The 57,671-nt window shown below is 53.9% G+C and carries 50 protein-coding genes (1 of these 50 running past the window's edge); 18 read left to right on the top strand and 32 right to left on the bottom strand.

Annotated features, from left to right (window positions below):
• On the top strand, nt 1–528 hold a 528-nt coding region (locus tag ACMHXI_RS18055), incomplete at its 5' end, for a transposase (RefSeq protein WP_413735671.1).
• A gap of 43 nt (nt 529–571) precedes the next feature.
• On the opposite strand, the gene rnd is transcribed toward ACMHXI_RS18055, so the two are convergent.
• The 7 genes from rnd to tsaB all read right to left on the bottom strand — a co-directional run bounded on the left by rnd (nt 572) and on the right by tsaB (nt 7,290).
• A complete protein-coding gene (rnd, locus tag ACMHXI_RS18060) occupies nt 572–1,681 on the bottom strand; it encodes a ribonuclease D (RefSeq protein WP_208184823.1) in 1,110 nt (369 codons plus the stop codon).
• A gap of 71 nt (nt 1,682–1,752) precedes the next feature.
• Nucleotides 1,753–3,426, bottom strand: a complete 1,674-nt coding sequence (gene fadD, locus ACMHXI_RS18065) for a long-chain-fatty-acid--CoA ligase FadD (RefSeq protein ID WP_208184803.1) — start codon at nt 3,424–3,426, stop codon at nt 1,753–1,755.
• A 204-nt stretch (nt 3,427–3,630) separates the two neighbouring features.
• Nucleotides 3,631–4,524, bottom strand: a complete 894-nt coding sequence (locus tag ACMHXI_RS18070; protein ID WP_413735692.1) for an alpha/beta fold hydrolase — start codon at nt 4,522–4,524, stop codon at nt 3,631–3,633.
• 21 nt (nt 4,525–4,545) lie between these two features.
• Nucleotides 4,546–5,391 carry a class I SAM-dependent methyltransferase gene (locus ACMHXI_RS18075; protein WP_413735694.1) on the bottom strand — a complete coding sequence of 282 codons (846 nt, stop codon included), beginning with the start codon at nt 5,389–5,391 and terminating at the stop codon, nt 4,546–4,548.
• A gap of 126 nt (nt 5,392–5,517) precedes the next feature.
• Nucleotides 5,518–6,225 (bottom strand): M50 family metallopeptidase, encoded by a 708-nt coding sequence (locus ACMHXI_RS18080; RefSeq protein ID WP_144134980.1) that lies wholly within the window; start codon nt 6,223–6,225, stop codon nt 5,518–5,520.
• A complete protein-coding gene (locus tag ACMHXI_RS18085; RefSeq protein ID WP_025887740.1) occupies nt 6,212–6,514 on the bottom strand; it encodes a hypothetical protein in 303 nt (100 codons plus the stop codon). The genes ACMHXI_RS18080 and ACMHXI_RS18085 overlap by 14 nt, the downstream gene beginning before the upstream one ends.
• A 59-nt stretch (nt 6,515–6,573) precedes the next feature.
• Nucleotides 6,574–7,290 (bottom strand): tRNA (adenosine(37)-N6)-threonylcarbamoyltransferase complex dimerization subunit type 1 TsaB, encoded by a 717-nt coding sequence (tsaB, locus tag ACMHXI_RS18090; RefSeq protein WP_101060147.1) that lies wholly within the window; start codon nt 7,288–7,290, stop codon nt 6,574–6,576.
• A 169-nt stretch (nt 7,291–7,459) separates the two neighbouring features.
• Between tsaB and ACMHXI_RS18095 the strand changes: the two genes are divergently transcribed.
• The 4 genes from ACMHXI_RS18095 (at nt 7,460) to hemB (ending at nt 11,483) form a co-directional block, all read left to right on the top strand.
• Nucleotides 7,460–8,755 carry a hypothetical protein gene (locus tag ACMHXI_RS18095; RefSeq protein WP_413735697.1) on the top strand — a complete coding sequence of 432 codons (1,296 nt, stop codon included), beginning with the start codon at nt 7,460–7,462 and terminating at the stop codon, nt 8,753–8,755.
• Nucleotides 8,756–8,918: 163 nt separating this feature from the next.
• Entirely contained in the window at nt 8,919–9,860 is a 942-nt protein-coding gene (locus ACMHXI_RS18100) for a zinc dependent phospholipase C family protein (RefSeq protein ID WP_413735699.1), read from the top strand.
• 26 nt (nt 9,861–9,886) lie between these two features.
• Nucleotides 9,887–10,321 (top strand): hypothetical protein, encoded by a 435-nt coding sequence (locus ACMHXI_RS18105; RefSeq protein WP_025011634.1) that lies wholly within the window; start codon nt 9,887–9,889, stop codon nt 10,319–10,321.
• A gap of 151 nt (nt 10,322–10,472) precedes the next feature.
• Nucleotides 10,473–11,483 (top strand): porphobilinogen synthase, encoded by a 1,011-nt coding sequence (gene hemB / locus ACMHXI_RS18110; RefSeq protein WP_144437691.1) that lies wholly within the window; start codon nt 10,473–10,475, stop codon nt 11,481–11,483.
• Between the two features lie 120 nt (nt 11,484–11,603).
• Here the strand turns inward: hemB and ACMHXI_RS18115 are convergent, their stop codons facing one another.
• On the bottom strand, nt 11,604–13,544 hold the full coding sequence (locus ACMHXI_RS18115) for an ATP-dependent DNA helicase (protein WP_413735701.1): 1,941 nt from the start codon (nt 13,542–13,544) through the stop codon (nt 11,604–11,606).
• A 553-nt stretch (nt 13,545–14,097) separates the two neighbouring features.
• Here ACMHXI_RS18115 and hisG point away from each other — a divergent pair.
• Genes hisG through hisIE form a run of 8 tightly spaced genes read left to right on the top strand, consistent with a single transcriptional unit; the run spans nt 14,098 to nt 21,439 of the window.
• Nucleotides 14,098–14,994: an ATP phosphoribosyltransferase gene (hisG, locus tag ACMHXI_RS18120; protein WP_025011635.1), complete on the top strand. Its 897-nt coding sequence runs from the start codon at nt 14,098–14,100 to the stop codon at nt 14,992–14,994.
• Nucleotides 14,995–14,997: 3 nt separating this feature from the next.
• Complete coding sequence (gene hisD / locus ACMHXI_RS18125; RefSeq protein WP_413735703.1) at nt 14,998–16,386, top strand: histidinol dehydrogenase; 1,389 nt, start codon at nt 14,998–15,000, stop codon at nt 16,384–16,386.
• 5 nt (nt 16,387–16,391) lie between these two features.
• A complete protein-coding gene (gene hisC / locus ACMHXI_RS18130; protein ID WP_413735705.1) occupies nt 16,392–17,495 on the top strand; it encodes a histidinol-phosphate transaminase in 1,104 nt (367 codons plus the stop codon).
• Between the two features lie 43 nt (nt 17,496–17,538).
• Nucleotides 17,539–18,606, top strand: coding sequence for a bifunctional histidinol-phosphatase/imidazoleglycerol-phosphate dehydratase HisB (hisB, locus tag ACMHXI_RS18135; RefSeq protein WP_413735707.1), 1,068 nt, complete (start codon nt 17,539–17,541; stop codon nt 18,604–18,606).
• Nucleotides 18,606–19,268 (top strand): imidazole glycerol phosphate synthase subunit HisH, encoded by a 663-nt coding sequence (hisH, locus tag ACMHXI_RS18140; protein WP_413735709.1) that lies wholly within the window; start codon nt 18,606–18,608, stop codon nt 19,266–19,268. Before hisB ends, hisH begins: the two co-directional genes overlap by 1 nt.
• Nucleotides 19,265–20,002, top strand: a complete 738-nt coding sequence (gene hisA / locus ACMHXI_RS18145; protein WP_413735711.1) for a 1-(5-phosphoribosyl)-5-[(5-phosphoribosylamino)methylideneamino]imidazole-4-carboxamide isomerase — start codon at nt 19,265–19,267, stop codon at nt 20,000–20,002. Before hisH ends, hisA begins: the two co-directional genes overlap by 4 nt.
• On the top strand, nt 19,984–20,757 hold the full coding sequence (gene hisF / locus ACMHXI_RS18150; protein WP_101056909.1) for an imidazole glycerol phosphate synthase subunit HisF: 774 nt from the start codon (nt 19,984–19,986) through the stop codon (nt 20,755–20,757). The genes hisA and hisF overlap by 19 nt, the downstream gene beginning before the upstream one ends.
• Before the next feature lie 37 nt (nt 20,758–20,794).
• On the top strand, nt 20,795–21,439 hold the full coding sequence (gene hisIE, locus ACMHXI_RS18155; protein WP_413735713.1) for a bifunctional phosphoribosyl-AMP cyclohydrolase/phosphoribosyl-ATP diphosphatase HisIE: 645 nt from the start codon (nt 20,795–20,797) through the stop codon (nt 21,437–21,439).
• Between the two features lie 197 nt (nt 21,440–21,636).
• Here hisIE and ACMHXI_RS18160 read toward each other — a convergent pair whose 3' ends face one another.
• Both ACMHXI_RS18160 and ACMHXI_RS18165 read right to left on the bottom strand, forming a co-directional pair.
• The gene (locus ACMHXI_RS18160; RefSeq protein ID WP_413735715.1) at nt 21,637–22,383 is read right to left on the bottom strand and encodes a DsbA family protein; all 747 of its coding nucleotides are present in this window, start codon (nt 22,381–22,383) and stop codon (nt 21,637–21,639) included.
• Nucleotides 22,377–23,240, bottom strand: coding sequence for an MBL fold metallo-hydrolase (locus ACMHXI_RS18165; protein ID WP_123116412.1), 864 nt, complete (start codon nt 23,238–23,240; stop codon nt 22,377–22,379). The genes ACMHXI_RS18160 and ACMHXI_RS18165 overlap by 7 nt, the downstream gene beginning before the upstream one ends.
• A gap of 109 nt (nt 23,241–23,349) precedes the next feature.
• Between ACMHXI_RS18165 and ACMHXI_RS18170 the strand changes: the two genes are divergently transcribed.
• Nucleotides 23,350–24,231, top strand: a complete 882-nt coding sequence (locus ACMHXI_RS18170) for a LysR family transcriptional regulator (RefSeq protein ID WP_062794020.1) — start codon at nt 23,350–23,352, stop codon at nt 24,229–24,231.
• A 54-nt stretch (nt 24,232–24,285) separates the two neighbouring features.
• On the opposite strand, the gene ACMHXI_RS18175 is transcribed toward ACMHXI_RS18170, so the two are convergent.
• The 13 genes from ACMHXI_RS18175 to ACMHXI_RS18235 form a co-directional block, all read right to left on the bottom strand.
• The gene (locus ACMHXI_RS18175; RefSeq protein ID WP_025011151.1) at nt 24,286–24,819 is read right to left on the bottom strand and encodes a cell division protein ZapC; all 534 of its coding nucleotides are present in this window, start codon (nt 24,817–24,819) and stop codon (nt 24,286–24,288) included.
• Between the two features lie 185 nt (nt 24,820–25,004).
• Nucleotides 25,005–26,024: a quinone-dependent dihydroorotate dehydrogenase gene (gene pyrD, locus ACMHXI_RS18180; protein WP_342207004.1), complete on the bottom strand. Its 1,020-nt coding sequence runs from the start codon at nt 26,022–26,024 to the stop codon at nt 25,005–25,007.
• Nucleotides 26,025–26,085: 61 nt separating this feature from the next.
• The gene (locus ACMHXI_RS18185) at nt 26,086–30,933 is read right to left on the bottom strand and encodes an NAD-glutamate dehydrogenase (protein WP_044734602.1); all 4,848 of its coding nucleotides are present in this window, start codon (nt 30,931–30,933) and stop codon (nt 26,086–26,088) included.
• A gap of 265 nt (nt 30,934–31,198) precedes the next feature.
• The gene (locus ACMHXI_RS18190) at nt 31,199–33,508 is read right to left on the bottom strand and encodes an efflux RND transporter permease subunit (RefSeq protein WP_413735719.1); all 2,310 of its coding nucleotides are present in this window, start codon (nt 33,506–33,508) and stop codon (nt 31,199–31,201) included.
• A 12-nt stretch (nt 33,509–33,520) separates the two neighbouring features.
• Nucleotides 33,521–34,561 (bottom strand): WD40/YVTN/BNR-like repeat-containing protein, encoded by a 1,041-nt coding sequence (locus ACMHXI_RS18195; RefSeq protein WP_208172404.1) that lies wholly within the window; start codon nt 34,559–34,561, stop codon nt 33,521–33,523.
• Nucleotides 34,562–34,650: 89 nt separating this feature from the next.
• Entirely contained in the window at nt 34,651–36,018 is a 1,368-nt protein-coding gene (locus tag ACMHXI_RS18200) for a DUF1329 domain-containing protein (RefSeq protein WP_025887720.1), read from the bottom strand.
• 13 nt (nt 36,019–36,031) lie between these two features.
• Nucleotides 36,032–38,086, bottom strand: coding sequence for a DUF1302 domain-containing protein (locus ACMHXI_RS18205; protein WP_028781454.1), 2,055 nt, complete (start codon nt 38,084–38,086; stop codon nt 36,032–36,034).
• A 315-nt stretch (nt 38,087–38,401) separates the two neighbouring features.
• Complete coding sequence (locus tag ACMHXI_RS18210) at nt 38,402–38,617, bottom strand: DUF2835 domain-containing protein (RefSeq protein WP_025011156.1); 216 nt, start codon at nt 38,615–38,617, stop codon at nt 38,402–38,404.
• Between the two features lie 8 nt (nt 38,618–38,625).
• On the bottom strand, nt 38,626–41,211 hold the full coding sequence (pepN, locus tag ACMHXI_RS18215) for an aminopeptidase N (RefSeq protein WP_345844307.1): 2,586 nt from the start codon (nt 41,209–41,211) through the stop codon (nt 38,626–38,628).
• Nucleotides 41,212–41,336: 125 nt separating this feature from the next.
• Nucleotides 41,337–43,400: a carboxy terminal-processing peptidase gene (prc, locus tag ACMHXI_RS18220; protein WP_044734607.1), complete on the bottom strand. Its 2,064-nt coding sequence runs from the start codon at nt 43,398–43,400 to the stop codon at nt 41,337–41,339.
• A gap of 30 nt (nt 43,401–43,430) precedes the next feature.
• Complete coding sequence (gene proQ, locus ACMHXI_RS18225; RefSeq protein ID WP_071237465.1) at nt 43,431–44,090, bottom strand: RNA chaperone ProQ; 660 nt, start codon at nt 44,088–44,090, stop codon at nt 43,431–43,433.
• Between the two features lie 263 nt (nt 44,091–44,353).
• Complete coding sequence (locus tag ACMHXI_RS18230) at nt 44,354–44,812, bottom strand: GAF domain-containing protein (RefSeq protein WP_044734609.1); 459 nt, start codon at nt 44,810–44,812, stop codon at nt 44,354–44,356.
• A 13-nt stretch (nt 44,813–44,825) separates the two neighbouring features.
• Complete coding sequence (locus tag ACMHXI_RS18235; protein ID WP_025011161.1) at nt 44,826–45,113, bottom strand: YebG family protein; 288 nt, start codon at nt 45,111–45,113, stop codon at nt 44,826–44,828.
• Between the two features lie 196 nt (nt 45,114–45,309).
• Between ACMHXI_RS18235 and ACMHXI_RS18240 the strand changes: the two genes are divergently transcribed.
• From ACMHXI_RS18240 to ACMHXI_RS18250, 3 genes are read left to right on the top strand one after another with little or no spacing between them, the layout of a single operon-like run.
• Complete coding sequence (locus ACMHXI_RS18240; protein ID WP_037475773.1) at nt 45,310–45,957, top strand: paraquat-inducible protein A; 648 nt, start codon at nt 45,310–45,312, stop codon at nt 45,955–45,957.
• Complete coding sequence (locus ACMHXI_RS18245; RefSeq protein ID WP_025887715.1) at nt 45,947–46,585, top strand: paraquat-inducible protein A; 639 nt, start codon at nt 45,947–45,949, stop codon at nt 46,583–46,585. The genes ACMHXI_RS18240 and ACMHXI_RS18245 overlap by 11 nt, the downstream gene beginning before the upstream one ends.
• Nucleotides 46,563–49,184: an MlaD family protein gene (locus tag ACMHXI_RS18250; protein ID WP_413735724.1), complete on the top strand. Its 2,622-nt coding sequence runs from the start codon at nt 46,563–46,565 to the stop codon at nt 49,182–49,184. Before ACMHXI_RS18245 ends, ACMHXI_RS18250 begins: the two co-directional genes overlap by 23 nt.
• Before the next feature lie 62 nt (nt 49,185–49,246).
• Here the strand turns inward: ACMHXI_RS18250 and ACMHXI_RS18255 are convergent, their stop codons facing one another.
• Nucleotides 49,247–50,473, bottom strand: a complete 1,227-nt coding sequence (locus ACMHXI_RS18255; RefSeq protein WP_107352031.1) for a nucleoside recognition domain-containing protein — start codon at nt 50,471–50,473, stop codon at nt 49,247–49,249.
• A gap of 71 nt (nt 50,474–50,544) precedes the next feature.
• Here ACMHXI_RS18255 and rsmF point away from each other — a divergent pair, with 71 nt between their 5' ends.
• Complete coding sequence (rsmF, locus tag ACMHXI_RS18260; RefSeq protein WP_071237485.1) at nt 50,545–51,948, top strand: 16S rRNA (cytosine(1407)-C(5))-methyltransferase RsmF; 1,404 nt, start codon at nt 50,545–50,547, stop codon at nt 51,946–51,948.
• A 369-nt stretch (nt 51,949–52,317) separates the two neighbouring features.
• On the opposite strand, the gene ACMHXI_RS18265 is transcribed toward rsmF, so the two are convergent.
• The 8 genes in view from ACMHXI_RS18265 to udk are tightly spaced (at most 44 nt apart) and all read right to left on the bottom strand, a layout consistent with a single transcriptional unit that may run on beyond the window.
• Entirely contained in the window at nt 52,318–53,106 is a 789-nt protein-coding gene (locus ACMHXI_RS18265) for a TatD family hydrolase (RefSeq protein WP_025011163.1), read from the bottom strand.
• A gap of 44 nt (nt 53,107–53,150) precedes the next feature.
• Nucleotides 53,151–53,477, bottom strand: a complete 327-nt coding sequence (locus tag ACMHXI_RS18270; protein ID WP_413735727.1) for a PilZ domain-containing protein — start codon at nt 53,475–53,477, stop codon at nt 53,151–53,153.
• A gap of 10 nt (nt 53,478–53,487) precedes the next feature.
• Nucleotides 53,488–54,399, bottom strand: a complete 912-nt coding sequence (holB, locus tag ACMHXI_RS18275; protein ID WP_044734614.1) for a DNA polymerase III subunit delta' — start codon at nt 54,397–54,399, stop codon at nt 53,488–53,490.
• A 25-nt stretch (nt 54,400–54,424) separates the two neighbouring features.
• Nucleotides 54,425–55,057, bottom strand: a complete 633-nt coding sequence (gene tmk, locus ACMHXI_RS18280; protein WP_025011166.1) for a dTMP kinase — start codon at nt 55,055–55,057, stop codon at nt 54,425–54,427.
• Complete coding sequence (mltG, locus tag ACMHXI_RS18285; protein WP_054745560.1) at nt 55,057–56,064, bottom strand: endolytic transglycosylase MltG; 1,008 nt, start codon at nt 56,062–56,064, stop codon at nt 55,057–55,059. Before mltG ends, tmk begins: the two co-directional genes overlap by 1 nt.
• Nucleotides 56,061–56,894 (bottom strand): aminodeoxychorismate lyase, encoded by an 834-nt coding sequence (gene pabC, locus ACMHXI_RS18290; RefSeq protein WP_413735730.1) that lies wholly within the window; start codon nt 56,892–56,894, stop codon nt 56,061–56,063. The genes mltG and pabC overlap by 4 nt, the downstream gene beginning before the upstream one ends.
• 14 nt (nt 56,895–56,908) lie before the next feature.
• Nucleotides 56,909–57,490 (bottom strand): dCTP deaminase, encoded by a 582-nt coding sequence (dcd, locus tag ACMHXI_RS18295; protein ID WP_028781440.1) that lies wholly within the window; start codon nt 57,488–57,490, stop codon nt 56,909–56,911.
• A 30-nt stretch (nt 57,491–57,520) separates the two neighbouring features.
• On the bottom strand, nt 57,521–57,671 hold the 3' portion of the coding sequence (gene udk, locus ACMHXI_RS18300) for a uridine kinase (protein ID WP_025887708.1). Its footprint extends 488 nt past the window's final position; the window shows 151 of its 639 coding nt (coding positions 489–639); the start codon falls outside the window, past its right edge; its stop codon occupies nt 57,521–57,523.

Below are 57,671 nucleotides of genomic sequence, written 5' to 3' on the forward strand. Positions count from 1 at the left end.
CCTGACAATATTGAAGCTCGCTTACTGACAAAGACGATAAAAGGTAAGTCGGTTTCCATTTTGACCTCATTAACGGACCCCTTGCGTTATCCGGGGGCAGATATAGCGGATTTATATGCCCATCGATGGGAGATAGAAGTGGGCTATCGGGAGATGAAGCAGCATCTTCTGGAGAGTCGCTTTACGTTGCGTAGTCAATTGCCAGAGTTGGTTATCCAAGAATTGTGGGGAGTACTGTTGGCCTATAACCTCATCAGATACAAGATGGTGTTGATGGCTAAGAGCTTACCGTCGTTACATCCGAACCAATTAAGCTTTAGAGATGCATCGAGTTATATCATTTTTAAACTGACTCAGCTGTCATCTCAAATGCCTGGGAATGTTCCGAGAGAGGTCTTGGACATAGTGCGTAATGCGAGGCAGTTCAAGCTTGATGGGAAACGGGATAGAGCCTATCCACGTGCGTTAAAAATGAGTAAAAACAAGTATCCCATTAAGCCTAAGAAAAATGCCGTTCACACTAAGTGAACGGCATTACCCAAGGGCGCCTTTTTACTTTTATCAACCAGGTTCAGAGTGCCAGCTTGGCCAATTTGTCAGCCACTAGTTGGCCACGCCAGCCCAGCAACACCAAGGGCGTAGGCCCCTGTTTGCCGTCCCATACCCACTCAAGATATTCGTGAATATGACGCTTGGATCCAAGCAGCTCCATAGGCACACTTTCGGATTCAGCAATCTCGGTCAAGCACTGCTTAATACTCTTGAAGGCGCTCTTATATCCCGGCTTGAGAGCCAACACATCCAAGGGCTCCGGCAGATTGCTCATATCCGCCTTGGCCATGACCTTGAGCACATCTTTGGCGTAGAGACGCTTTTCATGATCCGTCAGCTCTTTCATGGAAAGCACATCATTGATCCCTCTTGGCTGACGCTTAGCCAAGCCGATAAGGGCATGATCTTTCATGACAAAACCCAGCGCCATGTCCTTTGCCAACGCTTTACGCAAACGCCAGGCCGCCAGCACCTTGAGCACAGCCAATTGTGGTGTACTCAACTGAAAGGCGTTCTTGACCCTAAGATAGGCTGTGTCTTCATCCGGCGCGTCCAGACGCCCTTCTGTCATGCGCTGGCTTTCTTCCAATGCCCACTCAATCCTGCCTTGCTGCCCCAGTTTCTGCTGCAGCTGAGGATAGAGTTGGTAGAGATAATAGACATCATTGGCGGCATAGCTGAGCTGCGCCTCTGATAACGGCCTTTTCAGCCAGTCGGTACGGGACTCGCCCTTGTCGAGCTCCACTCCCAGGCACTCATGCACCAGCTTGGCATAACCCAAGCCATGGCCCATGCCGGCAATGGCCGCCGCCAGTTGGCTGTCAAACAAAGGCTTGGGCTGACACAGGCCTTGGCGAGCAAACACTTCCAAGTCTTCACTGCAGGAATGCAACAACTTGGTGATCTTCTCATCGGTCAGCAAGGCCCAAAAGCCCGACAGATCCGAGATGGCCAAGGGATCTATCAGAGCCAGGGTCTTGCCGTCATAGGCCTGAATGAGCCCTAAACAAGCATAGTAAGTGCGGGTGCGTACAAATTCGGTATCCAGTACCAGCAATTTAGCCTCGCGATACTGCTCCACCAGCTGCGCCAGAGTGGCGTCATCTTTTACATACAGGTAATCTTGCAAATTCAACTCCCATCCTGCGCGAGTTTCCAGGTCCCGGAAACACAAGAGCCGGCTGGCGCCGGCTCTCTATATTATGCAGATTTGGCCTCATCTCTGAGTTCTCTGCGCAGGATCTTTCCTACGTTGGTTTTCGGCAATTCGTCCCTGAATTCTACCAGCTTCGGCACCTTATATCCTGTTAAATGATGGCGACAGTGCTTGATAAGCTCCTTCTCGGTCAAAGATTTGTCTTTTGCCACCACAAAAATCTTCACCAGTTCACCACTGACCTCATGCGGCACGCCCACGGCGGCCACTTCAACCACCTTGGGATGCAAGGCCACCACCTCTTCCACTTCATTGGGGAAGACGTTGAAGCCGGAAACCAGGATCATATCCTTCTTGCGATCGACAATATAGAAAAAGCCTTTTTCATCCATATAGCCGATATCGCCTGTGGCCAGCCAACTGTCTTTGTCGATCACTTTGGCGGTTTCTTCCGGACGTTGCCAGTAGCCCAACATCACCTGAGGCCCCTTGGCAAAAAGTTCGCCCGTCTCACCCTGAGGCAATACCTGACCGTCATCACCCCGCACTTGAATTTGCGTCGAAGGTGCAGGTAAACCGATAGAACCGTTGTAACCGGCCAGATCGTAAGGGCAGCAAGCTACCAGAGGTGAAGCTTCGGTCAGGCCATAGCCTTCGAGCAAGCGAGTCTTGGTGATGTTCTGCCATTTGTCAGCCACGGCGCGCTGCACCGCCATACCGCCACCAATAGAGAGTTTGAGGCGGGAGAAGTCCAGAGCGGCAAACTCTTCGCTGTTGACCAGGGCGTTAAACAGGGTGTTCACCCCAGTGAGAGCAGTGAAAGGTGTCTTCCTGAGTTCGGCCACAAATCCCGGGATATCCCTTGGATTGGTGATCAGTAAGTTGTTGGCGCCTTTATGCAGGAACAACAAACAGTTCACCGTTAAGGCGAAAATATGGTAAAGCGGCAAGGCGGTTACCACAAACTCCTTGCCGTCGTTGAGCAAAGGGGCATAAGCACCGTTGGCCTGCAATACGTTGGCAACTATGTTGCCATGACTGAGCATGGCACCCTTGGAAACGCCTGTCGTACCGCCGGTATACTGTAAAAAGGCGATATCGTCACTCTTGACCACAGGCTTAACATACTGTGCCTTTTTACCGGCCCGAAGCGCCCGGCGCATAGAGATGGCGTGTGGCAGAGAGTATTTGGGCACCAGGCGCTTGATATACTTCACCACAAAATTAACCAGGGTACGCTTAGGCGCACTCAAGAGATCGCCAAGCCCTGTGATAATCACGTTTTTGACCGGAGTTTGATCGACCACCTGCTCCAGCGTGCTGGCAAAGTTGGACACCACCACTATCGCCTTGGCGCCGGAGTCGACCAACTGATGTTTGAGCTCTCTTGGGGTATAAAGCGGATTGACATTGACCACTACCATGCCGGCCCGCAACACACCAAACAGGGCGATGGGGTATTGCAGCAGGTTCGGCATCATGATCGCCACCCGATCGCCCTTTTGCAATTTGAGATCATTTTGCAAATAAGCGGCGAAGGCACGGCTGCGCTCTTCCAGTTTTCGGTACGTCAGGGTTGCGCCCATATTGACGAATGCGGGTTGGTCGGCATAGGTATTGACCGCTGATTCCAACATCTCCAGCAAGGAAGCATAGCGGCTGGCATCAATTTCGGCAGGCACGTCGGCAGGCAAACTGTTAATCCAGGGCTGGTCCACAAATCTCTCCTAAAATTCCGTCTTCAGCGGAAACGACTCTCTCTGTCGTTAAAGCCCGCAGCGTCTGCGGGCAAAGCACTGAGTATTTTTATAAAGTTCTTATTAAGGCCTTTGGCCTCGACTCTTGGTAGTTAACTTTCGCGCCGCAAAAATCATACGGGCGTTTAAAATTTTGATCATCATCACATAAAAGCTTTTATTTGCCTAGTCCCCCGGATTGGATTTTCTACCTTGGAGAAATCCGGCCAGAGTTTGCGCTACCTCATCGGCGTTCCCCATATGTAGATGGTGATCCCCTGATAGTTGTACTATTTGCAACTCGCTGTACCAGGCGCGGGCCTGGGATAAACTCTGCACCAGTCCGGGAAATCCCTGCTCACCCGTGATAAGCAAACTGGGGATGGCGATCCCCTGCATCAGGGAAGCTACCTGCTCAAAACAAAGTCGCATCGGCGAGTCGAGCCGCAGCCTTGGGTCGCTGCGCCAACTGGCACCCTGCGCATCAATTTGCATATTGCGCGTCACCAATAATCTGGACCAGGGCTCAGCCAATCCGGTCAACTGCACTCTGGCTTTGATGGCCGGCTCAATACTGTCATAAACCACTTGGCTACGTTTGCTGCCGAGCATACGCTTGTGGGCAGCAAAGCTTTTTCTCAGCCTGGGTTTAGCCTGCTCCACCGCCTCATAGAGAGGAGCGAAGGCTTCAATCAACAGCAACTTATCGACTCGTTCAGGAAACGCTGCAGCATAAGCACTGGCGACGATCCCCCCAAGCGAGTGCCCCAACAGAGTGACTGGCGCATCACCGGCCAAGCTGTCCAGCAGCAGCTCAAGATCGTACAGATAATCAATCCAGTGCAGCGGATAACGCCCTGGCCTGTGTTCCGATAAACCATGTCCCGGCCAATCAATGGCAAGAATACGATAATCATTCATCAGCTTCTCGGCCAAAGGGGCAAAGCTGTTGCTGTTATCCAGCCATCCATGCAATGCCAGTAACAGCGGCTTATCTTCCGCTCCCCAGCATTGGGCCGCCAGCGTGAGGTGCGGCAGCGGGATCTTCAGTGCTTTTACGGGGGCGGAAGGTTGCCACATAATGCCTCTGTTGTCAGTGTATCAGTTCGCTTTTTTGATAAATTTGAGTGTCATACGGTCACTTTCTCCTATCTTGAGATAAGTGTCCCTGTCCTGCTCACCCAGCCGCAATGTCGGCGGCAAGGTCCAGACGCCTTTGGGGTAATCCTTACTGTCCTTGGCATTGGCGTTGATCTCACTGCTGGCTTCCAAGGTGAAGCCGACCTTTTCTGCCAGTGCTATCATCTCATCCTGCATCATGTAGCCGCTGTCAGGACCGTTACCGGCTTTGCCCCTGTGCTCAACCACACCAAAGACGCCGCCATCTTTAAGCACATTAAAGGCAGCCTGAAACACGGTTTGCAGTTGCCCCTGACTGGCCCAGTTATGCAGGTTTCTGAAAGTGAGTACAGCATCGGCGCTGGCATCTTCTCCCAGTTTTACCTGTGCGGGAGGATCCAAAACCACCAGTTCGATTTTGCCAAGCTCTTTGGGGTGGGCTTGCAGCCATTCTAGATAACGCTTGCCCGCTTTGGCCCGATAACGGCTGCCCGGGGTGTCTTCTTGCGGCGCTGTGTTGAAACCGGCGGCAATATACTGCCCCTTGTCCGCCAACATAGGCGCCAGGATTTCTGTGTACCAGCCGCCGCCGGGCCAGAGCTCAATCACGGTTTGCTCCGCAGTGATCCCGAAAAAAGCCAGTGTCTGCTCTGGATGACGATATTGGTCGCGCTCGACATTGGCTTCCCGGCGAAAGTCACTGTTAACAGCCTCCAGCAAAGCCGGTTCGCCGGCCTGCACCGCACCGCCGCCAAGCAGCATGCCAGCCACCAACAAAGCCTTGCCAAGCGGCGTTGCCAGCTTGCGATTGAATTGCTTGTATTCCATTTCCCTTCTCCTTTGAATGTGGATTTATGCTGCGGCAACAGACCCGCCGAAACGACTTTTTGGCACGCACTGGTGCCAAATAAGATTGCAGTTCAAGCTAACAGTGAGCGGCAGACTTGCCAAGGATCAGTTTGATTTTCCATCTATGCGGCGCCAGCAAAGCAGTAGCGCCAATAAGCCGGAAGCGAACCACAGCAATACCCAGACGAACGCAGGCACCCAGCTGTACTCAGCCAGCAATACCGCATCCCCCCTGTCGTCCAGCCCCAGCAACACAGCAGGACTGGCAAGCGCATTGAGCATCACCATCAAGGCCACCAGGCGCAGGCTGCCGCTGAGCAATCGATTGCCGCCAAATTTCAGCGGCAGCAGAAACAGAACGCTCAGGCTAATGAGGATACTCAGGGTCAGTACGTCCCGCCCCCACAGCAGTATGGTGAACAGCACCAAGGCGCCGATAAAGGCAAAACTTATACGGATCCCCCGCGGCCAAGTGGCCAGGTGGTAAAGCAGGCAGCCCCAAAAAGCCGCCCCCAAATAACCGCTGAATCCGATAAGGAGCGGCCAGCCGCCCTGACTGAAGCAGAAACCGGCGCCATTGGGAAAGAGTTGGATATGGCTGACAATCCCGCCGCTTAACAGCGTTGCCAGCGCATGGGACAATTCATGGAAATAGCTTTCCAACCATTTGAAGGGTACAGAGACATAGGGCAGATGAGTCAACATCAAGGCCAGCAAAAGTTCCAGCAGAAACTGGCCTCTTCCCGGTAACGGCAGAGAATGGGAAGGTTTTACAAAAGCGTTATCGGCTGCGGGACTGTCAGGCGTAGACATCTATGCCCACCATGGCTGAGATAGCATCCCGCTGCGCGGCGTGTTGGGTATTCAGATAGAGGGCAATAGCATCAGAATGACCTGCGGTTTCCCGCTTCAGCTGCTCTCTTTGTTGGTATTTGTCGTTAAGGGCTTGGCTGTCAAACTCGACCAACTGCCTGGATGGGCTGACAAGGATTTCATCCTGAGTCTCAACGGTTTGCTGGGCACGCTCAGGAGGCCTGTTGCCGGCTACCGCCTGCGACAGACTTTGAACTGCACCCGGATGTCCCGTCTGCTTGATCATCATGATACTGGTTTGATCCCCGTTTGCCCCAAGCCCTTGAGGCAGTTAACCCACCTGAAGCTCTATTCCCTTCCCGGCAGTTTCTTCCAGGCAACTGTATCTCGCAAATACACAGGCGCCAGCTCATCGACCGAGGTGGCCTGCCCTTGTTGCCAACCAAGGCTTGCCAAAGCAAGCATAGCACTGGCTTGAGGATATTTCACCGCATCCAGCAAGGTCAAGTTTTCGGCATGTTGTAAAAGTGCCGGATAGGCATCAAACCCGGTGCCGCAGCAATACACCTTGTCCGTATTGGCAAAGGGCGAGGTCATTGTCTCAGGGGCGCTCACTTGCTCTATGCCAACCAGTTTGGCCATACCGGATTCCTGTTCAAACGCCGCCCAATAGATTTCGCCCATGCGGGCATCTATGGCACAAATCACCTGCTGCGCACCATGTTCAGTTATCGCTTGCTGCGCCATGGCGGCCAAGGTAGAGATGCCGATTACAGGGACATCCAGCCCCAGCGCCAACCCTTGAGTCATAGAGGTGCAGATACGGATACCGGTGAAACTCCCCGGCCCACGGCCATAGGCGATAAGGCCGATATCCTGCATCTTGCGTCCGGATTGGCTCAGCAAGTTCTCTATCATGGGCAGCAATCTTTGGCTGTGTTCACGGGGCGCATCGACAGATTCCGCAATACTGCCACCTTGCCATGCCAGCGCCGCTGAGCAGAGTTCGGTACAGGTATCCAGGGCCAGAATAACAGGAGAATTGGCAAGTGTAGTCGATGTCATGGGTTCAACCTTGATGGGCGAAGGTATGGCCTTCGGCGAGTTAATAGCGGCGGGATCATACCATCAAATACGCCGAAACCAAGCCCGGATCTGCCCTTGTGATCCTTATCATGGACAATGAGAACAGTTCTCAACTAATATGGAGTCCCCTTTTCGGTTAGCGTCTGTTATGTCCAGCCTCTCTCAGTCTTCCAATGAAACCGCAGTTTCGCGGTTGAAACGTGCCTTTGTCGCCGGTATTTGGGCCACTCTCATCAGCATAGCAATCGGGTTTTCCTTTAAAGTCTGGCTCGCAAGCTGGGTTCCCAAGGCGGATCTGGCTATCTACCACACGGTTATCGATATCATCTCGCTGTCACTGATCCTGATGACAGGCTTTCGCTCGTCTATGGTGGTGTCCTACAGCCAGACCCGCAACGACAGGGATATCATCAATATTTTCCGCTATGTGCTGATCCTTGTAGTGCTGCTGACCTGGGGCATCATACTGCCCTATATCAAGCACAAACTCGCCATCAATGTGGAGTACCTGCAACTGGTGGGCATCATAGTCAGCATGGGGCTCAAGGTGTACTTTACCAACCTGGTTGCCATGTATCGCCTCTATGAAATCAGCAACAAGGTAACCTGGATGGAGCCGCTGTCTTTGGTGCTGGCCTTTGCCCTGTGTTACTACGGGCTGAGTATGGCGCCGCTGGGGGCACTCTTTTACGCCACGACGCTGTCGTCTCTGATTATCGCGGCCTTTATGTATCTGAGAAGGCGGCGTCAAATCGCCACCGCGCCGCTCGCCAAGGTCAATCTGGAGCCGGCGTTGAAAAGCTTCATGAAGCGCAGTGTCACCGCCTCGCTCGAGGCAGGCTCCAGCATTCTGATGATCTATATTACCGTACTGCTGACCATACGTTATTTCAGTGTCGAAGAGCTGGGAGATTTTCAGGTGGTAGTCAGGCCGGTATTTACCTACATGACCTTGCTGTTTGTATTCCCTATCTACCGCTTCGTATTGCCGGAATTGGCGGTCTGTGTTCGCTCCCGGGACAATGAACAGATCCGCGCCATCAAACACTGGCTCTACAAGCTGGCGCTGATTGTCAGCATCAGTTTCTTTGTTGTCATGCTGCTGGGCGGCGAGAGTCTGTTCAGAATGCTGTTTCCGCCCCTGTATCACGGCGCCGTCCCGGTACTGCTGCATTATGCCATTTTCTTCATTTTTCTGATGCTCAACGGTTATCAACTGGCCTATATCAAGGCCGAAGGCTACTTCAATGCCAGTTTGCTGATCCGCCTGGCCGGCATCATTACTCTGGTAGGCGCCTTCTTCCTGCTCAGGCAACTGACGGCCAATGTGGTGGCGGTGATCCTCGCCCTCGGCTGCGGTTACTTGATGATGTACCTGATAGGCGCTCTGGTGGAGCGCCATATCCGCCACAGTAAAGCCCAGGCTTCACCGGCCGTTTCCTAAGGAAGAGGGTTTCCGGGTATCAACCAAGGAAAGCGGCCAGTCTGATTTACTCTTGAGTGAATTGCGCTTGATAGTAGCTTCGGGCTATGGCTGTTTTCACCTTCAGCGGCTAAGGTTAACCTCAAGGAACAGCACGCAACAGCAAAGGATTGGAGGCCAGGGAATGCCAGGCGCCTATGCACACCTCACACTGGTCAATAGCCTCAGACAGCCACTTGAGCTGGAGGCGGTTACCCATATGCCCAAGGACGCTATTCGCGCCTTACTGAAACACTTCAAGTACTGCGAGCTCGGGGCGGTCAGCCCGGATTATCCCTATCTTGCTCTCAATGACCGCCAACAGGCCAAAAGTTGGGCCGACAAGATGCATTACCAGCATAGCGGCGAAATGCTCAAAGCCGGCGTTCGTCACCTGGCCTGCAGTGAAGGGGAAGAACGCGACAAGGGCCTGGCTTGGTTGCTGGGCTATTGTGCCCATGTGATCACAGATGTCACTGTCCATCCGGTTATTGAGATGAAAGTAGGCCCCTACAAAGAAAACGCCGATGCCCACAGGTATTGTGAAATGCATCAGGATGCCTACATCTATCCCAAGCTCAATCTCGGGGCAATCGGTCTGTCAGAACACCTGGATTCCGGTATTGCCGCCTGCTGCGATGCCACAGGTCAGAAACTGGATCCTGTCATAGAGAGATTGTGGGACAACTGCTTCAAAGATGTATATATAGAGGAATGGGCCAGTAACCCGCCGGCCATCAATGACTGGCATAAAGGCTTTATCACTGTGGTGGACAAGATTGCCGAGGAAGGCAACAGACTGCTGCCGTTTGCCCGCCACCTGGGCGTCAAGTTCGCCGTCCTATATCCGGAGCAGGAGCAGATTGAAAAAACGTATTTAACCCTGACCACCCCTGAGGGCGATATGCATTATGACGCAATTTTTCTGCGCGCCAGAGAAAACGTCAAACACTTTTGGCAACTTATCGCCAGCGGTGTGCTGGAGCAAGACAGCGCTTATCTGGAAAGTATCAAAGATTGGAATTTGGACACGGGCCGGGATGCCGCAGGTAAACTGGCCTTTTGGCAAGAACTAACGCCGACCTAGCACTATTTGTAGATAAGGATTCAAGGATGAAATCAATTTTCCATCAAGGCCCAATCGTCTGCCTGCTGCTGGTGCTGCTACCGACACTTGGTGGCTGCGGACTCGGTGACAGGCATGATCAGGAATACCAACAACTGGCACCGGCACTGACCAAGGTGACCAGCGCGGCCGAAGCCACCATACGTTATGAAAATCATCCGGCCAACCTCGACGGCCAAACTTTATTGGCGTTGGCCACAGCCCATGACGCCTCCCTGCTCGAGCCATTCAGTCAATACCAACTGCACCTGTTTCGTATCGAGGATCATGCCCTCTTGTTGCTTTGCAGCGCAGACGGTGAGCGGGCCCTGATGGAAGACAGTGGCTGCACCGCAAAGCTCGACAAACAGCATTGGCAACAGGGAACACATCCCTGTGAGACTAGTATTGCACCTGCCAACATCTGCCTGGATGAACTGTGATCCCTGTCATAGTATCGCGTTTCCTGCAAAGGGTATCCTAGGCGCACTTGGGCGCTCGCGCCCCTTTAACCTCAATAGCTTAGTGCTGGTTTCCGGGTCTTGAGACAATATTCGGCAAACAGGCACCCGCCATAGCAGTAAAGGAAATCTCATGTCAGACAGTCATTGCCGTCACGGCAGCTTCACCAAACCTCTTCGTCGCCTTCGCCGTCTTCGCAGCTCAGAAGCCATGCGGGCTCTGGTTCGCGAGCAGCAAGTTTCCCTGACAGATCTGGTACACCCACTGTTCATCGAAGAAGGCATTACTGAGCCTGTGGCCATCAGCACCCTTCCCGGGATCAGCCGATTGCCCGAGAGCATGCTGGCAGCTGAGATCCGTGAGCTTAAAGCCCTCGGAGTCCGCTATGTAATGCCCTTTGGTATTTCACACCATAAAGATGCCATCGGCAGCGATACCTGGAACGATGACGGCCTGTTGGCACGGATGATCCGCACCATCAAGCAGGAAGCGCCCGAGATGCTGGTGATCCCGGATATCTGTTTCTGCGAGTACACAGATCACGGCCACTGCGGTGTGGTTGAGCACAATGAAGTTTGTAATGACGCGACTGTGGAAAACCTGGTCAAGCAGTCTGTCTGCGCTGCCCGCGCCGGTGCCGACATGCTGGCCCCTTCGGCCATGATGGACGGCCAGATCCGGGCCATACGCGAGGGCCTGGATGCGGCCGGTTTTGAAAATGTCGCCATTTTGGCCCACTCGGCCAAGTTTGCCTCCTCTTTCTACGGCCCATTCCGGGCGGCGGTAGATTGTGAACTCAGCGGCAATCGTAAAGGTTATCAACTGGATAGCGCCAATGGCCGGCAAGCGCTGTTGGAAGCTCTGCTCGATGAAGAGGAAGGCGCCGATATTCTGATGGTTAAACCAGGTACGCCTTATCTGGATGTGTTGTCACAATTGAGAGAGCGTACCGAGTTGCCTTTGGCAGCTTATCATGTGGGCGGTGAATATGCCGGGATCAAGTTTGCGGCTCTGGCCGGTGCTCTGGACGAAAGAGCTGTGGTTACCGAAAGCTTTGTCGGCTTCAAACGCGCCGGTGCCAGCTTGATTGTCAGTTACTACACCAAGCAATTTGCTTCCTGGCTGGCCGCAGATCGCGGCTAATAGCTAGTACAGAGAGACAGAGAGCAAAAGGCGCCTAGTTTTAGGCGCCTTTTTACTATCAATTTATTTGTTCCAAAAATTGAATTAATACTATCAAATACAGTATCTAACTGTTTTTAATCAATCTATCCCTTCAAGAAAAGACAAGGCAGACTGCAAGTTGCGGGTTCGGTACATGGGCGGCAAGGAGTTGAGAAATGCCTGACCATAACTGCGATTGACGATGCGATTATCACAGAGAATTAGCACACCGCGGTCGCTCTCGTCACGAATGAGCCGCCCAACACCCTGCTTGAGTGCTATCACAGCCTGGGGCAAGGCCAACTCCATAAAGGGGTCACCCTGTCGCTTACTGATCTCTGCGGCTCTGGCGCGATAGAGATTATCGTCCGGAGACACAAAGGGCAGTTTGTCGATTATCACGCAAGAGAGTAACTTGCCGCGCACATCCACGCCTTCCCAAAAACTGCCGGTGCCCAGCAGCACGGCATTACCCAGCTGGCGAAACTTTTTCAGCAGAGTCTGCTTGCCGGCGCTGCCTTGCACCAGGAGTGGATAGCGGCTGCGACCATGAAGCGCCTGCGCCACCCGTTGGAGCATCCTGTGACTGGTAAACAAAATAAAGGTTCGGCCCTTGGCCGCATTAATCGCCTGCTCGCACACCTCAAGCAGGCGCCGAAACTGATAATCCCCTTCAGAGCGCACATCCCCAAGCTCCCTGGGGACACACAAAATCGCCTGGCGCCGATAGTCAAAGGGGCTGTCCAGAATAAGCTCCCTGGCCTCCTTAAGCCCTAATGTCCGGCAAAAATGGTTCAGGCTGAGATTCACCTGTAGCGTTGCCGAGGTAAATAGCCATCGGGTTTGCACCTCAAACAGCGCCTGACACGCCTTGGCAACATCAATAGGCGCCATTCTCAGCGTCGGCAGGCGACTGCCCTGCTCTATGCTGTAAGCCGCACTTTGGTCTTCACAGTTGAAAAACTGCTCCAGCTGCCCACAGTAGTCGAGCCATTTTTCCAGGCAATCATCCAGTTCATCACTGCGACCGATATTGGCCAGCATCACTCGCTCCAGCGCCCGAAACTCTTCGAGCAGCTGCCAGCATTGCCTCGCAAGTTCTTTATCGGCCAACAAGGGGCGCCAGTCGCTTTGCCCGGAAGCCTGGGTCATCTGCGCCCAATCCGCCAGGCGGGAGCCGCAGCGTCTGGCGAGATCGCTCAGTTGTGAAGTATCCCTGAGTTCCTGTTGATATACCGCCTCCACCCGTTCCAGCACTCGCTGCATAGCCGCGAGCGACAGTTGGCGACCAAAGTAGGTTACGGCGATATCGGCAAGCAGGTGAGCCTCATCGAAAATCACCGCATCGGCATCAGGCAACAACTCGGCAAAGCCGGTATCCTTGAGGATCCTGTCGGCAAAAAACAGATGATGGTTAACCACGATAATCCTGGCTTCCAGGCTCTTCTGTCTGGCCTTGCGGGTAAAGCAGCTGTCATAGAAGGCGCAGCGCTTGCCGCTGCAGCGCTCTTTCGAAGAAGCCACCAGCGCCAGTGCCGGCGACTGTTCGGAAACCGTAGCCAGAGTACCGAGATCGCCATCTGTGCTGGCCGCGGCCCATTGATTTATCCTGAGCAGATCATCGAGCACTTCCGGGCTGCGGCTCTGGGCGCCATTCAACTGCTGCTCCAGCAACAACTGACACAGATAATTGTTGCGCCCTTTGAGCAGCGCCACCCTAACTTGCAGATCCAGCATCTGCAGCAAGGCCGGCAGATCTTTATAAAACAGCTGTTCTTGCAGGTTCTTTGAGCCGGTGGAGACAATCACTTGCTTGCCGGAGAGCAGCGCCGGGATCAGATAACCGAAGGTCTTGCCAACCCCTGTGCCGGCTTCGAGCACCAAAGGCACTGCAGCGCCGCTTGAGCCATGGAGTAACTGGGCCACTTCGCGGGCCATCTCCAGTTGTTGCTCCCTAGGCTTGAAGCCCCTGATATTGGTGGCCAAAGGGCCGCCCGGGGCAAAGGCCAGTGCCGTTTCGCTGACGAGTCGATTACGCATTGTGCTCCATTTTGCCCTGGGGTATGGCGTGCATTATCGCTATTTGAGTGACGGATACAAGGGACAAACCTTATCGCCAAGCCGCTCTACCCGACAGAGTTGGCATAGTTGACAGAGTTGGCATTGACATAGCTGACATAGTTAACATAGCCACTTACACCAACTCTTTAGCTAACGATTCGCAAACTTATGCCCAAGCGGGCCGCTTGATGAATCCTTTTCAAGCAGCAGACATTTTTTGATTTTGGGTGTTGCAAATTCCAGCCAAAGGGATTAGCTTAAAACACACCAGCCGAATTGGCTCAGAATTGAATGTTTATGCGCTGCAAAATTACAGCGTGAAATCACAGGATTTATTACATGACACAGCTTCGCAACGCTATCCATCATCACCACCACGAGCGGTAGCCTTCGGAGCTGACTGCCGAAGGTTCATTCCTTCTGGCGGTTGATTCATAAGATCTGAAAACCCCTGGAAGGAATTCCGGGGGTTTTTCGTTTCCGGATTTGAGTTTTTTAACCAAGATTGAATTGACCAACAGGAATGACCACTATGACTTCAAATCGACTGCGCATCGCCATCCAGAAATCGGGCCGGCTTTCGAAAGAATCACAACAACTGCTGAAAAACTGCGGCGTAAAATTCACCGTTAACGAACAGCGTCTGATAGCCCACGCCGACAATATGCCACTGGATCTGCTGCGGGTGCGTGATGACGACATTCCCGGCCTGGTCATGGATGGCGTGGTCGATTTGGGGATCATTGGCGAGAATGTGCTGGAAGAGGAGCAGATAGAACGGCAGACACTGGGCAAACCTTCGGCCTGCAACAAACTCAGACAACTGGACTTCGGCGCCTGCCGTTTATCGCTGGCGGTACCCAGTGAGTTCCCTTATCAGGACGCCGCCTCACTGGAAGGCTTGCGAATTGCCACCTCCTACCCCAACCTGTTGCGCCGTTTTATGCAAAATAAGGGCATAAGTTATCGCGATTGTATGCTCAAGGGCTCGGTAGAAGTGGCCCCCCGTGCCGGACTCGCCGACGGGATCTGCGATCTGGTTTCCACCGGCGCCACTTTGGAAGCCAATGGCTTGTACGAGACCGAAGTTATCTTCCGCTCTATGGCCTGTGTCATCCAATCACAGCAAACCCAAACCCCGGCCAAACAGGCCTTGATCGACAAGCTGATGAGCCGGGTCAACGGCGTCATCCGTGCCCGGGAAAGCAAATATATCCTGCTGCACGCTCCCACTGAAACCCTGGAGCAGATTGTTGCCCTGCTGCCCGGCGCCGAGAACCCCACAGTGTTGCCGCTCAACGATGACAGCAACCGGGTCGCCATCCACGCGGTCAGCACAGAAGATCTGTTTTGGGACACAATGGAAGAGCTGACCAAGCTCGGTGCCAGCTCGATTCTGGTAATGCCAATTGAAAAGATGATGGGGTGAAGCATGCAGTATCTGGTATGGGACAAACTGAGCGAAAGCGAGCAGGTCGCTGCACTCCAGCGCTCCTCCCTGGTAAGCAGCAAAGCGCTCGAGCAGAGCGTCGGCGAGATCATCGAGGCCGTCGCCGCCAAGGGAGACCAAGCCCTCAGGGAGTACAGTGAGCACTTTGATAATATCCCCCTTGAGAGTATCGCCCTCAGTCAGGCGCAGATAAAGGCCGCTGCCCAGGACGTTAGCCCTGAGCTCAAAGACGCCATCAAGACCGCCATGGCCAACATAGATGTGTTCCACAGCGCGCAGCAGCCTCAGGCTTTGGATATCAATACCCAGGCCGGAGTGCGCTGTGAGCTCCGAAGTGAGCCCATAGACAGCGTCGGCCTCTACATACCGGGCGGCAGCGCGCCGCTGATCTCCACTGTGTTGATGCTGGCGCTGCCGGCCCGAATTGCCGGTTGTCGCCGCCGGGTCTTGATAAGCCCGGCTCCGATAGACAGCGCCATCGTCTACGCCGCCAGCGAATGCGGCATCGAAGAGATTTACCAATCCGGTGGCGCCCAGGCCATTGCCGCGCTGGCATTGGGCACGGAAACCATAGTGCCGGTGGACAAGATATTTGGCCCCGGCAACCGTTACGTCACCGAAGCCAAGCGCCAGTTGTCCCAGGATCCCAGGGCGCGAGTCAGTATCGACATGCCCGCGGGGCCATCCGAAGTGCTGGTCATCGCCGATGAGACTGCGAGTCCAGCCTTTGTGGCGGCCGATCTCCTGTCACAGGCCGAGCACGGTCCCGACTCTCAGGTGATATTGCTCTCTAGCTGTGAATCGCTGGCAAAAGCCGTCATCCAAGAGCTGGACAAGCAGCTTGCGTCCCTGCCCCGCGCCGATATTGCCCGCCAGGCATTGGCCGAAAGCCGTATTTTACTGCTCGATTCACTGGATAAAGCCGCAGCCGTTTCCAACCGCTATGGCCCCGAGCACCTGATCATCCAGACCCGCAGCCCAAGAGCGCTGCTGGCGCAAATTCGCGCTGCCGGCTCTGTGTTTCTCGGCCCTTATACCCCGGAATCTATGGGTGATTACGCCAGCGGCACCAACCATGTGCTGCCCACTTACGGCTACAGCCGCTCGGTATCCAGCCTGTCACTGGCAGATTTCTGCCGCCGCTTTACCGTGCAGGAGCTGAGCGCCGAAGGTCTGTGCGCCTTGGGGCCCTCGGTAATGACCCTGGCCCAGGCAGAGCAGCTTGACGCTCACAGCAATGCCGTTGCCCTGCGTCTGGCCTCTCTTGGGGTATCCGGAGCAGAAGCTTCAACCGAGAGTGTTTCATCCCCAAGTGCTTTATCCGAGAGTGTTTCATCATCGCGCGCGCCGTCCGCGAGTATGGAGGAATAAAAGCCATGCCTGCAGCCATCAATACCCCCACAGAGGATCCAAAGAACAGCACTGCAGCCGTTACCCGCCAAAGCCGCGAGCTGGCCGCCGCTCTGGCCCGCCCCGAGCTTTTGACACTCGAGCCCTATCAAAGCGCCAGGCGCCTTGGCGGCCAGGGGGAAGTCTGGATCAATGCCAACGAATCCCCCTTCAACCACACGGATATCGACCGGGTCAATCGCTACCCCGAGTGCCAGCCGCCAGAGGTGATAGCCGCCTATGCCGCCTATGCCGGAGTCTCAGATTTGCAGCTCATCTGTAGCCGCGGCGCCGATGAAGCAATAGAGTTGCTGATCCGCACCTTTTGCACCCCGGGGGCAGACAGCATCGCCCTCTTTGGCCCCACCTACGGCATGTACGCCATCAGCGCCGCGACCTTCAATGTCGAGGTCAAGGCACTGTCGTTGGATGACAACTTTCAGTTGCCCAAAGCGTTAACCCTGGCCCAAGGCGCCAAACTGCTGTTTATCTGCAACCCCAACAACCCCACAGGCACCTGGGTAAGCCAGGGTGAAATTCTGCGGGTGCTCGAGGCCATGCCAAACACGCTGGTGGTAGTGGATGAAGCCTACATTGAATTCAGTCCCGAGCTGAGCGCCGCCTCTTTGCTCGAGCGTTATCCCAACCTGGTTGTGCTGCGCACCCTCTCCAAGGCGTTTGCCCTGGCCGGAGCCCGCTGCGGCTTTATGCTGGCCAATGAAGGCATTATCGAGATGGTAAAACAGGTGCTGGCCCCCTACCCGGTACCTGTCCCTGTGGCACGCTTGGCGGCTTTGGCGTTAAGCCCTGAGGGCATAGCCAGAATGCAGGCCGATGTGGCGCTGCTCAAGACCCAGGGGCAAAGAGTGGCTGCGGCGCTGGAAAGACTCGGTGCCCGGGTACTGCCAAGTGGCGGCAACTATCTGCTGGCGTATTTCGCCGATGTCCCCAAGGTGCGTGAGCAGTTGCAGCGCTTTGGCATAGTCGCCCGCAGCTACCGGGATCCGCGTCTTGTCGACGCCATACGTTTCAGTTTCAGCGATGACTCAGATACCGAGCGGCTGCTCGCCGCCCTGAGCCAGATGCAATAACGATAATAATCAGCCCGGCAGCGGCCGGCACAAGGAAACATCAATGAGCCAGAAAATACTCTTTATCGACCGCGACGGCACCCTTATTGAAGAGCCGCAAACCGACAAACAGGTGGACAGACTGGATAAGCTGGTGTTTGAACCCGGCGTTATTCCGGCGCTGCTCAAACTGCAAAGCGCCGGTTACCGCTTGGTGATGGTCTCCAATCAGGATGGCCTGGGCACCCCCTCCTTCCCGAAAGAAGACTTCGATGCGCCCCACAATCTGATGATGCAGATTTTTTCAAGCCAGGGGGTCAACTTCAGCGAGGTGTTGATTTGCCCTCACTTCAACGATGAAAACTGCAGTTGCCGCAAACCCAAACTCGGGTTGGTAAAAGAGTTTCTGACCCAGGGCCTGGTGGATTTCACCCGCTCGGCGGTTATTGGTGATCGGGAAACCGATATTGCCCTGGCCGAGGCCATGGGCTTGACCGGCTATCGCTATGACAGGGAAAAGCTCAACTGGGACGATATCTGTGATGCCCTCTTGAGCCGGGGTCGCCAAGCAACTGTGGTGCGCACCACCAAAGAGACCGACATTCGGGTCGAGGTGGATCTCGACCGCGCCGGCAACAGCGACATCAATACCAGCATAGGCTTTTTCGATCACATGCTGGATCAGATTGCCACTCACGGCAATTTCAAACTGGCAGTCAAGGTTGACGGCGATCTAGAGATAGACGATCACCACAGTGTGGAAGATACCGCGCTGGCGCTGGGCGATGCTTTGCGTCAGGCGCTGGGTGATAAACGCGGTATTGCCCGTTTCGGCTTTTCCCTGCCCATGGATGAAGCCCGTGGCGACTGCCTGCTGGATCTTTCCGGCCGTCCCTTCCTCAAGTTCAACGCCGAATTTGAGCGGGAAAAGGTCGGGGAGCTGGCCACAGAGATGGTACCGCACTTCTTTCGCTCCTTTGCCGACGGCCTGCGCTGCACCCTGCACCTTGGCTGCGAGGGCGATAACGACCACCACAAGGTAGAGGCGCTGTTCAAGGTGCTGGGGCGCACTCTGCGCCAGGCCATCAAGGTTGAAGGCGATGCCTTGCCTTCCAGTAAGGGAGTGTTGTAATGACCCAAGCCGTTGCCAAGACAGTGATAATTGATACCGGCTGCGCCAACTTGAGCTCGGTGAAATACGCCTTTGAGCGCCTCGGCGCCGACGTCTGTATCAGTGATGATGCCGAGGTTATCCGCAGCGCCGAAAGAGTGGTGCTTCCCGGCGTGGGCACAGCCAGAGCCGCCATGGCGGCGCTCACTGAAAAACAGTTAATTCCTGTTATCAAGGCGCTGAAACAGCCGGTACTGGGAGTGTGTCTCGGTATGCAGCTCATGTGTGACAGCTCGCAGGAAAGTGGCGAGGATGCCGATGAATGCCAGTGTCTTGGGCTGATCCCGGGCACTATACGCCGTCTCGACTGCAAGGGGTTGCCCAGTCCACATATGGGCTGGGATCAACTGAGCCCCGTACTTGATGCCAACGGCCAAGCGCACCCGCTTTTTGCCGGTATCGATGAAGGCAGCTACTGCTATTTTGTCCATTCCTTTTGCGCCGCGCCTTCCGCGGCCACCATAGCCGAATGCTGTTACGGCGAGCGTTTCAGCGCCGCCATTGCCAAAGACAACTTTATGGGAGTGCAGTTTCACCCGGAAAAGAGCGCCGCTATCGGCAGCCTTATCCTGGCTAACTTTCTCACTCTGACCCAGGATGATTTTAACGGAGCTGCAGCATGATTATACCGGCAATCGATCTTATAGAAGGTCAGGTAGTGCGCCTGTTTCAGGGCGATTACCAACAGGAGACCCGCTTCAATCTGCAACCTGAAGCCCAACTGCTCGCTTATCAGGCCGAGGGCGCTTCACTCTTGCATCTGGTGGACTTGACCGGCGCCAAGAACCCTGACCGCTGCCAAAGCAGCCTGATAGCGTCACTCGCGGCCGCCCTGGATACACCACTTCAAGTGGGCGGCGGCGTGCGCAGTCAGCGTCAGCTTGATGAACTATTCAAGGCCGGGGTTTCCCGGGTAGTGATAGGTTCATTGGCGGTGCGTGAGCCCAAACTGGTTGGCGCCTGGCTCGAGCAATACGGCCCTGATGCCATCTGTCTGGCGCTGGATGTCAATATCAATGCCGCGGGCGAGAAAATAGTGGCGGTTCACGGCTGGCAGAGTGGCGGTGGCAAAACCCTGGAATCTCTGGTGGCCCAGTTTGCCCCTTTGGGCCTTAAACATGCCTTGGTCACCGACATCAGTCGTGATGGCACCATGAAGGGGGCCAACACGGCCCTGTACCGCGAATTGGCGCAGACCTTTCCCGATATCGCCTGGCAGGCCTCCGGCGGTATCGCCAGTCTGGATGATGTGGCCGCAGTCAGGGATTCCGGCGCCAGCGGCCTGATTATCGGCAAGGCCTTGCTAACCGGCGAATTCAGCGTAGAGGAGGCGATCGCATGCTGGCAAAACGTATAGTCCCTTGTCTCGATGTACGGGACGGTAAGGTGGTCAAAGGCGTGCAGTTTCGTAACCACGAAACCATAGGCGATATCGTGCCGCTGGCGGCCAGATATGCCGCCGAAGGCGCCGATGAGCTGGTGTTCTATGATATCACCGCCAGCGCCCACTCGCGGGTGGTGGATAAGTCCTGGGTCAGCCGGGTGGCGCAGCAGATAGACATACCCTTCTGCGTGGCCGGTGGCATCAAGACCCTGGCCCAGGCACGCGAGCTGCTGGCATTCGGTGCCGACAAGATCTCCATCAATTCACCGGCACTGTCGGATCCCAGCCTTATTCGCAGGCTGCAGGATGAATTCGGCCGCCAGTGCATAGTGGTGGGTATAGACTCTTTCTTCGATGCCAATGATAACAGCTATAAGGTGAAACAGTTTACCGGCGATGAAGCGGCGACCCGCGACACCCAATGGCACACCTTGGATTGGGTCGAAGAGGTGCAACGTCAGGGCTGCGGCGAAATCGTCCTCAATGTGATGAACCAGGATGGGGTGCGCCAGGGTTATGATATCGAGCAGCTTGCCAAAGTGAGAGCCGTCTGCGATGTGCCGCTTATCGCCTCCGGCGGCGCCGGCACCATGGCGCACTTTCTCGAGGTCTTCGCCAAGGCCAAGGTCGATGCCGCCCTGGCCGCCAGCGTATTTCACAAGGGGATCATAGAGATCCAGGCGCTGAAAGCCTTTCTCAAGCAAAGCGGCGTCGCCATTCGCAGCTAATGTGGCATTACCCCACAACCTAATACAGGTATTTGATATGACAACCGAGACAAACAATACCGACTGGCTCAAACAGTTGGACTGGGACAAACAACAGGGATTACTGCCGGCCGTAGTACAGGACTTTCACAGCGGCAAGGTGTTGATGCTGGGTTATATGAACCGCGAAGCCCTGGATATCACCCTGAGCAAAGGCCTGGTGACCTTTTACAGCCGCAGCAAACAACGGCTGTGGACCAAGGGCGAAAGCTCAGGCAATCTGCTGCAATTGGTCAGCATAGGAGTGGACTGTGACAACGACAGCCTGCTGCTGCAGGCCAACCCCATAGGCCCCACCTGCCACAAGGGGACTGACAGCTGCTGGGATAATCCGGCCTGCGGCGAAGTGCACCCCTTTATCAATCGCCTGCAAAGCCTTATAGCCTCCCGAAAGGAGGAAGACCCCAACGAGAGCTACACCGCTTCGCTGTTTCAGCGCGGTACCAAGCGCATTGCCCAGAAGGTGGGCGAAGAGGGATTGGAAACCGCGCTGGCGGCGGCCACTCATGATCGCGAAGAGTTGGTGAATGAAGCCTCGGATCTCCTCTACCACCTCTTGGTACTGCTGGAAGATCAGCAACTGTCCCTCGATGATATCCATGCCAACCTGGCCAAACGCCACACCCAGGCCAAAGCGGCATAGGGTTAAAGCAAAGCCAACATAAGGCAGTGGCACAGTACCAACGAACAAAGCAAAAGAGAAAGGGATGAATGCAACCAATAGGTATTCATCCCCTTCTGCTGTCAGCGCAAGCTTAGGATGCTCATTTTACTCAAGCCAAGAGTAAGATTGCAGCCCCATTGACCGCCTTTAAGCCCTCTCTAATCCTTGCGGAAAGCTTAATCGCAGCCGCCTCCCAGGATACAAGCCGCCGGAGCGCTTGGCGCGGCTTTCGGATTATCTCTCTTGGCATCAATCCCAGAGAGCTGTCTGGCAAAACTTGAGTCAAACCAACCCAGCATTGCCTCTGTCTGGCCGTAGAAGCGGTTCAAAGGCACAGGGTGCCACTCACCGATTTCGCTTTCCAGAACCAGCGACGGAAAGCCTGCCAATCCGAGCTTTGCCATCATGGCCCGGCTCTGGGCGATATGGCTCGCCAGCGGCGAAATCTGCCCGGCTGAGTTTGCGTCCATAACCGCCGTCAGATCACTAGCCAATTTCTCGCGCCCCAGCGCCTGGAGACTCGGCAGCTCCATCAGCAGTTGCAGTAACACTTCAGGCTCGGCAAGCCTTAAACCCTGAACATAATGACCACGCTGCAATATCTCCAGCAGCGGCAATCCCTGCCCCACCGCCTTTTCGGCAAGCAGGATGGCGGCAATGGCCGGTCCCGAGTCCAACACGGCGTCAGGACATTGAAGCAAACCCTGAGTGTAATCGTCGCCAAAGGGCTGCCCGGTCAGCTTGGCAATTTTGCTGTCGTGGCTGAGGATATGTTGCCTGAGACCGGGCGTTATTCTTGTTGCCTCCATCAGGCCGCCAGCGTGCAATACTATCGGGAGTCTGGCACTCAGGGCATGAATGAGGGGCGCCGCACCATGGCACCAGCCGCACAAGGGGTCAAAAAAGTAGTGCAGCCTCACCATTTCATCTCGCCCTTGCTGACCTTGGCACCTATCTCCAATGCCATAGCAAGCCCGGCATTCGGGTACAGACGCTGCATGGTGTCAATAAGCTCAGCGCTGGTTTGCGTGTCGGCTTCGGCTTGTTCGAAATCCTGCAGGTACTTGAGTGTCGCGGCAATATTGTCCTGCTCGAGAAAAGATTCAGACAACATGTGCCCGGGGATCACCTTGGCAGGTTTAAGCGCCGCCATTTCCGCAAGCTGCGCCTTCCAGGCCGCTCGCTCACTCTGGCTCTGACTATCAGCCATCCACAGGTGCAAGCCCCCGGAGACGGCCACATTGCCGAGAATGGTTTTGCTGGAAGGTACCCAGAGGTATGGCCTGTCAGCCAGCATTCCCTGGTCACCTTTTATCTCAATCGCCTTGCCTTCAAGCATTAATTGACGGCCTTTAAATATCTCTGGCAGCTGCGCCTTGAGGGGGGCATTGCTACCCATTCTGGGGATCCAAAAGCTCAACTTGTCTTCCAGCTTGGCCGAAATTTGTGCATGCACTGCCGGGGTCGTCAGGTATTTTGCTTTAGGGAAAAACTGCTTGAGTGTGGCAACCCCGAAGTAATAGTCAGGATCCGCCTGGCTGACGAATACAGTGGTCAACTGTTTGCCACTGTCCAGAACCTCGGCGGCCAGTCGCAAGGCATCGGCGCGGGTGAAGCCTGTGTCGACCAAAATGGCTTCCTTGTCACCGCTTATCAGGGTGGCGTTGACATGAAAGCTGTTACCGTCGGCGTTATAGACTTTGAAGTCGAGGGCGTCCGATTCGGCGTGTAAAGAAAATGGCAACACTAAACTGGCAGCCAATACGAGTGATTTAAGCATGGTTTTACTCCGGTGAATTTCAACGTTGGCCAGTTTATGATTTCAATTAATGCAGATATACGGCTAAAATTGCGCAATATTGTTGCATAATCCGGACAAGTAATCGCAGATGGACAGATTAACCGCCGCCGAAGTTTTTGTGGATCTGGCCGCCAGTGGCAGTTTTACCGCTACCGCCGAGAGGCTTGAGATGTCGCGCGCCATGGTAACCCGCCATATCAAGACGCTTGAGGATTGGTTGGGCGCCAGATTACTCAATCGCACCACTCGCAGTGTAACCCTTACAGATGCCGGGAATCAGTGCCTGACATATTGTCGCCAGTTACTCTCGACCCGTGAGGCATTGGAAATCAGCCTAAGCGAGAGACGCAGACAATTGACCGGCAAACTGAGAATAAGCAGTAGCATGTCATTCGCACACGCACGACTGGCAGCGAGCCTCGCGCAATTTATCAGGCTTAATCCCGGGGTGGAAATCGAGTTGGATGTGAGCGATCGCGCTGTGGATCTGGTGGCGGAAAGGGTCGATCTGGTGATCCGTATTGCTTCAAGCCCAGATCCCTTGTTGATTGGCAAGCCGCTTATCAAGGTGAATTCGCAGCTGGTGGCTTCTCCTGAATACCTCAAACAGTATTCGGCGCCGCAGCACCCCAGGGATCTTCGCCAACACCTGTGCCTTGGCTACCGCCATTTCAATCGCAATCTTTGGCATCTTTCCAAGGGAGAGCAGAACGAATCTGTAGCGGTCAACTGCCAACTGGTGGCCAATGAAGCGACAGTGCTACTCAGGGCGGCTCAGGCCGGCAGCGGTATCGCCCAACTGCCCGATTATCTGTTGGCTGAGGCACTCAAAGATGGCAGCTTGCAATGCTTGCTGCCGGATTGGACACCGAGAGTCATGACGGCCTACGCTCTCTATAGCTCAAGAGAGCATATGCCGGTGGCACTCAGGGCCTTGATTGACCACTTGAGCCAGACATTCTCAGGCTGAAGACAAACCAAAAACGGGGCCATAGGCCCCGTTGATACTCGCTGACAACCTTTGTCAGGCAGCAACTATCTGCTGCTGTGCCCTGAGCGGATGCAGACGATCGTGCATCACCTTGATGGTTTCAAAGCGGGTCAGGGTTTTGACATCGCTGAGTCGACATTCGTTGGCCAACATCATTACCAAAGAAGCCTGCAGCCCGGTCTCAACCACCATCACCAGCACACGCTCTCCACGACATTTGAGATCAAACATCTTTCCCGGCTCACTGTAAACACAGACAGCACTGGTGTCGAAGAACCATGACTTAGGCATCTGCGGTTTTTGCATAAAGTGAGCAGCGGTAGCATTCAATGCCAGTTGAACCACTTGTGCATCCGTCAATGACAGTGATTTGGTTAGACGATCAAGCAGGTCAATATAGAACTTGGCGTGCTCGACGCTAAATTCTGCTTCTTTCATTGCATCCGGTATCAAAGTCTTGGCTTTATAAGGAGTCAGAAATTCCATTTCCGAACCTAACGATACGCTAAGGACACCATACGAATCGTTATATCTCCATTGCCAATCTCTGTTTGGCATTAATAACATAACGCAATCCAATAAGACCTGTGATTTATTACAAACGGAATAATAGATGATATTTTACCCAATATCAAAAAAAGTTTTAGATATTAGATTGAGATAACAATATCTTAGACAGATCCTTTAGATCAAAAAACGATCGATTCAAATAAAAAGGATCGCAATTGCGATCCCTTTGAGTGTTTTTTAACTTATTTGGATCTATAAGCGTCAACAATATCTTTAATTAATTTTGGCCCTTGATAGATAAAGCCGGAATAGATCTGCACCATGCTTGCTCCTGCATCCAATTTATCCAGAGCATCCTCGGCAGTATTAATACCGCCTACCCCCAGGATCGGGATCTCACCTTTCAAACACTGCGCCAGATATTTGATCACCTTGGTCGACAACTTGTTCAGCGGCTTACCGCTGAGGCCACCTGTCTCGTTGGAGTTGGCCAGGCCACTGACCCCATCACGGGTCAAAGTGGTATTGGTCGCTATGGCACCATCAAACTTATGTTTCAATAATGACTCGGCGATCTTTTCGATCTCTTCTTCGGTTAGATCCGGCGCTATTTTTAATGCTATGGGTACATACTTGCCATGCTTTTCTGCCAGTTCTGTTTGTTTGATTTTTAAGCTCGCCAGCAAGTCGTCCAATAATTCGCCATATTGCATGGTACGCAGGCCGGGTGTATTGGGAGAAGAAATATTAACCGCGATGTAATCGGCATAGGCATAAACCTTGTCCATACAGATCAGATAATCATCTTTCCCCTGCTCTACCGGTGTATCTTTATTTTTACCTATATTGACACCGACCATGGCATTGGATTTTTTAGCCTTGAGATTAGCCACCAGATTATCCACGCCGAGATTATTAAAGCCCATGCGATTGATAATAGCCTTGGCCGGCTTAATCCGGAAAAGCCGAGGTTTATCGTTACCGGGTTGCGGTCTTGGGGTCACAGTTCCCACTTCAATATGACCAAATCCCATGGCATGAAAGGCATCGATACATTCACCGTCTTTATCCATACCGGCGGCCAAACCGACGGGATTAGGGAATGTCAGCCCCATGAATTCGACCGGGGCCGGGGCAAGATGCTGCGCATAAAAGCAGTTCAGCGGTGAGTTACCTGTGGTTCTGAGACTACTGATGGCAAAGTTGTGGGCGCGCTCAGGATCCATCTGAAACATGACTTTTTGTGCGAGTTTGTAAAACATGGTTTCTCCTAGACCTAAAAAAAGCCCCGGCGTTTGCCAGGGCTCTTATTGTTATAATAGCTTACTTCTGCCCTTCGCAGTGCAGGATCAGCAGATTCAGTTCACGTAGTGCTACTGAGAACTTCGCAAATTCATGGGTTTGCGATGTCTTGAAGTCAGCCAGCATGTGGAACCAGCGCTCCAGCAAGCCCTGATTGAGTTCGACCCATTGTTCGATAATGGCATCGGACTCACAGCTGTCGGTACAGCTGCGCAGTACCGCCGATGTCAGTGCTCTTTGCTGCCAATCCAGCTCCTCACGGAAGGCTGCTCTGGCCAGTGCCTGCCAGTGGTTAGCCACCGGCTGACCACCGATCTGCTCCAGGAACCAGTGCAGATCGATTCTGGCGCCCAACTTGAAGTAAGTTTCTGCCACCAGTGAAACCGGCTTGGACTCCAGCTGAGCTATCTGAGCGATATCCAGTGCCGAGAACAGCGTACTCATGTTGGCAACGAGACTGGCCACCTCATGAGGCACGGCTTCTTTTTCCAGTGCGGCGATATCCTCTTCAATACCCGCCAGCTCATCGGCTACCAGATAAGAGCGGATATTGGCTTTCAGCTCGTCGAACACCGGCTTATAGAAGGCAACAACCTGCTCTATGCTCATGGCGCGGCTACGGTTACGCAGGAACCAGCGACAGGCACGGCGCATGTTACGGCGCAGCTGGTGCAGCATCTCGCCCTGAACAACCGCGGGTACTATGCCGTTCAAGTCAGTAATGGCTTTGGTTAAATCTGCCAAACCAAACACTTCGCGAGCCATAGTGTAACAAATGGCGGCATCGGCAACTGAGGCGCCTGTCTCATCCTGCATACGCTGGACGAAATTGAGCCCCATATCGTTAACCAGTTCATTGGCCAGCGAGGTAGCAATGATCTCACCGCGCAGCGGATGCTGAGTCATCTTGTCGGCATACTTCTGCTGCAGCTTGCCAGGGAAGTAATCCACCAGCAGTTGGCTCAACCAGGCGTCATCTGTGATCACAGGTGTCAGCAGTTGCTCCTTGAGCACCATCTTGGCGTAAGCCACTAATACCGACAACTCAGGACGGGTCAAACCACGACCGCTGGCCAGACGCTCGGACAGCTCCTCTTCTGTAGGCAGGAATTCCAGTGCCCGGTCCAACTTACCTTCTTTTTCCAGGTAGTTGATAAAGCGGATCTGCTCTTTGAGCTGCTCGGCGCCGCGCACCTGAGTCACAGAGATGGTGCGAGTCTGATCTTTACAGTCCTGCAGTACTATCTGAGCGACTTCATCTGTCATCTCTTCCAGCAAGCGGTTACGCTGCTTGAGGGTCATCTCGCCTTCGGCCACCAGGGCGTTGAGCAGAATCTTGATGTTAACTTCGTTGTCCGAACAGTCCACACCACCCACGTTATCGACAAAGTCGGTGTTGATACGGCCACCATTGGCAGCGTATTCGATACGGCCGAGCTGAGTACAACCCAGGTTACCGCCTTCACCTATGATCTTGGCCTTAAGCTCGCCACCGTTGACTCTCAAACCGTCGTTGGCGCGGTCACCGACTTCGGCATGGGTTTCACTGGCCGCTTTGACATAAGTACCGATACCGCCGTTCCAGATCAGGTCTACCGGCATTTTCAGCAGGCACTTGATCAGCTCAGTCGGCGTCATCGCATCCTTGTCGGTCGCCAGCATCTTCTTGATTTCCGGCGTCAAACTGATGGATTTTGCGCTACGGGCAAAGATACCACCGCCTTTGGAGATCAGCTCCTTGTTATAGTCTTCCCAGCTGGAGCGAGGCAGATTAAACAGACGCTGACGCTCGACAAAGCTGGTCGCTGAGTCCGGCGTTGGGTCGATGAAGATATGCATGTGGTTGAAAGCCGCCACCAGTTGGGTGTGCTCAGACAAGAGCATGCCGTTACCGAATACGTCACCGGCCATGTCACCTATACCCACACAGGTGAAATCTGTGGTCTGGCAATCGATACCTACTTCGCGGAAGTGACGTTTCACCGACTCCCAGGCGCCGCGGGCGGTGATGCCCATCTTCTTGTGGTCATAACCGTTGGAACCACCGGACGCGAAGGCATCACCCAGCCAGAAGCCATATTCGATGGCAATGGCGTTGGCGGTGTCAGAGAAGGTCGCCGTACCCTTATCGGCGGCTACCACCAGGTAAGGGTCGTCTTCATCGTGACGCACCACATCCACAGGAGGAACCAGGTCACCGTTGACGATATTGTCTGTGATATCCAGCAGACCACGGATAAAGATCCGGTAGCATTCCTGACCTTCGGTGAAGAAAGCTTCACGGCCGCCTTCGGTCGGCAGTTGTTTACAAACAAAGCCACCCTTGGCACCTACGGGCACAATCACAGTGTTCTTAACCTGCTGTGCCTTCACCAGACCCAGCACTTCGGTACGGAAGTCCTCGCGGCGATCAGACCAGCGCAGACCACCACGGGCCACTTTACCACCACGCAGATGCACACCTTCAACCCTTGGGCTGTAGACGAAGATTTCAAACTTCGGCAGCGGCTTGGGCATTTCAGGGATCTGGTTGGGGGCAAACTTGAAGGAGATATAATCCTTCGGCTGGCCGGCGGCATCTTGCTGATAGAAGTTGGTTCTCAACGTGGCGTTGATAAGATCCAGATAGCGGCGAATGATACGGTCATCATCCAGGCTGGATACGTCATCGAGACGTAGATTGATCTGCTCAATAAACTTATCCAGCGTGCGGGTCTTCAGCTTGGGATTGAACTTACGAATAAACATCTTCACCAGCGAATCGGCAATCTGCGGATAACGGCTGAAGGTTTCTTCGATGTAAGCCTGACTGAAGGTCGCATCTATTTGGCGCATATACTTGGCATAAGCGCGCAGCACTGACACTTCGCGGCCGGAAAGCCCGGTAGCCAGCACCATACGGTTGAAGCCGTCGTCTTCCAGTTTTTTCTGCCAAACCTGAGCCAGCGCAGTCTGGAATCTGTCTTGGCTGTCTGCCAGGTTTTCAGTGGCGCCACCCTGTACTGTCATCAGGAAGTCGAGGATCCAGAAGGTTGCACCATCTGTGCTCTTCACTTCATAGGGACGCTCATTGATCACCCTGAGACCGAAGTTTTCCAGCATAGGCAGCACATCCGACAGATGGATAGGCTCATCCTTGTGGAACAGCTTCAAACGTACCTTGTTGCTGCCGGGCGCCGCTTCCTGTGGCTGATAGAACAACATGCCCAGCTTATGGTCATCGTCCAGCGCTTCCAGTTGCTGCAGATCCACCACTGCCGAAGTCGGCAGCACATCGTCTTTGTAACTCTGCGGGAATGCGGTCAGATAACGCTTAAACAGGCGAGTACCCTGCTCTTCACCCAGTGAATTGTTGAGCGCGCTCTGAAGTTTATCTTCCCATGAGCGAGCGGCTTCAATCAGATTGTTTTCTATGGCAGCCACATCGAGTTCCAAATTATTGTTGTTGTCGACTTTAACTATGTAGTGGGTACGGGCCAAGCTCGACTCGGAGAAGTAAGTGGTAAACTCCACCTCTTCATTACTGTTAAAGGTTTGGGCGAAGATCCTTTGAGTATCTTCACGCAGACGGGTGTTGTATCTGTCTTTGGAGACATACACCAAACAGGACAGGAAGCGGCCGAAACCGTCTTTACGGACAAACAGCTTGAGTTTATCTCTATCCTGCATCTCCAACACGCCATGCGCCATGTGCGACAACTCTTCGACGCTTGCCTGAATAATCTCGTCCCTTGGCAGGTTTTCCAGAATATTCATCAACGCTTTATAGTCGTGGGAGCGCGGTGCCAGTCCTGACTTGTCCATCACCCGCTGGACTTTCTCGGCCAGCAGGGGGATCTCTTTCGGGCTGCGGTTGTACAGATTGGAGGCATACAGGCCGATGAATCTGTCTTCACCGACGACATTACCGGCCTCATCGAAACGTTTGACGCCGATATAGTCGACATAGGCGGGTCTGTGAACCCGGCTCTTGGCACTGCTCTTGGTCAGGATCAGCAAACTGTTGTCCAGCGCTTCGCGGCGAGCCGATTCAGAGAAAGAAGACAGCATCAAACCGTGCTCTGGCTGCGCCTTGCCGGGTTTGTTCATCAAGCCCAGGCTGCTTGCCATATCCGGCACCAGCTCAACGTCACCCTCGACTTTTCGCAGGTCGTAGCGACGATAACCCATCAGAGTAAAATGGTGGTTGTTCAAATAGTTAAGGAAGCGAGTCGCTTCTTCAAGTTCGGCTTTCTCACCGGGGAATGGGCGCTTTGGCAGCTCTTCAGCCACTTCTGCCAGCTTGTCGGACATGGCGCGCCAGTCATTGACGGCGGCGGCGACATCACCGAGCACGGACTCTATCTCTTTTTCGAGTTGTTTTATGTCCTTGTCGCTGCTTTGGCGGTCGATTTCGATCAGGAATACCGCCACCTTGTCGCTGTCTTCCTTGCTGTCGTTAACAAAGCTGACTCGCTTGATGTCTGTGCCCTGGCGCTCAATGGCCAGTGGCGTATGCAACATCATATGAGCCGTGATCCCCAAACGGTTGAGGGCCATACCCACAGAATCCACCAGGAAGGGCATATCGGGCTGCACAACTTCTATGATGGAGTGGGTTGATTGCCAGCCGTGCTTGGCCTGGCTTGGGTTAAATACCCTTAAGTGAGTTTCCCCACAAGGCGTGCTGTTCAGGGCATTCCAAAGACTCAGGACGGCACCGTAGAGATCGCTGTCGTTACGGGCCAGGAGATCGTCCTTGGACATGTGAGCGTAGAGGCAGGTGGCGAACTGTTCCACCTGATTTGCTTGTGCTTTAGGGACTTTGGAGTGGATTAAACTGACTACCTTTTCAAGCAGTACTGAAGGCATTGCATCTTTCAAGGCCATTTTGCTGTTTCCTTAAGCGTCTATGGCAGCGCTTTTTTCATTATATGGATGCTTCGACGAATGACCCGGGCCTGAATTTTTTGTGACCGAGGTCATGCCGCGCAGTGTATTACTAAACACACCATAATTCGAGCAAAATTTTAGTGGTACATCCTGTACAAATCCAGCAATGACGGGATATTGAAGGGAGTGGTGAAGAAGTAATCGGAATAACAGACTAACTATGCAGCAAGGGCAGGAGAAACTTCTTCCCCTGCCCCCATCACTAACTGTGTTTGCGCCAGAAAAGTGCCGCCAGCGCAGGCAGGATAATTATGGCCCCGAGCATGTTGACCACAAACATGAAGGTAAGCAAAATTCCCATATCCATCTGGAACTTAAGTGCAGAGAAGAACCAGGTGCTCACCCCAATGGCCAAGGTCAGGCCGGTGAAGATGACCGCACTGCCCCGCTCCATCAAGGCTTCGAAATAGGCCTGCTGCACCGCCATACCATCACGCAGTTTCACGGCCATGGTCGACAGGATATAGATGCCATAGTCCACCCCGATACCCACCCCGAGGGCAATAACCGGCAAGGTGCTCACCGTCAGGCCTATATCCAGCCAAGTCATCAGTGCCTGCGCCAGTGTCGATACCACATACAGAGGCAGAATCACTGCAACCGTGGCTTTCAGTGAGCGGAAACTTATCAGGCAGAGGATAAACACCGCGCCATAGACATACAGCATCATAGGCAGCTGCGCCTCGGCCACGGCCTCGTTGGTTGCCGCCATCACCCCGACCGGGCCGGAAGCGAGTTTAAAGCTCAGCTTGTCGTCATCCATTTCGGCGGCCAGCAGCTTCACCTTGTTCACCACCTGCTCTATGGTTTCCGCCTTATGATCCTTAAGAAACAGATAAACAGGCATCACAGAGCAATCGCCGTTCAGCAGGCCTGTGCTGGTAGGAATTTGTGACACCAACTGTGCCAGGCTCGCCGGGCTCCTGGGCAATACCTGCCACTTGGGGCTCCCCTCGTTGAAACCGGCATTCACCTGGCGTGCCACCGAGGCGATACTGGCGGTAAACTCAACCCCTGGGGTGTTGCGCGCCAGCCATTCGAACCTGTCAATCTTCTCCAGCGCCGAGTGATAGGTACATGCCTCGGGATAGGCTTCCACTATCACACTCATCACGTCTGTGGTGATAGAGAAATGATCGGTAATAAAGAAGGTGTCCTGGTTATAGCGGGAGTCCTGATGCAGCGCCGGTGCTCCGCCCTGAAGATCGCCGATTTGCATCTTGCCGGCTTGCTGCAACCCGCCCAGATAAAGCAGCGCAGTGGCAGCCACCACCACCACAGCATATTTTGGGGTGGCAAAACAGGTGAGCTTTTGCCAAAAGGCCGCTGTCTTGGCCTCGATGCCAGCATCCGCTTTAACCGCCTTTATCTGGAAGAAGGAGATCACCAGAGGCAAGAGCACCAGGTTGGTCAGGATGATCACCGCCACCCCAAGCGATGCGGAAATAGCCAGCTCGCGAATAATGCCGATATCGATTGCCAGCAAGGTCATAAACCCTATGGTATCCGACAGCAAGGCGACCCCGCCCGGTACCAAGAGGCTACGAAACGCCGAAGCCGCCGCCACCTTGGTACTCTGACCATCGGCGACCCGCTTGCGGATGGCGTTGATCATCTGTACCCCGTGGCTGACACCTATGGCAAATACCAAAAACGGCACCAGAATCGACATGGGATCCAAGCCAAAGCCCACCACGGTCAAGAGACCAAGCTGCCAGACCACGGCTATCAAGCTGCACACCAAAGGCAGCAGGGTCAACACCATAGAGCGGGAGAAGAGATACACCATCAGGGCCGTGACCAAAATGGCTATCAGGAAAAACAGCAGTACCCCTTTGGCCCCGTCTGCCACATCACCGGCCATCTTGGCAAAGCCTATGATGTGAATCTTGATGCCGTCTTTTTCAAACTGGCCTCTGAGCTGCTCTTCCAGTTGGGCAGCAAACGCCAAAGTGTCCAATGGCTCGCCGGTTTGCGGATCAAAGTCCATCAGCTGCGCCGTCACCATGGCAGCGCTGTAGTCCTCTGCCACCAGACGGCCGACTATGCCGGCCTTTTCGATATTGCCTCTGACCCGCTCAAGCCCGGCTTCTGTCGTGCTGAAATCCGCCGGGATCACCGGCCCTCCGGCAAACCCGTCTTCCACCACTTCGGTAAAACGTGTCGACGGCGAAAACAGGGATTTCACCTGAGAGCGCTCTACCCCGGGAATAAAGAACAGTTGATCATGCACATTCTTCAGGGTGTCGAAAAACGCCGGATTGAAAATATTACCGCTGCTGTCTTCTACCGCCACCATGATGGAGTTGGCGCCGCCAAACTGCTTCTGGTGTTTGAGGTAGGTCTGCATATAGGGGTGATGCAGCGGAATGTTTTTAACAAATGCCGCATCCATTTTCAGCTGACTGGCCTGAAAGCCCAGAAATACCGTGGTCAGCGCAAACAGCAGTATCACTCCGATACGATTGCGAAAGAGAAAACTCTCAATCCCATTGACCAGTCTGTCTAACATAATAATGGCCCTTTATTGTTGTTTTAGTTCGAAAAGCCCTTTGGTTCCGGCTATCCATAACCGGCCCTTGGGGTCAACGGCAACTGCCGATAAGTTTTCCCCTCTGCGCTGGGTCACCAGCTCAGCGTGTAAGTTGTTATCCAAACGAATCACGGCGCCGCCATTGCCGACCAGCAGCAGGCCCCCTTTGACCGGCGCAGCCGCATTGAGGGTCGATTCAAGCGGCATCTTTATCTCCTGCCACTGACTCATATCTTCCGGTGCGCTGAAGGCATGCCCTCGCAGACCAAACACATAGAGCTGTTTATCCTGTTCTATGGCATTGAACAAAGAGCCGTCATAAATAAACTCCAGTCGCTGCCACAAACGGCCGCCATCTTCGGAAATTGCTACCATTCCCAACTCCCCGACCATAAGCAAGCGCTTGTCTTCAAGGGCGATGACCCGATTGAAATGGGGCAGAATAGAGTCAGACTCGGCCTGATAGGCCTCTTCATCCTGCTGTTTGAGATCCGCCAGATAATCGGCATCATCTTGGCTCAAGAGCTCGGGATGAAATTCTTTCTGCCAGCTTTGACCGCCATCTGTGGTGCGCAGAAATAGACCATAGGCGCCAACGGCTATTCCGTTTTGCGAGTCGGCAAACCAAACATCCAGCAAGGGCCGGGCAAGCTCTGGCGAACTGAACTGTTGCAGCCAGGAGAGCCCGCCATCTTGGGTGGCAAGAATGGTGGCATCATGGCCCACGGCCCAGCCATGATTGGCATCGAGAAAAAATACCTTGGTCAACTGCGCCTGACTCGGTGTCGCCACCTGTTGCCACTGATTGGCATCGGCGCTGAGCCTTAAGATATGACCCCGCTCACCGACCGCCACCATAGTGCTGTCGGCCTGAGCAATATCCAACATCAAAGAATGAACGGCCAAAGGCTGCAGCTGGCCGGTCAGAGCCCCGGTTGCAGATTGCGTTTCGGCGTGAAGGGGCGAAATCGCGCCCTGGAATGTGAGTATGCCAAGGCCCAGAGCCGCTGCTTGAAGCATGCGATACGACATTACAGACTTCCTTAGGGTTGAAAGGGGCGCACGCGCCCCTGGAATTTCCAACTGGGTGACCTCAGCCACCCATTACAGATGCCACAGGCTTAACGTATCCCTTCGCGGCGCAGCGCTGCCGGGGTGAAGTTGGCCTCGGACAACTTGGCATCGAAGTCATACATACGGCCTTCGTTATCCAAACCTATGGCGATATAGCGACGGGACTGCAGATCGTGATACACCTCGAGGGTACTCCAGTGAGTCGGCACCTCGTAGTAGTTCAGGCCATGAGCCATGGCAACCCGATACAGCTCGTCACGGTTGTCGTACAGATCGGCGATTGATACCTGCCAGGAATCCTCATCCAGATAGAAGACCCGGGTCTTGTAGATGTGGCGCATTCCCTCTTTCAAGCTGGCCTTGACCACCCAGACTCTGTGCTTTTCATAACGCACATAGTCAGGGTTCAGGTGACCTGGCTTGAGTAGCTCACTGTACTTGACCTTATCCGAGTGCAGACGGTAGTCGTTATAAGGAATGAAGATCTCTTTCTTGCCAAGCAGTTCCCAGTTGTAACGGGAAGGCGAACCATTGAACATATCGAAATCATCCGTGGTGCGCAGGCCATCGGAAACCGTACCTGGAGTGTCGAAGGCCACGTTGGGCGCCTTTCTCACCCGGCGCTGCCCTGTGTTGTAAGTCCAGGCTTGGCGGGGTTCCTTTTCCTGATCCATGGTTTCCTTCACCAATAGCGCGGTACCGGCAAGACGCGCTGGCTGGGTAACTACCTGTTTGAATTCAAACAAGATATTGTTCTTTTTCAACTCTTCGAGACTGGCATCCGGGCGTGAATATTCGAAACGTATCTCTTCGGCCATTTCCACCAGAGTATAATCGCCGCTGGCGGTAGGCGCGGCTTGGCTACGCTCGGTTTCGATATCAATACCGCGGAATCTGAGGATATGGTTCCAGATGGCTTCAAGGCCATTGGCCGGCTCAGGGAAAGGAATACCTATGGAAGCGCCATCGACACCATTGCCCTCGGCTACCAGAGTTGCACGGGTAGCATTGGCCTTGGTGGCATCATAGACAAACTGAGGCACAGAAGCGGTACGCCGGGTCTGGTAGATGTTCATTTTGAAACTATCTGGATAGGTTTCGAACATTTTCAGCTGGCCAGGCGTCAAAAACTCCTTGTATTGATCCTTGTTGGCCGCGGTAACCGTCGCCAGCGGCTTGTCATCCGGGAAAGGATCAGGATGGTGCATGCCCTTTTGATAGCCCGCTGGAGGTGTGGTAATACCGCCGTCCCAAGCCGGAATACTGCCATCGGCATTGGGGCCCTTCTCAGCCCCGAGTGGAGTCAGACTGGTACCCAATTTTGCCGCATCGGCCTCGGAAATCTTGGCTTCTACAGCTGTGGTGGCCCCCAAAGCCAGGATCACAGCAGCAGACAATATAGCTATAGTTCTCATTTTATTGTCCTTATCAGATCGAAAACTTAACGTTGAAAGACACATAATCGCGATCGGCCATCGCGTTGGTTGTGCCTACCCCACCGAAGAAACTGTTATAGGAAAGATCCGCGCCCCAGCGGCTCTGGTAGTCAAAACTGAGTCCCAGCGCCACGGACTTGCGACCTTCGGTAAACAGGAACATAGGATCCGGGGTGATACCCTCAACGTCATGGGAGAAAATCACTCGAGGTGACATATTGATGCCGGAGAACACGTTGTTGAAATCGGCCTTGGCGACAATCCGGTAACCCCAGGCGAAATCTGTCGGGAACGGATTGGTTTCAGGGCCATTGTGCAACGCCTCTATGATGCCAGGCATATCCGGATTGCCGCCGCTGCGACCCGTGCCTGGGCCATTGAGCCTGAGTTCATCAAAACTTGGCATATCGTGGATCCATACCCCACCGACTTCGGCGAGCATGGTCAGGTTATCAGTCCCCAAAGTGGGACCGAACAAGTGGGTAAAGGTCATCTGCGCTTGAGTGGTATCGAGACGAATATAACCTTCGGCGTATTCACCTGGACCGACATCCTTGACATAGGAAGTGTACTGGGACAAACCATCAAGATCCGGCCTCAGCCCTGCGTTGGCAAGCTGTTGTGGCATAGCGGCAAATAGCAGTTCCACATCATCAATCTGCAGTGGCTCATCCTGGCGGTGTGCGATTTCACCGGCTACAGAGGTATCGCCAAGCAAGGTGTTGAAGCTAAAGCCATAGAGCTTGATATCTTCAGGATAAACCACCTGGGCCTTGGAGAAGCTGTCCAGGCTCAGCAGCACTTCACGGTTAATATTGCCGGCGTTTTGCCCAAGCACAGCCATATCTGACAGCAGCGCGCCTGTACTGAAGTCCGCCGTGGTACCACTGATGAGTGGGCGGCGACTGTGGTAGTTCATGTAGTACAAGCCAAACTCGGTTTCACCCAGCTCCGGAGCGTAATAACCCAGTTTGATACCGTACTGACCGGAATCGCTGGGAGCGGCTTCATCTTCCACCAATGTCACCTTGGTGGGATAAGCCAGTGCCATCTGCACCAACTGCTCGGTCGGAATATTCTGTCCGGAGGCTATCATGTTGGACAGACGGTTATATTCCTGGGTCAGGAAGTCGAGATTGATATCCGGGTTGGCGTTGAAGCCAAGCTGAGCGTTTTGGTTGTAACCACCGTAACCGACAAAGTCGTTGGTGCCGAAAATCGACCCGGGAGTCGGAACCCAGATAGGCTCCCAGTCATACTGATAGAAAGCTTCCAGCGACAGGTTTTCGGTCACCCCAAAAGAGGCCCACACCATACCCTGTGGCCTGAAGGCTTCCTTCAATTCTGCGCCCGGCGCGTTGAGTATGTTCAAATCAACCGGGTTGATCACCGCAATACCATGGGAAATCAGCGTGCTTTCCCCCCATGACACCACCTGATTACCCACACGGATAGTCAGTGGATTGGCACCATCATTGAAATCAAAGTTGGCATAGACGAAGGCATCCAGCAGACGGATGTCCTTACACTGCACTTCCTCGGCGCGCTTGTCGGCACAAGGGTCGTAGCGGTTGCCGGTCAGAGGATCATTGAAATCGTAAATTCTGTCGTTCAGCTTACGATCATAGAAATACATGCCGCGGGCGAAAATACCGAAATTCTCATACTTGAGCGACAGTTCATGCAGCCCCTTGAAGATTTCCGAGGTGGTATCACCCTTGGAATAGAGGAGATTACTCAAGTCATTGTTGCTGGAATAGGAACCGGGCTGCGCCCAGATCTCGGCAGCCGTGTACTTGGTATCAGTAAAAGCGGAATAGCCACTCCAGTCGAATCTGGGATGGTTAACCTTACCTATCTGACCATCCCAGTCACGTCCTTCCACGCGCCAACTGGCGCCCAAGGTCCAGGTCGAATCAAAGGAGCCATCCACATCGCCCCATTTGAAAGACACCGCTTCGACACTGGGGATCATCCCTAAACTCAGTGCCGACGCCACCCCCAAAGCGAGCGCCGACTTGTTAAAACGGTTTATCACTGTTTTCATTTATCGCTTCTCCGTAACCTGCTGGATTAATTGTTATAGGAGTCTCAACCAACATCTTGTTAGCTCACAGGTAACACCATTGTTACAGCAATTAATGCTGATGAGCAAGGCGGATACTGAGAAATTTATTGTGCAGATTTGAGGACTTAAGACGGATCCGTCATTCAGGAAAGGCGCAGGGATTTAAATTTTTGTTGAGTATGCAAACGACAGTGAAGGTTAACAGCTATAACCCAATTAATTTCAATGAATTAACCTTTGTTACAGCTGTAAAAAACGGCCGACTGATTTAGTCGACCGTTTTAAGTAATTACTCTAAAGTTGTTTCAGGGAAATGAACTTTCCATCCCGGTCCAATCTGAGATGGAATTCACCGTGAATACCATCGGCGGTCAGAAAAGGACGTAGACGACGGCCGTTGATCCAGAGGATCTTGCCACCCTTTTCCCTGACCTCAACATTTTCAGCAATACCTTGATAGTAAGGTAAAAAGTCCTGATAACTCAGATTGAGGCGAAAGTAAAATTCCATCTTTAAGCTCAGTCTTCCAGTGCGCGGCTGACCTTCTCATAAAGATCCCGTGACAGCTCAGGCATAGCCAACAACTCCTGCAGGCAAGCCTTCATTTTGGCCTGGCGCCCGGCATCAAACTTGGCAAACTGGATCAGCGGAGTAATGATCCGTGCTGCCACTTGCGGGTTGAGGCGATTGAGCTGTTTGAGCATGGCGGTAAGGAAAGCATATCCCTTGCCGTCCTGGCGGTGGAATTGGCGCACATTGGCCGCGGCAAAACTGCCCACCAGGGAACGAACCCGGTTGGGATTATTCAGACTGAAAGCCGGATGTTGCAACAGGGTCTCGAGTCTGGCGATCACCTCATCATCTGTCGCCATCGCCTGCAGGCTGAACCACTTGTCCATCACCAGAGGAGTCTGGTTCCAGCGCTGCTCAAATGCCTGCATCAGGGCATCGCGGCAATCACAATCGGCATCGTTGGCGGCAAGCAGCGCGCCCAGCGCATCTGTCATACCTGAGGCCGATGCAAACTGCTGTTCAATCAAAGACTCATGCTCATCAGAGACTTTGGCCAGCAGCCAAAGCAGGGTGTTTTTCAAACTGCGGGCGGCGGCCTCATCCAGCGGCAGCAATTGACGATAACGGGCCAGCAGCTCATCTTCACAGCCAGTGGCGATGGCTTCAATCACAAAGTCGCGCGCCAGCAACAGGGCATCCAATTCAACCTTATCGGCCTGCTCAATCAAGGAAGACACTGAAAGCAGCTTGAGAATTTCGGCCGCAAGGCCCTTATCCAAAGCTTCATCCAGCATCACACCTCTGAAGCCGTCGACAACCCGAGGATCCAGATGCATCCCCTGCCCCTGTTCGAGCAAGGCAACGTTGGCCCACACGGCGCGGCTGAAGAGGCTCATCGCCGCTTCCCAGCGGGCCACTTCACTGCTGGCATGGCGCAGTAAGCAGAGCAGTTGCACTGTGCTGTAGTCATACTTGAGCTTCACCGGCGCCGAAAAGTCCTGCAACAGCGAAGGGATCGGACAGACACTGATATCCTTGAACTCCAGAGTCTGCTCGGCCTGGGTAAAATCAAACACCCGGTTGACCAAGGCGTTGCCGTCATTGCCCAGCAGTTCCAGGCTGAACGGAATATGCAATGGTGCCTTGGCCGCTTCACCGGCACGCACTGGGGTGAACTGCTTGAGGTGCAGGCGGTAAGTCTCTGTGCTTGCATCATACTCATCGGTCACTGTCACCTGAGGGGTGCCCGCCTGGCTATACCAAAGGCGGAATTGAGTCAGATCTTTACCTGAGGCATCTTCCATAGCAGCGACAAAGTCGTCACAGGTAACCGCCTGGCCGTCGTGGCGCTCGAAATAGAGCTTCATCCCTGCCTGGAAGGCCTGCTCACCCAGCAGGGTGTGCATCATGCGGATCACTTCGGCGCCCTTGTTGTAAACAGTGACTGTGTAGAAATTATTCATCTCTATCACGCTTTCGGGGCGAATAGGATGCGACATCGGGCCAGAATCCTCGGCGAACTGCTGGTTCTTGATGACCTTGATGGCATGAATACGGTTAACGGCCCGGGAGCCGAGATCTGAGCTGAATTCCTGATCGCGAAATACGGTCAGGCCCTCTTTCAGGCTCAGTTGGAACCAATCGCGGCAAGTTACCCGGTTGCCGGTCCAGTTGTGGAAATATTCGTGGCCAATCACAGATTCTATACCGTGAAAGTCATCATCGGTCGCCGTGTCTTTATCCGCCAACACATACTTGGTGTTGAAGATATTCAGGCCCTTGTTTTCCATGGCGCCCATGTTGAAGAAGTCCACAGCCACCACCATGTAGATATCGAGATCGTACTCGAGATCAAAGCGTGACTCGTCCCAGGCCATCGCCTTTTTAAGTGAAGCCATGGCGTGTCCGGCCTTGTGCAGGTTGCCCTTGTCGACAAACACCTGCAGTTTGACCTCTCTGCCGGAGCGGGTGGTAAAGCTGTCTTCCAGCAGGTCAAAGTCACCGGCAACCAAGGCAAACAGGTAAGCGGGTTTAGGGAAAGGGTCTTGCCAGACGGCGAAATGACGACCATCGGCCATCTCCCCTTTCTCCAGCAAGTTGCCGTTGGAGAGTAGGAAAGGAAATGCCTTGTCGGCTTCGATGCGTACCTGGTATTTGGCCAGCACATCGGGACGGTCGAGAAAATAAGTGATGCGCCTGAAACCTTCCGCCTCGCACTGAGTGCAATAGGCGCCATCGGACATGTACAGGCCTTCCAGTGCCGAGTTATCGGCCGGGCTGATGCGAGTCACCAGAGTCAATTCAAATTCGTTGAGTTCGGTTTCAAGCAGTAGTTTACCCGGCTCGAGGCGATAGTCGGCCGGTTCACCATTGACCAACAGCTGCTCCAGCTCCAACTCGTCACCGTCAAGCTGCAGAGGCTCATTGTGACTGCCGTTGCGCTTTACCCGGCTGACGGCCGTCACTCGGGTTTGCTTGGGTTCAAGCTGAAATGAGAGTGACAGTTCGGGGATCAAAAACGCCGGTGGACGATAATCGGCCAGGTGCTTGGCCTGCAGTTGTTGCGGGGAAAGGGTTTGTGCTTCAGACATAGGTCATCCTTAATTCGTTGGGCACTGGCAGTCGCTGAGTTCGTTGACTGATCTTGCCTCTGTTCGCGCTGGGAGCAAACAAAAAACGCGCAATCAGCGCGTTTTTATGTTTCCTGGAGCCAGCATCAATTTGCGCTGTTTTTTGCCAATCTCTGATAGTCCACCATATCCAGAGTGATATAGACGGCTTCATCGAGGAAGGCATCCGGAGTCTCGATTTTCTTCTCGTCTTCGGAGACATTTTCATCGTCATCCAGAGACTTCAAGGGTTCGAGACCATGGTCAACCCGACGTTCGTTGAGGCGGGCCAACTGTTTCTGATCGTCCTTATCCCGCTCGGCCAAGCGCTCACTTTCCACCAGAGAAACACTCTTCTCTTTATGGTGTTTCTTGAACTCGCCGATGTCCTGCAGTATATAACCGAACTCGACGTCCTGCTTAATCCGACTCTCGTGGCGTTTCGCAAGATTGCTGACCATCTCTGCGCCGATTTCACCCAAAGGCTGGTACTTGGCTACAGGCACCTTATCCCATGGCAGTGCATTGTCTTCTTCCGCCTCACCATATTCCCCCGGCTCCAAAGCACTGGGGAACGGAATATCCGGAGTCACACCTTTCAACTGAGTGCTGCCACCATTAATACGGTAGAACTTGGCTATAGTGTACTGCACATGGCCAACCGGCTTTTCATACAGGTCGTAGATACGGCCAAGGCTCTTGTGCTGCTGCACTGTGCCTTTACCGAAGGTAGACTCACCGATAATCAAGGCGCGGCCATAATCCTGCAGCGCAGCGGCAAAAATTTCCGATGCCGAGGCCGAGTAACGGTCAACCATCACTGTGAGTGGACCGTCATAATAGCTCTTGCCATCGTTGTCGCGGTTTTCGCTGATGCGACCGTTGGCGTCACGAATTTGCACCACAGGCCCCTGATCGATAAACAGCCCGGTAAGCAAAGTCGCTTCGGTCAAGGCGCCACCACCGTTACCACGCAAGTCAATAATCACACCTTCAACCTTGGCTTCATTGAGTGTTTGCAACTCCTTGGCCACATCGCGGGATAAGTCCATATAGAAGCCGGGGATCTGGATAACACCAATTTTACGCTGAGCGTAAGGACCGGTTTCCGGCTCGACTATCTTGGAAGTCGCCGCCCTGTCTTCGAGACGAATTTTGTCCCGCACCACAGTCACATTGATGGGTTTGGCATTGGAGCCGCCTTTCTTGGGCAGCACCTGCAGAGTCACCTTGCTACCTTTAGGGCCTTTGATCAGGTCGACTACATCATCCAGACGCCAGCCGATAACATCGACCATCTCCTTGCCTTCCTGACCTACACCGACAATTCTGTCTTCAGGCGCCAGCTTCTCACTCAGCGCAGCAGGACCACCGGCCACCAGACTCTTGATAACTGTGTAGTCATCTTCCATCTGCAATACGGCGCCTATCCCTTCCAGGCTAAGGTTCATCTCCATCTGGAAACGTTCGGCATTACGGGGAGACAGGTAACTGGTGTGCGGTTCGACACTGCGGGCAAATGCATTCATCAGCCCCTGGAACACGTCTTCACTGTTGGTTTGCTTCAAGCGCTTGATGGCATTGTTGTAGCGCTTACCCAGCACATCAACAATCTCCGGCCACTCTTTACCGGTCAGCTTGAGGTTGAGGGCATCGTACTTGACCCGCTGACGCCACAGCTCGTTGAGCTCGGCCTCGTCTTTGGGCCAGGCGGCATCTTTACGATCAAAGACATAAGCATCGCCGGCCTGATTAAAGTCCATCTCTTTATCGAGCAGACTCAAGGCATAGGCAAAACGCTCGTAACGGCGCTGCTGCACCAGATCGTACATCTTGTACGCCGGTTCCAGATCGCCGCTGCGTACCATATCGTCAAACTGATTGGCATAAACCTTAAAACTGTCGATATCGCTCTGCAACAATACATTGCGGCGGTAGTCGAGTTGTTCAAGAAAGCGTTTGAAGATCTGCTGCGAGAAGGCATCATCCAGATCGAATCTGTGATAATGGGAGCGACTGAACAGGCCGGTTATCCGTTTACTGGCAACCTTGTGTTGCGGCTCCTGTTGCAAATGGGGTAACTCGCTGACCGGGACTGCCGGTGAGATAGCCAGCGCCTGGGATCCCATAAAGACACTGGCGATCGATGCAGCAAGAATAAATTTTCGCATCAGCAAGTTACTCCTTTCTATTTGATGATTTTACAGCAGAATATGTTCCACGCGGACCTTAACTGACAGGCCGGAATCCAGTTGGACGTGAACATCTTCTTTATTGATGTCGAGGATCACACCGGCTACCGGTGTCATACCCAATTTGACATTCACTCGCTGTGAAGGTTTCAGCTCTTCCAATACGGCTGGTACCAATTCCACGGCTGGAGCGGCAGGCTTGCTAGGCTTACGGGCCGCCTTTTTATCGCTGCGTGGGCGCTCGTTGCGGGGCTTGTCCCCTTGAGGACGAGGCTTACGCGCAGGCTTGGCTTTTTTGGCTTCACCTTCTTTGGCTGGCTCGGCAGCACGGCGGGCCTTGGCTTTTTCCTGACTCTCTTTCAGCGTCGCCTTGGCATGTTCAATATGCTCTGGGTCCAGTTCGCCGCAAGGGTTACCATCGAGATCCACCCTCTGAGCGCCTTCCTTGATGCACTTCAGATAGCGCCAACTGTTGGTGTAGCGTCTCAGGGCGACCCTAAGTTGGGTCTTACTGACTTTGGAATCATCAGCCAACCTTTCAGCCAAATCCTGAAACAGTCCTATCTTCAGTGGTTTGGTTTCTCCTTCAGCAATAAAGCACAAAGGGAATGTTTCATACAAATACGCCAGAATAGCGTTGGTGTCGGTCAACTTTTCTGTTGATTCCATCATTACTTCCACAGTTAACAGGGGACGTCAGTGGTCAGTTAGGTCTGCTGTACTCACGGCGTCGTTCATCTTCGTTAACCCCTTGGGGGATAACGTACAAATTAGCATGCATTCGGCCATTGCCAAAGGCATTACACAAAACTTAACATTTCAGCCTGATACGGCCAAGCACCACAAACGGTCATTTGGCCCTCAAAGCGGCCGCCTATTATAAGCTGCACGCGCCTTAAAGCGACCACCAATTGTGGCAGATTGTACGGGAATTAACCAAATAAGCACTTTTCCAGACTCTGCACCAGGGTCTCCAGCCCGGTTTGATCCTCTTTATCGAAGCGCGACAGGCTGGGACTGTCGATATCCAGCACGGCAATCAGTTCGCCCTTTTGGTAAACAGGGATCACAATTTCCGAGTTGCTGGCGGCATCACAGGCGATATGTCCGGCAAACTGATGTACATCCTCAACCAACTGAGTCTCGGCCTTGGCGGCCGCGGTGCCACAGACACCTTTACCCATTGGAATTCGGGTACAGGCCAGTTTCCCTTGAAAGGGCCCAAGCACCAGTTGCTCACCCTTGAGCAGATAGAAGCCCACCCAATTGATGTCTTCAAGGTGTTCATTCAGCAAAGCTGAGAAATTGGCCATGGCACAAATGACATCGTCTTCACCGGCAAACAGTGCCTGTACCTGACGGTTGAGCGTATCGTAAAACTGAGCTTTCATCTGTATTCCCGGGTTATGCCTTTTCTGGTTCTGTCTTCTTCTTACTGCTCTTGGCGGGGGCCGGTGCTTTTACCGGGGCGCCCTTGAGCAGATTCGCCAGTGTATCTTTATGAGAAGCTAAATAAAAAGCAAGTTTTTCCGCTGTATTATCATCCAGTTCCAATTCACTGGCTTGAATAAAGGGGATTAAGTTATCCGCGATGTCGAGCATCTTATCGTAGGCGTCTGCCTCCTTCTTAGATGTAAATGTCATCTTCTCAACCCCTTCTCTGACCACAACGTACTGAGTTATAACGGCCATGACCTTCCTCACACTGTTTAAATATACAGTACATAGAGTGACATAAAATGCGCTATAGATGCAAGAGACGCGGTCTTTCTGATAGTATTTGCGAGTTTGTTTTGTCGATTAACTCCAATGGACCCACGCGCAACGCAGTTAGTGTGTTGACGACTAAGCTTGGGTCACCATGGCCAGAACAGGACATATCCAGCATTTGAAAGCTTATACTCCAAGCGACAACAAACCGGACTGCAGCTTAGTGCTCTGTCGCGCCTGTGATTTGGCTGTGAGTAAACGCGCCTTGCCCTCCGGTGTCAGAGCGCTTTGTCCCAGATGCCATACAGCGCTTTATGATGCGCCCTATTGCTCTATCAATGGCATGCTGGCGTTATGTATCAGTGCCCTGCTGTTTTATCTGCCCGCCATGCTGCTGCCAGTATTGGAAATGCACTTTCTCGGCAGTGTCAGAACCACGACCGCATACCAAGGTGCCCTGGCGGTAATTGACCAAGGTTATTGGATAGTGGGGATTGCCGTATTGGTGGCGGCAGTAATAGCCCCAGGAGTACTCAATCTGTCGATTTTTGTTCAGGTACTGATCATCAAGACAGGTCTGGTGCAGCATCACTTCTGGCGAGGGGTTCTCACCTGGCTGCTCAAGAAGCAAGGCCTGCTGTCGCAAATGACCATGCTGGAAATTTATGTGATCAGTTTCCTGGTTTCCGCCTTTCAGTTGTCCGACTTCTCCGATGTTTACTTTGGCATGGGAACCTTTTGTTTTACCATGCTGTTTTTGGTGACTCTCTTCCTGCAGCGCGAATATAACCTGGAGCATATGTGGAGTTTTCTCGATGAAAGCTAGAAAGCAGATCCAGGGCAAAGACATGGGCCTGTGCACCTGCCCTGCCTGCAAGAAACTCAACCTGATAGAGGATGAGTACTGCAGCCGCTGCCAAAACCCACTCAGGCTAAGGGACGAAACCAGTCTGCAAAAAAGCTGGGCCTTGCTGATCACTGCAGCCATCTTGTTGATCCCGGCCAACATCTATCCCATTACCATGCTCACCAAACAGGGCAAGGTTACCTACGACACCATTTTTTCCGGCATCACCCATCTGGTACAGTCGGACATGTTACCCATCGCCATCATAGTCTTTACCGCCAGTATTCTGGTGCCCTGGCTGAAGATTATCGGCCTGGCTTTCTATCTGACGGCGATCAGTTTCAACCTGCCTATCCCCAAACGGCCACTGATGGCCGGGTTTCATATCATAGAATGGATTGGACGCTGGTCTATGCTGGATCTGTTTGTCATATCCATTACCGTTGCCCTGGTTAATATGGGGCAATTGCTGGACGCCAAGCCGGCGCCGGCGGCAACTGCGTTTGCCTTGGTCATCCTCTTTACCCAACTTGCGGCCAAGGTGTTGGACACACGTTTACTTTGGGATCAACTGGACACAGAAGATGACGCAAATCGAAAAGCCTAAAATAGTCAAAAAGAAGCTTTTTTCCCCCATCTGGCTGTTACCTATAGTGGCGTTGGCCTTGGGCGCTTGGCTGGGGCTGAAGAGCATCAAGGAATCCGGCATTGAGGTGCGGATCCATTTCCCCAGTGCCAGTGGTATGGATGTGGGCAAGACACTGGTGCGCTATCAGGGCCTGACCGTCGGCAAGGTGGTGGATATCTCCATCGATGAAGAGCTGCAGGGCGTTAACGTCGATGTATTGATGGACTACCGCGCCGAGCCTTTCCTCAGGGATGAAACCAAGTTCTGGCTGGTGACCCCCAAAGCATCCATCACAGGCGTCGAAGGTTTGGATGCCTTGTTCTCGGGAAACTATATAGGCATTCAACCCGGAGACGGCGATTCACGTTACAGCTACGAGGCCGAGCGCTCTGCCCCGGCCGTGCTGCCCAGTAATGATGGCTTAGTAGTTGAACTGAGCGCCGATCGCCTCGGTTCACTGGATGTGGGCTCTCCGGTATTCTATCGCCAGGTACCGGTCGGCAGTGTGGTCAGCTATCGACTCGACAACAGTGACAAGCTGCTGCTAAGTGCTTTTATTCAGGAGCAATATGCCTATCTGGTCAAGAAAGATTCCCGTTTTTGGAATGTCTCCGGCATAGAGATCAACGCCTCACTTTCCGGCGTTAAGGTCAGCGCAGAGAGCCTGGCGGCGATACTCGCCGGCGGCATCAACTTTGATTCCCCCGAAAGCTCAAAGAACGCAGTAAACGGCGATAGTTTCACCCTATATGACAATGAAACAGAAGCCAGTGGCGGCGCCAGCTTTATTCTGTCGGCAAAAAACGCCGATGGCCTCAACAAGGGCAGCCCCATTCTCTACCGCGGTTTGCCTATAGGGGAAATCGAAGAGATAGTGCTGGCCGATGACGGCGTGGCGCTGCATGCCCGCCTGGACGCCCCCTACTCGAGTCTTTTGACCGGCACGGCGCAGTTTTGGCGTGAAGGCGCTGAGCTGTCACTGTCAGGCATAAAACACCCGGGCCGATTGCTGAGCGGCGATGCCATCGCCTTTCTCCCGGGTACGGGCGAGGCCCAAACCCGTTACGCCTTGGCCGAGCAGGCGCCAGATCTCAGCAAGGCCAAGGCGCTAAAGATAACGCTTAGAGCCGATGAAAACCCCGGCATCAGCCCAGATGCCGAGCTGAGGTACAAGAAGATCGCCATAGGCAAGGTCACTTCAGTTGCCCTGAGTCAGGACTTTAACTCGGTAGAATACCAGGCCGAGGTGTTGCCCGAGTTTGCCTCGTTGCTGACCCAAGGCAGTGACTTCATCGCCGAAGCCGCGCTGGACTTCAACGCCTCACTGGACGGAGTCAGCCTCAAGAGCGGCGATTTTACGACCCTGACCAAGGGCAGTGTCAGCTTAAGACGCGGCCAAAGCCGCAAGGGCGCCGATCTTTCCAAGCCGTTGCCGCTGTTTGCCTCGAGTGCCGAGGCCGGCCACTATTACCAAGGCATGGAGCAGCTCAACTGGCAGCTCTACAGCGATGATGGCGCCGACTTGAGCCCAGGCGCACCTGTCTACTACAAGAAGATGCAGATAGGACAGGTGAAACAGGTCAGCTGGCAGAGCCAGGATGACAGATTTGCCATTGCGCTCGCCATAGACCATACCTTTGCGCCCCTGCTCAAACCCAATGCCGTGTTTTGGCGCAACCAGGCGGTGTCAATCGATGCCGGGCTTTCGGGAGTCAAGCTGGATGTCGCGCCGCTGGCCGGTGCCATCAAGGGCAGTATCAGTTTGGGCTTTTTGGAGCAAGGCGAGCCCAACAATAAGCAGCTTTATGCTTCCGAGTCACTGGCGCGCAATCAAGCCGTTGCCATTGGGCTGAGTTTCCCGGCCAGTGCCACTATCAAACCAGGTGCCGCTATCCGCTATCAGGGTCATCAGATAGGTGAAGTCACCCGGGTAACCTTGAGTGACGATCTCAACAGCCAGCAACTCAGTGCCTTCCTCTATGGCCGCTATGCCGAGCCGTTTCTCAAAAGCGACAGTCGCTTCAGCCTGGTCAATGCCGAAATATCCCTTAAGGGCATAAAGGCACCGGAAACCCTGCTGACCGGCGCCTATATCAGCGCTCTTCCCGGCCAAGCCGCCGAAGTAAGCCAACAGTTCAATGGCCAAGTACACACGGCGGTTGCCCCAGAGGCCGATGCGCTGCAACTGGTGCTGAGCAAGGCCAGCCTGGGCTCGGTCAACATAGGCACAGGGATCTTCTTTCGCGGCATTCAAATTGGCGATGTAACCAGCTATCGACTGGCGCCCAAGGGCGATGAAGTCTGGATCCAGACCCAGATTGCTGCGCCTTATCGGCATCTTATCAACCAGAGCAGCAGGTTCTACGACTTGTCCGGTATTCGGGTCGATTTGGGGCTTTTTTCCGGAGCCCAAATCGAAACCGGCTCATTGGAAACCATACTCGCCGGCGGCATAGGAGTGGTCACTGAGCTCGACAATCAAAGCAGCAAACCGCTTGAAAACCAGAGTCTGATGCCACTTCATGACAAATCCGAGCGCGACTGGCTCAACTGGCGCCCAAGACTCAGCCAGCCATAAAACCCAAACGGGGCTCAGATGAGCCCCGTTTTTTAACTCTGTAATCCTACCTATGTATCGCCTCAGCCATAAAACCAATAGCATACAACTATAGCAGTGCAGATACCCGCCAGATCGGCAAACAAGCCACAAGCCAATGCGTGGCGGCCATTACGGATACCGACGGCACCAAAATACACCGCCAGCACGTAAAAAGTGGTTTCAGTACTACCCTGGAAAATGGCCGCCAGCCTGCCGGCAAAAGAATCGACGCCGTAATGGGCCATAGTTTCCAGCATCATGGCTCTGGCGCCTGAGCCGCTCAAAGGCTTCATCAGGGCGGTTGGCAAGGCATCGATAAAGCGGCCATCCATCCCCATATGGCTCACCAAAGCGGCAATAACCCCGAGTAGATAATCCAGCGCGCCGGAGGCGCGCAGTAAGGCTATCGCCAACAGCATGGCCAGCAGATAAGGAATAAGCCGCACCGACTGCTCAAACCCCGACTTGGCGCCTTCAATAAACTCATCGTAAACCGGCACCCGCCTAAGCAGCGCCACCAGCACAAAGGCAAAGATGATCCCCAGCAGCAAACCGTTCCCCAACACGGCGGAGACTTCGCCGATCCGCTCGGCTCCCAGGGTCAACAGGTACATCACTCCGGCACTGAGACCGCCGAGCAGTATTGCGCCATAACCCAGCACCACCCAATCCAGCAATCGTATCCTTTGCACCAGCGCCACCACACTCAAACCCGCCAGGGTCGAGCCCAGGGTAGAGAGTAAAATCGGCAGGAAAATGTCGGCAGGATCAGCCGCCCCTTGCTGCGCCCGGTACAGAAAAACCGTCACGGGTACCAAAGTCACGGAAGAGGTGTTGAGCACCAAAAACAGGATCTGGGCATTGGTGGCGGTCTTCTTGTCGGGGTTCAGGCTTTGCAGATCCGCCATCGCCTTAAGTCCCAATGGTGTGGCGGCATTGTCCAACCCCAGCATATTGGCGGTCAGGTTCATGGTGACGCTGCCATAGGCGGGGTGGCCTCTTGGCACTTCCGGCATCAACTTGCTGAGCAGCGGCTCAAATACCCAGGCGATGGCTGCAACCACTCCGGCTTTTTCCCCAAGGCGCATCAGCCCCATCCACAGGGTCAACACCCCAATCAATCCCAGGGCTATTTCCGCGGCCAATTTGGCGCTGTCAAACATCGCCGTGACAGACTCATTGAGAACGGTCGCATCGCCGCTCATCAAACGCAGCAAAATCGCTCCCAGCGCGATAATAAAGAACAGACTCCAAACCCGGTTCAACACCTAAAACACCCCACAGTCGCCGCGCCCGAGTGTGCTATACTGCCGCCATCCCGGGGTCACCCTTTTTGTTTATGGTTCAATTAAATCAGAATTTTATCAACAGTATCGCCAAGGATCTGCCAGAACATCTCAAGCTCGAGGATTTTATTCACTTTTGCAGCTTACCACTGAGAGCCGCCTTGCGGGTCAACACCCTCAAAATCAGCGTCGATGAATTCCTCTCGAGAATGCGGGCCAAAGGCTGGCAGTTCGAAACCATTCCCTGGTGCCCTGAGGGATTTTGGTATCAGGCGGGCGATAGCCAACCCGGAAATTGTATCGAACATCAGCAAGGGCTGTTTTACATTCAGGAGGCCAGCTCCATGCTGCCGCCCATGGCGCTGCTGGAGCCGGGAATGGAGCGGGTGCTAGATATGGCCTCGGCGCCGGGATCCAAGACCACACAAATGGCGGCCATGATGGCCAATGGTGGCTTGCTGATCGCCAACGAATACTCCTCCAGCCGCGTCAAAGTGCTGCATGCCAATCTGCAGAGAATGGGGGTCAGCAATACGGCCCTGACCCACTTCGATGCCAGGGTGTTCGGCCAATACCAGTATGAATCCATGGATGCGGTGTTGCTCGATGCCCCCTGTAGCGGTGAAGGCACGGTACGTAAGGATCCGGATGCCCTCAAACACTGGGATCCACAGGAGATAGCCGACATTGCCGCCACCCAGAGGGATCTGATAGATTCCGCCTTTCTGGCACTTAAGCCAGGCGGGGTAATGGTGTACTCCACCTGTACCCTCAACAGCCAGGAAAACCAGGCCGTACTGCAATACCTCAAGCAAAAATATGGCGCTGCCGTGGCTTTTGAGTCACTTGAGTCACTGTTTGCCGGGGCGGAAAAAGCCTGCACTGCCGAGGGCTTCCTGCATATTTGGCCGCAAATCTATGACAGCGAAGGTTTCTTTGTTGCCAAGGTGCGTAAACTGAGTTCAGTGGCGCGCGAAAGCGATGAACCCAAACAACAAAAGCAGTTTCCTTTCAGTCCCGCCAGTGCCAAACAGCAACAGGCCATCGCCGCCGAGCTGCAGCGGTTGCTCGGCAAAACACTTCCCGAAGGCAGCCTCTGGATCCGGGATCAGGAGTACTGGCTGTTTCCCAGCGGCTTTGAGCCCTTTATCGGCAAGATGCGTTATCAACGTATCGGTCTTAAGCTCGCCGATGACAGTAAGCATGGGTTGAAACTGCGCCATGAAGCCTTAATGGCCTTGGGAGTAACCGCCGACAAGGGTTATGAAGTTACAGAGCCTGAGGCTCAGGCTTATCTGATGGGCCGGGATATCGCGCTGGATGGCAGTGAAAAGGCCCGTGGTGAGCTGGTATTGACCTGGGGCGGGCAAGTGCTGGGGTTGGGTAAACATCTGGGAAACCGGCTGAAGAACAACCTGCCGCGGGAGCTGGTCAAAGACAAGATCTGCCTATCCTGAAAGCCTTGGCCGTCCTGAAAGCATTAGGTAAACGCCGCTGCAGACACGCCTTCGATTAAACTTGCCTGAATGCTTAAAAGAGTGGCTTGTTAAGTCATTCTTTTAAGTGCCCTTACTTAAATCGACCTCTATTTTTGTTATATCTTATATCAATTGGTGCTAACAAATCTGCCGGCCAAATACCTCTTTTAGCGGCGTTCGGCTAATATTTAGTCAGAGATAGCCAATCCTGTCGGATCTCAACATTAGCGCACGGCTCAACCATGAGCCATTCCCCTAGGCCCAAAACAATTGGAATAGTTTTGGGCCTTTTTTTATCTGCAGCTTTTTTGCAGATGACCAGTGGCTGGATATCCCTAAGCCTCTAGCCTATCTTGCCGCAAGTTTGGCCGCATCCTTGAACAGGGTAAAAAAGTTGTCTGTGGTGTACTGGGCCAACTCTTCAAAGGACTCACCTCTGAGCTCGGCAACAAACTCGGCGACATCACGAACAAAGGCCGGCTGATTCTCTTTTCCCCGATGAGGCACGGGTGCCAGATAAGGCGAATCGGTTTCGACCAGCAACCTGTCTTTGGGGATTTTACGGATAACACTTCTTAGCTCACCGGCATTTTTAAAGCTGACGATACCAGAAACCGAAATATAAAAGCCCAGATCCATAGCCGCCTTGGCCATTTCCCAGTTCTCGGTAAAGCAGTGCAGTACCCCGCCGCACTGTTCGGCGCCACCGTTCTTCAGTATGGCTATGGTGTCTTCTCTGGCATCCCGGGTGTGAACAATCAAAGGCTTGGCCACTTCTCTGGCCAGTGCCACTTGCTGCTCAAAGCATTGTTGCTGCAATGCCTTGGTATCATCGGCATAGAAATAATCCAGCCCTGTCTCGCCAATGGCCACGACTTTCGGGTCGGCGGCATAACGCTTGAGTTCATTGAGATCCAATCCCTCTTTCACATCCAAAGGATGCACCCCGGATGACAGGAACACCTGCTCAAACCCGGCGACTTTGGCCTTCATCTCTGCAAAACCTTTTTGCCGGACATTGACACAAAGAAAATAGTCTACCCCCCGAGCCTTGGCGGCATCGAGCAACTGACTGAGGCTTTCGGGATCCGGCGCGGCTTTGAGGCGATCGAGATGGCAATGGGAATCAACTAACACTTGGAAATCCACCCACAATTGAAAAGGACGGCAAGGATAGCGCCCTACATAGTGCAGGTCAAATCACCCGAGGCCAGCTCTCTGGAGAGGAGTTTTTCGATATGATGCTTGTGGGATTCGGGATCCGAGAGAATTTTAACCCCTATACCGGCCGGGCGTCCTCCGGAAGCACCGAGCGGGTTGATCCACACCACGACCCCCTGAAACTCATTGACATGAGTCGAGCCCGGCAAACGATAACCTATCTGTATCTCCTGACCGAGGAAATGTCCCTCGGTAGTTGCCACAAACAGGCCCGCTGGCTGAATAAAAGGCATGTGAGCACGATACAACTGGTGCAGGGTGTCAAAATTCACTGTCAGATCGACCATAGGATACTTTTTAAGTTTTCAGTCTCTTATATTCTAAGACATAATTCTGGCAAAGCGCCAAGTAGTTGACACTCGGCATCTGGCTCAGACGATTACAGGTATCCATCACCTTGGCAGCCAGGGTCGCTATTCGCGCCCGCAGCAAGGGGTCCTCCCCTTCGGTGGTTAACAGCTCTCTATGTAACACCAAGTATAAAACTCTAAGTACATCAGAGATTTGTTCTTCACCTACTGTTAACAAACTAGCACACAGATGGCCCGTTAACAAACTGGCGCGCCAATCGCGGCGATAATCCAATAAGGTCTGGTATCTGTCAGACTGCAAAACCTCTGCCAACTTTAGCGGCCCGCCGACGACGGGCAAACACCAGGTAACATCGGCCGGCAGCGGCAATTGCTGCGCCAGCCAGGACTGAATGGCACTATTGTCCGGCAGTTTTACCTGCACTCTCTGACAACGACTGGATATGGTCGGCAGCAGCCCGGCGGTGCTGTCGGTCTGTAGAATAATCAGCGTCCCCTGCCCCGGCTCTTCCAGGGTTTTCAGCAGGGCATTGGCCGCAGCTTGATTGAGGCGCTCACTTTGGGCGATAAGCGCCACACGCCGCCCACCTTGCTGCGCCGTGGAGGTGAGGTCCTGACAAAGCGCCCGCACCTGATCCACTTTTATCTGTTTACCATCGGCTTCGAGAAGATGAAAATCGGGATGGTTACCGGCGAGCACCAGCTGGCAGCTCTTGCAATGACCGCACTCTCCCCGAGCTGTGGGTTCGCTGCACAGGGCCGCCGCGGCTATCTCTTCGGCTAGCTTCATGCCGCCATAGCCTTGGGAAAGTCCCAGCAGCAACGCATGAGGCATCTGAGCCGAGTGCAGTTGCTGCATAAAACGGGCTTTGGCGTCACTCAACCAGGGCATGTCCATCTTCATCACTCCTTATGCCGCGTGCTTACCAATCTTTGGTTTGCAACACAGCCAGAATATCTTTATGCACTTCGGCCATGCTCTGACTGGCGTCGATAACCGCTATGCTGTCGTCCTGTTGTGCCAGACTCAGATAGGTGGTACGGGTGCGTTCAAAGAATGCCAGTTCCTGCTGCTCGATTCGATCCAGCTCACCACGGTTGGCGGCGCGGGTTAGCCCTAGGCTTGGCTCTATATCAAGATACAGGGTCAAGTCTGGTTTAAAGTCCCCAAGGGTGGCGGCGCTGACCGCGCTGACCAATGGCATCAACCCCCGACCACCGCCCTGATAAGCCAGGGACGACAGGTTGTGTCTGTCGCCGAGCACCCAACTGCCCTCGGCCAGCGCCGGCTTGATCACTCGGGCCACCAGCTGAGCCCTGGCGGCATACAGCAGCAGGCATTCAGATTCGTCACATAGAGGGTCGCTTGCATCGGCCACCTTCACCAAGTCGCGGATCTTCTCCGCCAACGGGGTGCCACCCGGCTCACGGGTACAGACAGGTGCCCTGCCGGTATGTTTTTCGATAAAGTCTCGCACCAATGCGATGGCACTGGACTTACCGGCGCCTTCCAGGCCCTCGATAACGATAAATTTTGCAGTGGCTTTTTGTGGCATTATCTCTTTCTCTGATACTGGTTCACGGCGCGGTTATGTTCGGCCAGTGTACGGGAAAATACATGACTGCCGTCATTGCGGGAAACGAAGTAGAGATACTCCACGGCTTCCGGGTGTGCGGCCGCCAGCAGGGCTTCCCGCCCGGGCGCGGCAATAGGTGTCGGCGGCAGTCCAAAAATACGGTAGGTGTTAAATGGCGTTTCTTCGCGCAGATCTTTACGGGTGATATTGCCATCAAAGCGCTCACCCATGCCGTAAATGACTGTGGGATCTGTCTGCAAGCGCATGCGTTTTTTCAAGCGATTAACAAATACTGCCGCTATCTTGCCGCGCTCCTCTGCCAGGCCGGTTTCCTTTTCTATGATGGAGGCCAGGATCAAGAGTTCATAGGGACTCTTGAGCGGAATGCTCTGATCCCGCTGCTGCCAGATACTCTCCAGTTGTTGCTGCATCTTGATAAAGCTTTGGGTCAACAACGTATTGAGCTCAGTGCCGGCACGATACTGATAGGTATCCGGGAAAAACTTGCCTTCAGGCAAGCCGCTGCTATCCCCTTGGGCTTCGAGCACATCGATAAACGGCTTGTCGCTGACCTTGAGATGCGCCAAGGTCTGCAGATACGCTTGCCACTCACGAATAGTCTTGCCCTCTACCAGCGTCAGGGTGAAAGTCTTCTCGTCACCGGCCACCAGCCGCTCCAGCAAAGACACAGGTGTGTCGCCGGGTTCAATCTGGTAGAGACCGCTGCGAATAGCAGTCATCTGCGGGTAAAGCTTACCCCAGAGCTTCCAGTGCCAGTCAAACTCCAACAGCTGCTGATTTTGCAGCTCTTGCCCCAACTGGTAAAAGGAGGTGCCTCGTTTCAGCAGTAACTCTCTGGGTTCGTCCAGTTTCAGCTCGGTGACCGCAAAGCGGTTGAGCTCGTTGTAACCCCAAAAGCCGACGCCCAGCGCCAGAGTCATCAGGGTAAACACAAAGGCCAGGGCCGCAACTAAGCATTTTTTCATAATTGGATAGCAAGTGCCTTGCGAAGAGGTGTGCTGCCGGGCCAGAGTTCAAAGCTGTGTTGATCCACAGCAATAACATCGACCAAACCCAACAGGCTGTTACTGATAAAGAGGTGCCGCGCCCGTTGCAGCATCTCTGTGTTGATAGGGCACAGCTGTACATCAATGCCCTGATCGAGCAAGGCCACGATCAACTGCTGTCGCATCACTCCGGAGACACCGCAGTAATTCATGGCCGGTGAATACGCCGTCAGTTTACCTTGTTCATTGGGCAGCAGCAGAAACAGATTGGCCATTGAGGATTCGAGCAGTAAATCGTCGCAATCCAGTACCAACCAATCATCAAAGCCTTCAGGCAATGGCTGCGCCTTGATAAGCACCTGTTCCAGACGGTTGAGATGTTTAATACCGGCAAGCCTAGGCTGTTTGCCAAGCCGGATGGCCGAGGTCTTGAGGGCAATCCCTTTTTGCTGCCAATCTGGGTAATGCGCCGGCAATGGCGCCAGGCTGATGACTTCGGTGATTAAAGCGTCTGCCGGCGGCGTATAACCACGGCCGCCCTCTCCCCGGGTGAGCTGCAACTTAAGGCAGCTATGGGGATTGGCGACGGCGATGCGCTTGAGGCTTGAGCGCAAGGCATCGGATGCCTGCCAGACAAAACCCAAGCGCAGCGCTCCCTGAGTCAAGCGGGCAAGATGCTCGGTCAGAAAGGCTATCTGTCCCTTACCATCCACCGCCATGGTTGCAAACAGGCCATCACCATAGGTAAAGCCCCGATCGCGAACGCAGACGCTATCCTGCTCTTTGCCCTGAACCCAGACGCCTGTCATGCGCAGCCCAGGGCTCAGTCCTGGCTGATCCGACTGGCGACCGCGTCCTGCTGATCGCGATACTTGGCATTCTTGCGGGTGTTGTAGGGTCTGGCCACAGGGCGGGCCAGACGCTCAAAGTTCAGTGCCCCTATGGTCATCATGGGACGAAGTGCCAGCGGTAATTTACCACTGTTGTAAAACTCGAGCACAATCCGCCCCTGCCAGCCCGGATCGATACGATGCGCGGTCACGTGCACCATCAAGCCCAGACGTGCCAGTGATGAGCGGCCATCGAGCCAGCCGACTATGTCGGAAGGCAGATGAACACTCTCATAGGTCACCGCCAGCGCCAGCTCGCCCGGATGCAGAAAGAAGGCTTCGCCATCGGCAATATCAATCTGCTCGCTCATCACTCTATCCAGTGCAGCCTGCACTTCGGCCTTGGGGCCACTGAGATCTATATAAGGCGCAGTGTGATCCTTGAACACCCGAAACTGGTGACCCAGACGCACATCAACACTCACGCCACTGATGGCCTCTATGCCGGGACGGGGATCTATGACTATGCTGCCCTCGTCCAGACATTGTTCAATTTCGATATCAGTTAATCGCATCTCGCCTTCTAGCTCCCTGGATACTTGTAGTTATTTCGCCAGCAAATGCTGGATTCTGGCCTTGAGAATATCGGTGGCAATCCGGTTCTTGCCGCCCCTTGGCACTATGATGTCGGCATACTGCTTTGAGGGTTCGATAAACTGCAGAAACATGGGTCTTACCGTTTTCTGATACTGGCTG

Source organism: Shewanella sp. BJSY2023SW005, assembly GCF_047314585.1.
Classification (GTDB): Bacteria; Pseudomonadota; Gammaproteobacteria; order Enterobacterales; family Shewanellaceae; genus Shewanella; species Shewanella algae.

Bases quoted from the DNA above. Each gene is read 5' to 3' on its own strand.
- ACMHXI_RS18075 (WP_413735694.1), bottom strand. From the start codon at position 5,391: ATGGAATACAAGCAATTCAATCGCAAGCTGGCAACGCCGCTTGGCAAG.
- ACMHXI_RS18205 (WP_028781454.1), bottom strand. From the start codon at position 38,086: ATGAAAACAGTGATAAACCGTTTTAACAAGTCGGCGCTCGCTTTGGGG.
- ACMHXI_RS18105 (WP_025011634.1), top strand. From the start codon at position 9,887: ATGAAATCAATTTTCCATCAAGGCCCAATCGTCTGCCTGCTGCTGGTG.
- hemB (WP_144437691.1), top strand. From the start codon at position 10,473: ATGTCAGACAGTCATTGCCGTCACGGCAGCTTCACCAAACCTCTTCGT.
- holB (WP_044734614.1), bottom strand. From the start codon at position 54,399: ATGGACATGCCCTGGTTGAGTGACGCCAAAGCCCGTTTTATGCAGCAA.
- hisIE (WP_413735713.1), top strand. From the start codon at position 20,795: ATGACAACCGAGACAAACAATACCGACTGGCTCAAACAGTTGGACTGG.
- ACMHXI_RS18250 (WP_413735724.1), top strand. From the start codon at position 46,563: ATGACGCAAATCGAAAAGCCTAAAATAGTCAAAAAGAAGCTTTTTTCC.
- hisB (WP_413735707.1), top strand. From the start codon at position 17,539: ATGAGCCAGAAAATACTCTTTATCGACCGCGACGGCACCCTTATTGAA.
- ACMHXI_RS18235 (WP_025011161.1), bottom strand. From the start codon at position 45,113: ATGGCCGTTATAACTCAGTACGTTGTGGTCAGAGAAGGGGTTGAGAAG.
- pabC (WP_413735730.1), bottom strand. From the start codon at position 56,894: ATGACAGGCGTCTGGGTTCAGGGCAAAGAGCAGGATAGCGTCTGCGTT.
- ACMHXI_RS18070 (WP_413735692.1), bottom strand. From the start codon at position 4,524: ATGTGGCAACCTTCCGCCCCCGTAAAAGCACTGAAGATCCCGCTGCCG.
- ACMHXI_RS18095 (WP_413735697.1), top strand. From the start codon at position 7,460: ATGTCCAGCCTCTCTCAGTCTTCCAATGAAACCGCAGTTTCGCGGTTG.
- ACMHXI_RS18175 (WP_025011151.1), bottom strand. From the start codon at position 24,819: ATGTTATTAATGCCAAACAGAGATTGGCAATGGAGATATAACGATTCG.
- ACMHXI_RS18160 (WP_413735715.1), bottom strand. From the start codon at position 22,383: ATGGTGAGGCTGCACTACTTTTTTGACCCCTTGTGCGGCTGGTGCCAT.
- ACMHXI_RS18190 (WP_413735719.1), bottom strand. From the start codon at position 33,508: ATGTTAGACAGACTGGTCAATGGGATTGAGAGTTTTCTCTTTCGCAAT.
- hisG (WP_025011635.1), top strand. From the start codon at position 14,098: ATGACTTCAAATCGACTGCGCATCGCCATCCAGAAATCGGGCCGGCTT.
- hisF (WP_101056909.1), top strand. From the start codon at position 19,984: ATGCTGGCAAAACGTATAGTCCCTTGTCTCGATGTACGGGACGGTAAG.
- rsmF (WP_071237485.1), top strand. From the start codon at position 50,545: ATGGTTCAATTAAATCAGAATTTTATCAACAGTATCGCCAAGGATCTG.
- ACMHXI_RS18170 (WP_062794020.1), top strand. From the start codon at position 23,350: ATGGACAGATTAACCGCCGCCGAAGTTTTTGTGGATCTGGCCGCCAGT.
- ACMHXI_RS18195 (WP_208172404.1), bottom strand. From the start codon at position 34,561: ATGTCGTATCGCATGCTTCAAGCAGCGGCTCTGGGCCTTGGCATACTC.
- ACMHXI_RS18200 (WP_025887720.1), bottom strand. From the start codon at position 36,018: ATGAGAACTATAGCTATATTGTCTGCTGCTGTGATCCTGGCTTTGGGG.
- tmk (WP_025011166.1), bottom strand. From the start codon at position 55,057: ATGCCACAAAAAGCCACTGCAAAATTTATCGTTATCGAGGGCCTGGAA.
- hisA (WP_413735711.1), top strand. From the start codon at position 19,265: ATGATTATACCGGCAATCGATCTTATAGAAGGTCAGGTAGTGCGCCTG.
- ACMHXI_RS18270 (WP_413735727.1), bottom strand. From the start codon at position 53,477: ATGGTCGATCTGACAGTGAATTTTGACACCCTGCACCAGTTGTATCGT.
- ACMHXI_RS18085 (WP_025887740.1), bottom strand. From the start codon at position 6,514: ATGATGATCAAGCAGACGGGACATCCGGGTGCAGTTCAAAGTCTGTCG.
- ACMHXI_RS18100 (WP_413735699.1), top strand. From the start codon at position 8,919: ATGCCAGGCGCCTATGCACACCTCACACTGGTCAATAGCCTCAGACAG.
- ACMHXI_RS18165 (WP_123116412.1), bottom strand. From the start codon at position 23,240: ATGCTTAAATCACTCGTATTGGCTGCCAGTTTAGTGTTGCCATTTTCT.
- pepN (WP_345844307.1), bottom strand. From the start codon at position 41,211: ATGTCTGAAGCACAAACCCTTTCCCCGCAACAACTGCAGGCCAAGCAC.
- ACMHXI_RS18210 (WP_025011156.1), bottom strand. From the start codon at position 38,617: ATGGAATTTTACTTTCGCCTCAATCTGAGTTATCAGGACTTTTTACCT.
- tsaB (WP_101060147.1), bottom strand. From the start codon at position 7,290: ATGACATCGACTACACTTGCCAATTCTCCTGTTATTCTGGCCCTGGAT.
- dcd (WP_028781440.1), bottom strand. From the start codon at position 57,490: ATGCGATTAACTGATATCGAAATTGAACAATGTCTGGACGAGGGCAGC.
- prc (WP_044734607.1), bottom strand. From the start codon at position 43,400: ATGCGAAAATTTATTCTTGCTGCATCGATCGCCAGTGTCTTTATGGGA.
- hisD (WP_413735703.1), top strand. From the start codon at position 14,998: ATGCAGTATCTGGTATGGGACAAACTGAGCGAAAGCGAGCAGGTCGCT.
- ACMHXI_RS18185 (WP_044734602.1), bottom strand. From the start codon at position 30,933: ATGGCCTTGAAAGATGCAATGCCTTCAGTACTGCTTGAAAAGGTAGTC.
- proQ (WP_071237465.1), bottom strand. From the start codon at position 44,090: ATGGAATCAACAGAAAAGTTGACCGACACCAACGCTATTCTGGCGTAT.
- ACMHXI_RS18245 (WP_025887715.1), top strand. From the start codon at position 45,947: ATGAAAGCTAGAAAGCAGATCCAGGGCAAAGACATGGGCCTGTGCACC.
- ACMHXI_RS18115 (WP_413735701.1), bottom strand. From the start codon at position 13,544: ATGCGTAATCGACTCGTCAGCGAAACGGCACTGGCCTTTGCCCCGGGC.
- hisH (WP_413735709.1), top strand. From the start codon at position 18,606: ATGACCCAAGCCGTTGCCAAGACAGTGATAATTGATACCGGCTGCGCC.
- mltG (WP_054745560.1), bottom strand. From the start codon at position 56,064: ATGAAAAAATGCTTAGTTGCGGCCCTGGCCTTTGTGTTTACCCTGATG.
- ACMHXI_RS18080 (WP_144134980.1), bottom strand. From the start codon at position 6,225: ATGTCTACGCCTGACAGTCCCGCAGCCGATAACGCTTTTGTAAAACCT.
- hisC (WP_413735705.1), top strand. From the start codon at position 16,392: ATGCCTGCAGCCATCAATACCCCCACAGAGGATCCAAAGAACAGCACT.
- pyrD (WP_342207004.1), bottom strand. From the start codon at position 26,024: ATGTTTTACAAACTCGCACAAAAAGTCATGTTTCAGATGGATCCTGAG.
- ACMHXI_RS18230 (WP_044734609.1), bottom strand. From the start codon at position 44,812: ATGAAAGCTCAGTTTTACGATACGCTCAACCGTCAGGTACAGGCACTG.